The sequence below is a fragment of the Streptomyces sp. NPDC093510 genome (genome assembly GCF_040683555.1).
Classification (GTDB): Bacteria; Actinomycetota; Actinomycetes; order Streptomycetales; family Streptomycetaceae; genus Streptomyces.
Map to the genome: position 1 here is coordinate 1 of NZ_JBFBEE010000025.1, position 54825 is coordinate 54825.

At 72.5% G+C, this 54825-nt stretch carries 52 protein-coding genes and 1 pseudogene (1 of these 53 only partly in view); 21 read left to right on the plus strand and 32 right to left on the minus strand.

What is annotated here, in order from left to right:
* The 3 genes from AB0N81_RS32245 to AB0N81_RS32255 all read right to left on the minus strand — a co-directional run.
* Nucleotides 1-1745, minus strand: a 1745-nt coding sequence (locus tag AB0N81_RS32245; RefSeq protein ID WP_365364596.1) for an AAA family ATPase, incomplete at its 3' end; no start/stop codon positions are given.
* The gene (locus tag AB0N81_RS32250; protein WP_365364598.1) at nucleotides 1742-2905 is read right to left on the minus strand and encodes an exonuclease SbcCD subunit D; all 1164 of its coding nucleotides are present in this window, start codon (nucleotides 2903-2905) and stop codon (nucleotides 1742-1744) included. The genes AB0N81_RS32250 and AB0N81_RS32245, both read right to left, overlap by 4 nt.
* Nucleotides 2906-2993: 88 nt before the next feature.
* Nucleotides 2994-3620 carry a YigZ family protein gene (locus AB0N81_RS32255; protein WP_365364600.1) on the minus strand — a complete coding sequence of 209 codons (627 nt, stop codon included), beginning with the start codon at nucleotides 3618-3620 and terminating at the stop codon, nucleotides 2994-2996.
* Between the two features lie 160 nt (nucleotides 3621-3780).
* Between AB0N81_RS32255 and AB0N81_RS32260 the strand changes: the two genes are divergently transcribed.
* Nucleotides 3781-4434: a 4'-phosphopantetheinyl transferase superfamily protein gene (locus AB0N81_RS32260; protein WP_365364795.1), complete on the plus strand. Its 654-nt coding sequence runs from the start codon at nucleotides 3781-3783 to the stop codon at nucleotides 4432-4434.
* 44 nt (nucleotides 4435-4478) lie between these two features.
* Here the strand turns inward: AB0N81_RS32260 and AB0N81_RS32265 are convergent, their stop codons facing one another.
* From AB0N81_RS32265 to AB0N81_RS32275, 3 genes are all read right to left on the minus strand, one after another.
* Nucleotides 4479-5057 (minus strand): hypothetical protein, encoded by a 579-nt coding sequence (locus AB0N81_RS32265; RefSeq protein WP_365364602.1) that lies wholly within the window; start codon nucleotides 5055-5057, stop codon nucleotides 4479-4481.
* A 100-nt stretch (nucleotides 5058-5157) separates the two neighbouring features.
* Nucleotides 5158-5991 (minus strand): ABC transporter permease, encoded by an 834-nt coding sequence (locus tag AB0N81_RS32270; RefSeq protein WP_365364604.1) that lies wholly within the window; start codon nucleotides 5989-5991, stop codon nucleotides 5158-5160.
* Nucleotides 5988-6968, minus strand: coding sequence for an ATP-binding cassette domain-containing protein (locus AB0N81_RS32275; RefSeq protein ID WP_365364606.1), 981 nt, complete (start codon nucleotides 6966-6968; stop codon nucleotides 5988-5990). The genes AB0N81_RS32270 and AB0N81_RS32275 overlap by 4 nt, the downstream gene beginning before the upstream one ends.
* Before the next feature lie 143 nt (nucleotides 6969-7111).
* Between AB0N81_RS32275 and AB0N81_RS32280 the strand changes: the two genes are divergently transcribed.
* From AB0N81_RS32280 to AB0N81_RS32295, 4 genes are all read left to right on the plus strand, one after another.
* Nucleotides 7112-7225: a lasso RiPP family leader peptide-containing protein gene (locus AB0N81_RS32280; RefSeq protein ID WP_365364608.1), complete on the plus strand. Its 114-nt coding sequence runs from the start codon at nucleotides 7112-7114 to the stop codon at nucleotides 7223-7225.
* 132 nt (nucleotides 7226-7357) lie between these two features.
* A complete protein-coding gene (locus AB0N81_RS32285) occupies nucleotides 7358-9004 on the plus strand; it encodes an asparagine synthase C-terminal domain-containing protein (RefSeq protein ID WP_365364610.1) in 1647 nt (548 codons plus the stop codon).
* 59 nt (nucleotides 9005-9063) lie between these two features.
* The gene (locus tag AB0N81_RS32290) at nucleotides 9064-9339 is read left to right on the plus strand and encodes a PqqD family peptide modification chaperone (RefSeq protein WP_365364612.1); all 276 of its coding nucleotides are present in this window, start codon (nucleotides 9064-9066) and stop codon (nucleotides 9337-9339) included.
* Nucleotides 9336-9851 (plus strand): lasso peptide biosynthesis B2 protein, encoded by a 516-nt coding sequence (locus AB0N81_RS32295; RefSeq protein ID WP_365364614.1) that lies wholly within the window; start codon nucleotides 9336-9338, stop codon nucleotides 9849-9851. The genes AB0N81_RS32290 and AB0N81_RS32295 overlap by 4 nt, the downstream gene beginning before the upstream one ends.
* Nucleotides 9852-9859: 8 nt before the next feature.
* Here the strand turns inward: AB0N81_RS32295 and AB0N81_RS32300 are convergent, their stop codons facing one another.
* The 3 genes from AB0N81_RS32300 to AB0N81_RS32310 all read right to left on the minus strand — a co-directional run bounded on the left by AB0N81_RS32300 (nucleotide 9860) and on the right by AB0N81_RS32310 (nucleotide 13752).
* Entirely contained in the window at nucleotides 9860-11485 is a 1626-nt protein-coding gene (locus AB0N81_RS32300) for an amidohydrolase (protein WP_365364616.1), read from the minus strand.
* A 73-nt stretch (nucleotides 11486-11558) separates the two neighbouring features.
* Nucleotides 11559-13025 carry an APC family permease gene (locus AB0N81_RS32305; RefSeq protein ID WP_365364618.1) on the minus strand — a complete coding sequence of 489 codons (1467 nt, stop codon included), beginning with the start codon at nucleotides 13023-13025 and terminating at the stop codon, nucleotides 11559-11561.
* A 22-nt stretch (nucleotides 13026-13047) separates the two neighbouring features.
* Entirely contained in the window at nucleotides 13048-13752 is a 705-nt protein-coding gene (locus AB0N81_RS32310) for a transcriptional regulator (RefSeq protein WP_365364620.1), read from the minus strand.
* Between the two features lie 150 nt (nucleotides 13753-13902).
* On the opposite strand from AB0N81_RS32310, the gene AB0N81_RS32315 reads away from it, so the two are divergent.
* Nucleotides 13903-14358 (plus strand): tellurite resistance TerB family protein, encoded by a 456-nt coding sequence (locus tag AB0N81_RS32315; protein WP_150164242.1) that lies wholly within the window; start codon nucleotides 13903-13905, stop codon nucleotides 14356-14358.
* A 23-nt stretch (nucleotides 14359-14381) separates the two neighbouring features.
* On the opposite strand, the gene AB0N81_RS32320 is transcribed toward AB0N81_RS32315, so the two are convergent.
* Nucleotides 14382-15314 (minus strand): M56 family metallopeptidase, encoded by a 933-nt coding sequence (locus tag AB0N81_RS32320; RefSeq protein WP_365364622.1) that lies wholly within the window; start codon nucleotides 15312-15314, stop codon nucleotides 14382-14384.
* 23 nt (nucleotides 15315-15337) lie between these two features.
* Nucleotides 15338-15754, minus strand: a complete 417-nt coding sequence (locus AB0N81_RS32325; protein WP_365364624.1) for a BlaI/MecI/CopY family transcriptional regulator — start codon at nucleotides 15752-15754, stop codon at nucleotides 15338-15340.
* A 166-nt stretch (nucleotides 15755-15920) separates the two neighbouring features.
* On the opposite strand from AB0N81_RS32325, the gene AB0N81_RS32330 reads away from it, so the two are divergent.
* Together AB0N81_RS32330 and AB0N81_RS32335 are read left to right on the plus strand one after the other, a co-directional pair.
* Complete coding sequence (locus AB0N81_RS32330) at nucleotides 15921-16496, plus strand: TerD family protein (RefSeq protein ID WP_362988564.1); 576 nt, start codon at nucleotides 15921-15923, stop codon at nucleotides 16494-16496.
* Between the two features lie 51 nt (nucleotides 16497-16547).
* Nucleotides 16548-16955 (plus strand): CoA-binding protein, encoded by a 408-nt coding sequence (locus AB0N81_RS32335; protein ID WP_365364626.1) that lies wholly within the window; start codon nucleotides 16548-16550, stop codon nucleotides 16953-16955.
* 34 nt (nucleotides 16956-16989) lie between these two features.
* Here the strand turns inward: AB0N81_RS32335 and AB0N81_RS32340 are convergent, their stop codons facing one another.
* A complete protein-coding gene (locus tag AB0N81_RS32340) occupies nucleotides 16990-18054 on the minus strand; it encodes a helix-turn-helix domain-containing protein (RefSeq protein WP_365364628.1) in 1065 nt (354 codons plus the stop codon).
* Between the two features lie 139 nt (nucleotides 18055-18193).
* Between AB0N81_RS32340 and AB0N81_RS32345 the strand changes: the two genes are divergently transcribed.
* Nucleotides 18194-18634 (plus strand): nitroreductase family deazaflavin-dependent oxidoreductase, encoded by a 441-nt coding sequence (locus AB0N81_RS32345; RefSeq protein ID WP_365364630.1) that lies wholly within the window; start codon nucleotides 18194-18196, stop codon nucleotides 18632-18634.
* Nucleotides 18635-18695: 61 nt separating this feature from the next.
* Here AB0N81_RS32345 and AB0N81_RS32350 read toward each other — a convergent pair whose 3' ends face one another.
* From AB0N81_RS32350 to AB0N81_RS32370, 5 genes are all read right to left on the minus strand, one after another.
* The gene (locus AB0N81_RS32350) at nucleotides 18696-19283 is read right to left on the minus strand and encodes a CGNR zinc finger domain-containing protein (RefSeq protein ID WP_365364632.1); all 588 of its coding nucleotides are present in this window, start codon (nucleotides 19281-19283) and stop codon (nucleotides 18696-18698) included.
* Between the two features lie 142 nt (nucleotides 19284-19425).
* Complete coding sequence (locus tag AB0N81_RS32355; RefSeq protein WP_365364634.1) at nucleotides 19426-20601, minus strand: 12-oxophytodienoate reductase; 1176 nt, start codon at nucleotides 20599-20601, stop codon at nucleotides 19426-19428.
* A 95-nt stretch (nucleotides 20602-20696) separates the two neighbouring features.
* Nucleotides 20697-21752 carry an LLM class flavin-dependent oxidoreductase gene (locus tag AB0N81_RS32360; protein ID WP_365364636.1) on the minus strand — a complete coding sequence of 352 codons (1056 nt, stop codon included), beginning with the start codon at nucleotides 21750-21752 and terminating at the stop codon, nucleotides 20697-20699.
* Nucleotides 21752-22297 carry an SRPBCC family protein gene (locus tag AB0N81_RS32365; protein ID WP_365364638.1) on the minus strand — a complete coding sequence of 182 codons (546 nt, stop codon included), beginning with the start codon at nucleotides 22295-22297 and terminating at the stop codon, nucleotides 21752-21754. Before AB0N81_RS32365 ends, AB0N81_RS32360 begins: the two co-directional genes overlap by 1 nt.
* 116 nt (nucleotides 22298-22413) lie before the next feature.
* Entirely contained in the window at nucleotides 22414-22911 is a 498-nt protein-coding gene (locus AB0N81_RS32370) for a helix-turn-helix domain-containing protein (RefSeq protein WP_365364640.1), read from the minus strand.
* Between the two features lie 178 nt (nucleotides 22912-23089).
* On the opposite strand from AB0N81_RS32370, the gene AB0N81_RS32375 reads away from it, so the two are divergent.
* A complete protein-coding gene (locus tag AB0N81_RS32375; protein WP_365364642.1) occupies nucleotides 23090-23959 on the plus strand; it encodes a MoxR family ATPase in 870 nt (289 codons plus the stop codon).
* Nucleotides 23956-25368 (plus strand): VWA domain-containing protein, encoded by a 1413-nt coding sequence (locus AB0N81_RS32380; RefSeq protein ID WP_365364644.1) that lies wholly within the window; start codon nucleotides 23956-23958, stop codon nucleotides 25366-25368. Before AB0N81_RS32375 ends, AB0N81_RS32380 begins: the two co-directional genes overlap by 4 nt.
* Here AB0N81_RS32380 and AB0N81_RS32385 read toward each other — a convergent pair.
* The gene (locus tag AB0N81_RS32385) at nucleotides 25334-26302 is read right to left on the minus strand and encodes a tellurite resistance/C4-dicarboxylate transporter family protein (RefSeq protein ID WP_365364646.1); all 969 of its coding nucleotides are present in this window, start codon (nucleotides 26300-26302) and stop codon (nucleotides 25334-25336) included. The genes AB0N81_RS32380 and AB0N81_RS32385 overlap by 35 nt on opposite strands.
* Nucleotides 26303-26461: 159 nt before the next feature.
* Between AB0N81_RS32385 and AB0N81_RS32390 the strand changes: the two genes are divergently transcribed.
* From AB0N81_RS32390 to AB0N81_RS32400, 3 genes are all read left to right on the plus strand, one after another.
* Nucleotides 26462-27775, plus strand: coding sequence for an ATP-grasp domain-containing protein (locus tag AB0N81_RS32390; RefSeq protein WP_365364648.1), 1314 nt, complete (start codon nucleotides 26462-26464; stop codon nucleotides 27773-27775).
* Between the two features lie 72 nt (nucleotides 27776-27847).
* The gene (locus AB0N81_RS32395) at nucleotides 27848-29872 is read left to right on the plus strand and encodes a CocE/NonD family hydrolase (RefSeq protein WP_365364650.1); all 2025 of its coding nucleotides are present in this window, start codon (nucleotides 27848-27850) and stop codon (nucleotides 29870-29872) included.
* Between the two features lie 118 nt (nucleotides 29873-29990).
* Nucleotides 29991-31541: an FAD-dependent oxidoreductase gene (locus AB0N81_RS32400; RefSeq protein WP_365364652.1), complete on the plus strand. Its 1551-nt coding sequence runs from the start codon at nucleotides 29991-29993 to the stop codon at nucleotides 31539-31541.
* On the opposite strand, the gene AB0N81_RS32405 is transcribed toward AB0N81_RS32400, so the two are convergent.
* From AB0N81_RS32405 to AB0N81_RS32435, 7 genes are all read right to left on the minus strand, one after another.
* Entirely contained in the window at nucleotides 31536-32759 is a 1224-nt protein-coding gene (locus AB0N81_RS32405; RefSeq protein ID WP_365364654.1) for a carboxylesterase family protein, read from the minus strand. The two genes, AB0N81_RS32400 and AB0N81_RS32405, sit on opposite strands and share 6 nt — an antisense overlap.
* 91 nt (nucleotides 32760-32850) lie before the next feature.
* Nucleotides 32851-33819: a sensor histidine kinase gene (locus AB0N81_RS32410; protein ID WP_365364656.1), complete on the minus strand. Its 969-nt coding sequence runs from the start codon at nucleotides 33817-33819 to the stop codon at nucleotides 32851-32853.
* On the minus strand, nucleotides 33816-34709 hold the full coding sequence (locus AB0N81_RS32415) for an MEDS domain-containing protein (RefSeq protein ID WP_365364797.1): 894 nt from the start codon (nucleotides 34707-34709) through the stop codon (nucleotides 33816-33818). Before AB0N81_RS32415 ends, AB0N81_RS32410 begins: the two co-directional genes overlap by 4 nt.
* Nucleotides 34710-34767: 58 nt before the next feature.
* Complete coding sequence (locus tag AB0N81_RS32420; protein ID WP_365364658.1) at nucleotides 34768-35970, minus strand: XdhC/CoxI family protein; 1203 nt, start codon at nucleotides 35968-35970, stop codon at nucleotides 34768-34770.
* A complete protein-coding gene (locus tag AB0N81_RS32425) occupies nucleotides 35963-38107 on the minus strand; it encodes a xanthine dehydrogenase family protein molybdopterin-binding subunit (RefSeq protein ID WP_365364660.1) in 2145 nt (714 codons plus the stop codon). Before AB0N81_RS32425 ends, AB0N81_RS32420 begins: the two co-directional genes overlap by 8 nt.
* Nucleotides 38104-39096 carry a xanthine dehydrogenase family protein subunit M gene (locus tag AB0N81_RS32430; RefSeq protein WP_365364662.1) on the minus strand — a complete coding sequence of 331 codons (993 nt, stop codon included), beginning with the start codon at nucleotides 39094-39096 and terminating at the stop codon, nucleotides 38104-38106. Before AB0N81_RS32430 ends, AB0N81_RS32425 begins: the two co-directional genes overlap by 4 nt.
* Entirely contained in the window at nucleotides 39093-39635 is a 543-nt protein-coding gene (locus AB0N81_RS32435; RefSeq protein ID WP_365364664.1) for a 2Fe-2S iron-sulfur cluster-binding protein, read from the minus strand. The genes AB0N81_RS32430 and AB0N81_RS32435 overlap by 4 nt, the downstream gene beginning before the upstream one ends.
* Nucleotides 39636-39872: 237 nt before the next feature.
* On the opposite strand from AB0N81_RS32435, the gene AB0N81_RS32440 reads away from it, so the two are divergent.
* Entirely contained in the window at nucleotides 39873-40478 is a 606-nt protein-coding gene (locus AB0N81_RS32440) for a TetR/AcrR family transcriptional regulator (RefSeq protein WP_365364666.1), read from the plus strand.
* Here AB0N81_RS32440 and AB0N81_RS32445 read toward each other — a convergent pair.
* Nucleotides 40414-41213, minus strand: a pseudogene (locus AB0N81_RS32445) (DUF3626 domain-containing protein). The gene AB0N81_RS32440 and the pseudogene AB0N81_RS32445 overlap by 65 nt on opposite strands.
* A 211-nt stretch (nucleotides 41214-41424) precedes the next feature.
* Here AB0N81_RS32445 and AB0N81_RS32450 point away from each other — a divergent pair.
* Genes AB0N81_RS32450 through AB0N81_RS32460 form a run of 3 tightly spaced genes read left to right on the plus strand, consistent with a single transcriptional unit; the run spans nucleotide 41425 to nucleotide 44081 of the window.
* Nucleotides 41425-42120: a type 1 glutamine amidotransferase domain-containing protein gene (locus tag AB0N81_RS32450; protein ID WP_365364668.1), complete on the plus strand. Its 696-nt coding sequence runs from the start codon at nucleotides 41425-41427 to the stop codon at nucleotides 42118-42120.
* 3 nt (nucleotides 42121-42123) lie between these two features.
* The gene (locus tag AB0N81_RS32455) at nucleotides 42124-42708 is read left to right on the plus strand and encodes a TetR/AcrR family transcriptional regulator (RefSeq protein ID WP_365364670.1); all 585 of its coding nucleotides are present in this window, start codon (nucleotides 42124-42126) and stop codon (nucleotides 42706-42708) included.
* Nucleotides 42709-42716: 8 nt separating this feature from the next.
* A complete protein-coding gene (locus AB0N81_RS32460) occupies nucleotides 42717-44081 on the plus strand; it encodes an aldehyde dehydrogenase family protein (RefSeq protein ID WP_365364672.1) in 1365 nt (454 codons plus the stop codon).
* Here AB0N81_RS32460 and AB0N81_RS32465 read toward each other — a convergent pair.
* Together AB0N81_RS32465 and AB0N81_RS32470 are read right to left on the minus strand one after the other, a co-directional pair.
* Nucleotides 44078-44737, minus strand: coding sequence for a M15 family metallopeptidase (locus tag AB0N81_RS32465; RefSeq protein ID WP_365364674.1), 660 nt, complete (start codon nucleotides 44735-44737; stop codon nucleotides 44078-44080). The genes AB0N81_RS32460 and AB0N81_RS32465 overlap by 4 nt on opposite strands.
* Before the next feature lie 352 nt (nucleotides 44738-45089).
* Nucleotides 45090-48242, minus strand: a complete 3153-nt coding sequence (locus tag AB0N81_RS32470) for a BTAD domain-containing putative transcriptional regulator (protein WP_365364676.1) — start codon at nucleotides 48240-48242, stop codon at nucleotides 45090-45092.
* Between the two features lie 185 nt (nucleotides 48243-48427).
* On the opposite strand from AB0N81_RS32470, the gene AB0N81_RS32475 reads away from it, so the two are divergent.
* Nucleotides 48428-49054 (plus strand): histidine phosphatase family protein, encoded by a 627-nt coding sequence (locus AB0N81_RS32475; RefSeq protein WP_365364678.1) that lies wholly within the window; start codon nucleotides 48428-48430, stop codon nucleotides 49052-49054.
* Nucleotides 49055-49071: 17 nt separating this feature from the next.
* Here AB0N81_RS32475 and AB0N81_RS32480 read toward each other — a convergent pair whose 3' ends face one another.
* From AB0N81_RS32480 to katG, 4 genes are all read right to left on the minus strand, one after another.
* Nucleotides 49072-50436, minus strand: coding sequence for an FAD-dependent oxidoreductase (locus tag AB0N81_RS32480; protein ID WP_365364680.1), 1365 nt, complete (start codon nucleotides 50434-50436; stop codon nucleotides 49072-49074).
* Nucleotides 50437-50625: 189 nt separating this feature from the next.
* Nucleotides 50626-51243 (minus strand): TOPRIM nucleotidyl transferase/hydrolase domain-containing protein, encoded by a 618-nt coding sequence (locus AB0N81_RS32485; protein ID WP_365364682.1) that lies wholly within the window; start codon nucleotides 51241-51243, stop codon nucleotides 50626-50628.
* 43 nt (nucleotides 51244-51286) lie between these two features.
* A complete protein-coding gene (locus AB0N81_RS32490) occupies nucleotides 51287-51469 on the minus strand; it encodes a hypothetical protein (protein ID WP_365364684.1) in 183 nt (60 codons plus the stop codon).
* A gap of 167 nt (nucleotides 51470-51636) precedes the next feature.
* Nucleotides 51637-53862 carry a catalase/peroxidase HPI gene (gene katG, locus AB0N81_RS32495; RefSeq protein WP_365364686.1) on the minus strand — a complete coding sequence of 742 codons (2226 nt, stop codon included), beginning with the start codon at nucleotides 53860-53862 and terminating at the stop codon, nucleotides 51637-51639.
* 234 nt (nucleotides 53863-54096) lie between these two features.
* Between katG and AB0N81_RS32500 the strand changes: the two genes are divergently transcribed.
* Together AB0N81_RS32500 and AB0N81_RS32505 are read left to right on the plus strand one after the other, a co-directional pair.
* Complete coding sequence (locus AB0N81_RS32500) at nucleotides 54097-54513, plus strand: Fur family transcriptional regulator (RefSeq protein WP_365364688.1); 417 nt, start codon at nucleotides 54097-54099, stop codon at nucleotides 54511-54513.
* 253 nt (nucleotides 54514-54766) lie between these two features.
* On the plus strand, nucleotides 54767-54825 hold the 5' end (the start) of the coding sequence (locus AB0N81_RS32505; protein ID WP_365364690.1) for a polyprenyl synthetase family protein. It continues 979 nt past the right edge of the window; 59 of the gene's 1038 nt are visible here — the first part of the coding sequence; the start codon lies at nucleotides 54767-54769; its stop codon lies beyond the right edge, outside the window.

Consider the following 54825-nt stretch of genomic DNA (forward strand, 5'->3'; position numbering starts at 1 on the left):
GCGGCCGTCGCCGCGGCCAGGGATTCCCGTACGTCCCCGAGGGCGCGCTCGGCGGCCGTGCGGGACTCGTCCGCGCGGCGGTGCGCGGCGAGGGCGGCCTCCTCGGTGTGGCGGTCGACGTGTCCGGCGATCTTCCGTGCGGGGGCCGGGTGCTCCGTCGCGCCGCACACCGCGCAGGGTGCGCCGTCGGTCAGGTGCGCGGCCAGTTCGGCGGCGATACCGGTGAGGCGCTGCTCCTTGAGGGCGAGCCAGTGCTCGTGGGCGGTGGTCGCGGACTCGCGGGCGGCGAGGGCGCGTTCGTGTGCCTCTGCCGCGTCCTGGGCGAGGCGGTCACGGCGGCGGGCCGCGTCGAGGCGGGCCTGCGCCGGTTCGAGCCGACCCGCCAGGCGCTCGGCGCGGGTCGCGGCTTCCTGGGCGGACTCGATGTTCTCCTGGAGCGTGCCCCGGGTCGTCTCCCAGCCGTCGAGCCAGCCGGACGCGTCCTGGAGCAGTTCGTCGTCCGCCCGCTCCTGGCGGTCCAGCGCGGCGCGTTCCGCGGCGATCTCGGCGGTGCGCTGCTCGGCGCGCCGGGCCGACGTGAGGCCGCCCAGCTCCTTTGCCGCTGTGCGCGCGGCGGCGGCGAGGCCCGCCGCGCCGGAGGACGTGAACGTCTCGGGCAGGCGGCCACGCGCGCGTGCCTCCGCTTCCGTGGCGCGGCGGTGGTCGGCGTCCGCGGTGTCGCGCAGGCCGAGCGCGGGGGCTACCGTCTCGGCCTTGCGGGCCCGTTGCAGGCGCTCTTCGAGGTCGCGCTGTTCGTCCGCGCGCGCGTGGAGCCTTTCGGCCCGCGACTGTGCCTCGGCGAACCGCGCCTGCAGGCGGTCGAGTTCGCGTGCGTCACCGAGTCCGCGTTCGGCGGCTGCCTGGGCGGACTCGGCGGCCGTGAGCGCGCAGTCGGCGACGGTGAGACGCTCCCGGGCGTTCGCGCGGGCGACGGCCGCCCAGGTGAGGACGGCGCCGGCGAGGCCCGGGTCGCCGGGCGCCAGGTCGGGCAGGGGGAGCTCGGTGTCGCGGCCGCCGTCGTCCGCCGCCTGCTGCATGCGGTGCGCGTCGGCGAGGAGCGCGGCGTCCCCCTCCTTGACCTCGGCCTCGGTGGTGCGCCGCTGCTCGGCGAGCCTCTGTTCCACGGCGGCGAACCTGTGCGTGTCGAAGAGCCGCCCGAGGAGCTTTCCGCGTGCTTCCGCGTCGGCGCGCAGGAAGCGCGCGAAGTCGCCCTGGGGCAGGAGGACCACCTGGCAGAACTGCTCCTTGCTCATGCCGAGCAGCTGCGTGATCTCCTCGCCGATCTCCTGGTGGGACCGGCTGAGGTCCTTCCAGGCGGCCGGCGCGGCCCCCGCGTCGTACTCGCGCAGCCAGCTCTGCGCCTTCTCCGTGGTGGTGCCCGTGCCGCGCTTCTTGGGGCGCGCCCATGGGGGCTGCCGGGTGATCTCCAAGCGGCGCCCGGCGACGGTGAGTTCGAGGCTCACTTCCGTGCGCGTGCCCTGCTGCGCGTGGTCGCTGCGCAGCGTCATGCCTTGTCCCGCGCCCTGTCGCGCGCCCGGCACCGAGCCGTAGAGGGCGTAGCACACGGCGTCCAGGACGGAGGTCTTGCCCGCGCCGGTCGGGCCGTGCAGCAGGAAGAGCCCGGCGGTGCTGAGGTCGTCGAAGTCGATGTCCTGGGTGGTGCCGAACGGCCCGAAGGCGGTGATGCGGAGCCGGTGGAGCCTCATCGGGCGACCTCGCGCAGGGTGGCGTCGGTGCGGACCGCGTCGAGCGCCGAACGCAGCACTTGCCGTTCCCGTTCATCGGGCCCGGCGCCGCGCACGTGGGTCACGAAGTCCTCGGCGACCTGCTGGTCGCTGCGGCCCTGGAGACGCTGGGCGTAGGAGACGTCCGGGTCGTCGGGGGCCCGGTCCGGGTCGAAGACGAGGCTGAGGGTGTGCGGGAAGCGCTCGCAGAGGCGGGCCATCGGGTCGTCGGGGCGCAAGGCGTCGGTGAGGGTGGCCTCGACCCACGCCTCTTCGTGGCGGGCGAGCCCGGGATCGTCGAGCAGGTCGTCGAGGGTTCCCCTGATGCGGGCGAGGGGGCGCGGTACGGGGCAGTCGACGCGCTCGGCGTCGATGTCCCCTCCGGGGCCGAGGTCGACGAGCCACATGCTCTTGCGGTGGTCGGCCTCGGAGAAGGAGTACGGCAGGGGGGAGCCGGAGTAGCGCACGCGCGCGGAGAGGGTCTGGCTGCCGTGCAGGTGGCCGAGGGCTGCGTAGTCGACGCCTTCGAAGACTCCGGCGGGCACGGCCGCGACCCCGCCGACGGTGATGTCCCGCTCGCTGTCGCTGGCCTGGCCGCCGGTGACGAAGGCGTGGGCGAGGACGACGGAGCGCGTGCCCGGTGCGCGCGCGGCGAGGTCGGCCCGCACCCGGTCCATGGCGGCGCCGAGGACCGCCTCGTGGCCCGCCCTGTCCACTCCGAAAGCGTCCTTGACCAGGGCGGGTTCGAGATAGGGCAGGCCGTAGAACGCGACGTCGCCGTGGGGGTCGGTGAGGATCACGGGCTCCGCGCAGGCGGCCGGGTCGGTGCGCAGGTGGATGCCCGCGCGGTCGATGAGGCCCGCGCCGACGCCGAGGCGGCGCGCCGAATCATGGTTCCCGGAGATCATGACCGTCGGCACGCCGAGGTCCGCGAGCCGGTGCAGGGCGTCGTCGAAGAGCTCGACGGCCGCGAGCGGCGGCACCGCCCTGTCGTACACGTCCCCGGCCACCACGACGGCGTCCACGTCACGCTCACGCACGGTCGCCAGCAGGTGGCCGATGAACGCGGCCTGGGCGTCGAGCATGTTCACGCGGTGGAACGATCGCCCGAGATGCCAGTCGGACGTGTGCAGAAGCCTCATGATTCCCGAGACTATCGGGCGGGTCGGACATCACGGGTGGCCACTCCCGTAACTGCTCCGGGCCCGCGCCTCCTCCGGGCCCCGCGCGTCAGGCGTCCCCGTACGCCTCTCCCCCGAGCTCAAGCACGGCGCTGCCCGCGGTGGCGTCGGCCAGCCAGCCGCGGAAGACGTCCACGTCGGCGTCGGGCAGGCCGATCTCGATCGTGACCACGTCGCCGTAGCGGACGTCGCGCACCTCGCGGCCGGCCGCCCGCAGATCGTTCTGGACCTTGCCCGCGCGCTGGTGGTCGACGGTGACGGTGGCCAGGCGGAAACGGCGGCGGGTGACGGTGCCGAGGACGTCCAGGGCCTCGCCGACCGCTCCTCCGTAGGCGCGGATGAGTCCTCCGGCGCCGAGTTTGACCCCTCCGTAGTAGCGGGTCACGACGGCGGCGACGTACCGCATGTCGCGGCGCGTCAGCATCTGCAGCATCGGGACGCCGGCGGTGCCGCCGGGCTCGCCGTCGTCGCTCGCCTTCTGCACGGCGGCGTCGGCCCCGATGACGTACGCGAAACAGTTGTGGCTGGCGGTCGGGTGTTCCTTGCGGACGCGTGCGACGAAGTCCTGGGCCTCCCGCTCGGTGGCCGCGGGTGCCAGGGCGCACAGGAAGCGCGAGCGGTTGATCTCGGTCTCGTGCACGCCCTCGCGGGCCACTGTGCGGTATTCGTCCTGCATCAGGCCAGCGTATGCGCTCGTCGGGGGCGGTCCGTGCCCGGGAGGGCCGTGGGGTGGCGTGGGCCACAGGCCGCCCTCCGGCGCGGTCCGCCCGGTACCGTGATCTCTCGTGACGTCACCTTCCATATCCGTGCGCCAAGTCCCGGACCCGGCGGGTCCCTTGGCATCCCTGCTCGCCGACGTGCCCGTCACGGTCGTCGAGACCCACGACGACCCGGCCGACGCCGTCCTCTTCCCGGAGGAGGAGGCGGTGGTCGCGAACGCGGTGGCCAAGCGGCGCAACGAGTTCACGACAGTGCGGCACTGCGCCCGTACCGCGCTGGCCCGCATCGGGGTGCCGCCCGCGCCGATCCTGCCGGGGCACCGGGGCGCGCCGGGCTGGCCGGACGGCGTCGTCGGCAGCATGACGCACTGTGCCGGGTACCGGGCGGCGGTCGTGGCCCGGGCCGGTGAGGTGACGTCGCTCGGCATCGACGCCGAGCCGGGCGAGCCCCTGCGTGATCCGGACGTCCTCAACCTCGTGGCCGACGAGACGGAACGTGCCGCGCTCGCCGCGCTCGGCTCCCGGCACCCGGCCACGCCCTGGGACAGGCTGCTCTTCAGTGCGAAGGAGTCCGTCTACAAGACGTGGTTCCCGCTCACCGGGCGGTGGCTCGGCTTCGAGGACGCCCGGGTGGAGCTTGTCGCGGACGGGACGTTCACCGCGCGGCTGCTGGTCGAGGGGCCTGTGGTGGAGGGCGTCGAGCTGAAGGTGTTCTCCGGTCAGTGGGTCGTGCGGAACGGGATCGCCGCCACGGCCATCGTTCTGCGCTGACGGCGCCCGCGGTCCGGCCCCTGCCCCGCCCGTGAAGTCCGCACTCAGTGCGCCGCGATCTCCTCCCTCGACCTCACGTCGTCATCCGGCAGGATGAGGAACTCCCGCTCCCTTTCGGTGAGCACCTTGAGGAATCCGGGCTCGGCCTGCATCACATAGCCCCGCAGGCCCTTGGCGTGGCCCAACTCGATCCGCTCCAGCGGGACCCACGGGGTGGTGATCGTCGCCGCTCCGAGCAGCATCGCCCCCGTCAGGTCGGGCCGCTCGGCCCGCCGGCCCGCCATCTGTGCGCGGTTCCTGGCCTCCCGCAGGGCTCGCGCCTCCGTGAAGAACCGGAGGACGGCGACCGGCAGGAGGAGCGCGAGGAACAGCACGGAGACGAACGAGTCGGCCATGACGGTGCCGAGGACAAGGCCGATGGTGTCGTCCAGGTCGAGGGTGTGGAGGACCGCGAAGGCGGTGTGCCAGTCGTAGCCGGACACGGCGAACAGCCGCAGGAGGAGAAAGGTGAACGCGGCGGTGGTCACCGCGAGCCCCGCCCCATGCCCGTCCGCCTCCGACTCCGACTCTGCCTCGGTCTCGGTCTCGGTCTCCGTCTCCCTCTCCGTCTCGTGAGATGTCATGTGTGCCTGAAGGCCTTTCCTGCAAGGGAGTTCGTCACCACGCGTGGCACGGGGGTGCGCCACGCGCGCGTGCGCGGCGATCGCGTAGTGCGTCCGTCTCTCACTCCAGGCGGCCGAACCGGCGGGCGGCCCACCACAGCACGACCAGGCCCAACAGGGCGAGGACCACGATCTCCAGCGCGGCCGGGACCTGCCAGTCCCCCCAGCGCACCCCGTCGGCCGTCGGGCCGCCGGGGGCGTGCCGCTCGATGCTGCGGCGCAGCACGTCCACGGCGTACGCGAGGGGGTTGAGGGCCGTCAGCTGGACGAGCGGGCCGGGCAGCGCGGTCAGGGGGAAGAACGCTCCGGAGAGGAAGAGCAACGGCATGAGGGCGAGGCTGAGCAGGATGTGGAAGGACTCCACGCTGCGGATGCCGAGAGCGAGCGCGGCCGCCAGGACGGTGAGCACGAACGAGGTCAGCACCATGGTCGCGAGCAGGGTCAGGAGCAGGGCGGGGTCGTAGGGCAGCCCGACGACGCCCGCGGTGGCCAGGAGTACCGCGCCCTGGACGGTGGCTTCCGCGGTGCCGCCCAGGCAGCTCGCGCAGAGGAGGGTGGTGCGGCGTACGGGGGCCATCAGGAGCTCGCGGAGGTAGCCGCTCTCGCGGTCGGTGATCAGCCGCATGCCGACGGTCACCGCCGGGGTCTGCACGGTCATCACCAGCACGCCGGGGAAGAGGTAGGCGCGGTAGTCGCCGCCGACGGCCGTCGCGGGCACCAGGGCCGCCAGGCCGCCGCCGAGGATCAGCAGGAAAAGCAGGGGCTGCACCAGTGTCAGGGCCGTCTGCGCGGGCTGGGCGAGCATGCGCAGCAGATCACGCAGAACAAGGGCGTGGACGGCGCGCACTTCCCGTACCAGGGGGGACGCGGCCTCGGTGGCCGGCGGGGCCGTCACCGGCCGCTCCCGGTGATGAGGCGGCCGGTGTGGTGGAAGAAGACGTCGTCCAAGGAGGGTTCCGTGAGCGTGATGGCGTGCACGCGGATGTCGCGGGCGGCCAGGGCGGCGCACAGCCGGGGCACCTGCTGTGCGCCGCCCGCCACGGCGACGGTCAGCCCGCCCGGCCCGGCGGCCGGGTGCAGGGCGAGGTCCTGCCGCAGTACGGCGGCCGCCGCGGCGTCGTCGGCGGTGCGTACGCGCACGTGGTCGTCGCCGATGGCGGCCTTGAGGGCGGCCGGAGTGCCGTGTGTGACGACGCGGCCCCGGTCGAGGATGGCGAGGCGGTCGCAGTGTTCGGCCTCGTCCAGGTAGTGCGTGGTGACGAAGACGGTGGTGCGCCGGTCGGCGCGGAGCCGGGCCAGGTGGTCCCAGATGTGGGCGCGGGCGTGCGGGTCCAGGCCGAGGGTGGGTTCGTCGAGGAAGAGCACGCCCGGTTCGTGGAGCAGAGCGCGGGCGATCTCCAGGCGGCGGCGCAGCCCTCCGGAGAGGGTGCGCACGCGGTCCCGGCGGCGCTCGGCGAGCCCGGTGAGTTCCAGGAGCGCCGCTCCGCGGGTCCGGGCGAGGGGGCGGGACAGGCCGTACAGGCGGGCGTGGAGATAGAGGCTGCGTTCCACGCTGAGGTTCGGGTCGAGGGCGCTGTGCTGGAAGAGCAGGCCGACACCGCGGCGTACGCGCTGCGGCTCGGTGCGGATGTCGGCGCCGGCCACGCGCGCGTGCCCGGAGGTGGGGCGGGCCAGGGCGCAGAGCATCGCGATGGTGGTGGTCTTGCCGGCGCCGTTGGGGCCGAGGAAGGCGAAGGTCTCTCCGGTGCGTACGTGGAGGTCGACCCCGCGGACCGCCTCGGTGCCGGGGTAGTGCTTGGTCAGGCCGTGGGCGCAGATCGCGTACGGGCCCGCGTCACCGGCGGGGCAGCCGGTGCGGTCCGCGCCGGTCACCACCGGGTCTCCGGCTCGCCTGGTTGCCGCTTTTGACGTGGCACGCTCCACCCCACAAACTGGAAGAAGAGGGAACAAACACCCTATATGTCACATGTCGTCGTTGCGGCGACGACCCGGGAGCAGGAGGAAGGTGAAGCACAATGCGTCTGCGCTATACGCCTCCGAAGATCGTCCGGATCGGGCGGGTGGAGAAGCTGACCGGCCAACTGCGTCGTGGAGTTCCCGACTTGCTCGGCCATGGCAACATCCTCTGACCGACCCCACCGCAGGGCGGAGCCCTATGGGCTCCGCTCCGCTCGTGGGACGAGCCCGGGAGCGCGATGGCCGGCCAGCACTTCGCGGCGTTCCCCGGTTGCTCCGGGCGCACAGCCGTCCCCTCGAGCACCGTGGACCTCACGCACGCCCCGTTCGACGCCCGCTACGCCGACGGTCGCGCCGCCGACGGTGTCTGCCAGTGGCTTCCGGCGGGAGTCAGCGCCCCGTCAACCGTCCCGCAACCGGTCCCGAACGCCTGCCTCGCCCTCGCGGGCCCTCTGCCGCGCGAGCTGACGCCGGACCAGGTGGAGCGGGTGGTACGGGAGACCGAACGCGGCCGGTACGCCGCGCTCCGCCGACTGCCGCCAGAGCTCGCCGGAGCCGTCGTCACCGCCCGGCGCGTCGTGCTCTTCCGCGGCGTGTGCAGCGCCGAACAGCTCTTCTTCCGTACGTCGGACCGTGGGACGCAGTGGTCGAGCGACCCTCGCGACCTGCTCGAAGGACCACCGGAGTTCGACCCCGAGACGTTGTGGCGCGCCTGTCGCGGCGAGGACGTCTTCGTCTTCCCGGGCATGGAGCGGCTGCTTCCCGGCCACCTCGTCGTCGCGGACGGCCGGTCGGCGCGCGTCGAGACGTACGACACCATCAGCCCGCTCCCGCTGCCGCGCCGCACCTCCCTGCGCCAGTACGCCGACATCGCCCAGGAGTTGCTCCTTGAGGAGACCCGCCCCTACGCGTCCGCCGGCCGCATCGGCGTCCTGCTCTCCGGAGGCGTCGACTCGGCCCTCGTGCTCGCCGCGCTCGTCGAACAAGGGGCCGAGGTCACCGCGTACCACATGCGCACCGCCGACCCGATCGCCGACGAGTGGCCACGCGCGCGTGAAGTGTGCCGGCAGCTGTCGGTCCCGCTGGTGACGGTGGACCCGCCCGGTGAGGACGAGTCCTACTTCCCGGTCGGGCACGACCACCCCCTGCCCTTCAACCACGTGTGGTTCCGCCGCCTCGATCTGACGGCCCGCCGGATCGCCGATGACGGCGTGCGCACGGTGCTCACCGGCCTCGACGGGGATGTCGTCTTCGGCCCCCTGCGCTACGGCCTCTACGACGTCGCCGTCGCGGACGTCCCGTGGCGCGAACGGTGCGCCATGGCCAGCGGCCTGCTCAGCTCCCGGTGGGAACTCAGCAGGATCGTCCGCAGTCTGCACCCCGGCCACTCGCTCTACGACGACCCCGAAGCGACCGCCGAGACCGAACGCGCGAGCGACTTCCTCGTCCCCCTTCCCGACGCCGGGGCCGAGCGCTACGAACCGGACTCCGCCGCGCAGGAGCACACCCTGAACCTGACGGTCTGGCGGCCGTACGGCATTCACTGCGCCAAACCCTGGGGCGGCCGGGAGCTGCGCCGGCTGGCGGCCCGGCTGCCGAACGCCTACCGGGTGATCCCGTACGCCGGCCGGACCATCGACAAGCCCGTGCTGCGTCTCGCCGCCGCCCGCCGGAAGCTTCCCTCCGTCGTGTGGCGGCACTACGGACGGGACTGGCTCGGCTCGCCGGACGAGACGTGGTGCCTGCGCCATCCGGACGCCGTGGGGGACGTACTGGGCGGGCCCGACGCCCTGTTGCCCGCCCTGGGCGTCGTGGATCCGCGCCGCCTGGCCGCCGTCCTCGACGACCCCCGCGCGTTGCGCCGCAACGCGGAGAACCTGCTGTGCACGGCCATGGTCGAGTTGTTCCTGCGCGACCTGACGCACAAGCTCGGCCCGGCGCCGAGGGAGTGAACACCCCGCGCCACGGGCCGGTGACGGCCGCCGTGGCCGGCTTCGTGAAGGAGACCGACATGCCGCTGATCCAACTGGCCGAGCAGACCGTCTTCGACCCCGCCGACGGTACGGGGGTCCTCCTCGACACCGCCGACGGCGTCTACTTCGAGCTGAACCCCACAGCGACCCTCATGCTGGAGACGGCCCTGCGCTGCGAGACGTACGACGAGGCCGTCCGCGACCTCACCGAGCGCATCGACGCAGCCGACGGCGAACTGCGGGAGGGCATCCGGTCACTCGCCGCCCAGCTCGCCGAGAGCCGCCTCGCAGGACCCGGTGACGTGCCGTCATGACGGTCCCGACGACGAAGCCGCGGGCGACCGCCGACTGGGCCTTCCTGCTCTGGGGCGACGACGCGGCCGGACCCCTGCCGCGCACTCCCCTCCCGGTTCGGCTGGCCGCCGCCTCCCGCACGGCACGTGCGCTGTGGACCTTGAACAGGCACGGCTGGGGCGCGGCGCAATCCCGGCTGCGCGATCTGCACGTGCCTGCGGGTGCCCACCGCGACCTGCCGGAGGCGACGGCGATCCGCCTCGCCCGCCGCGAACTACCCCACTGTCAGCTCGTCGTACGCCTGCTCGCCCCCGACGCGCTCTGCCTGGCCAGGTCGTTCGCACTGGCCGTCCATCTGTCGGCGCTCGGGCTGCCCGCCGAGACGGTCATCGCCCGGCAGCGTTCGTCGATCGGCGCGCGGTTCGCCTTCCACTCCTGGACCGAGCTGCACGGCGAGGTCCTCAACGACGTGCCGGGCGTCCGGAGCGGCCACACGGTCCTCCAAAGGGTGGGGTGCGCCGCCCTCCACTGAGGGGCACGTCACTCCCCCACGGAGGCCGCTCTGTACGTGGGCCTGCCGCCCAGCCAGGTGCCCAGCACGCGCGCGTGGCGGATGTCCATCGGGTCGCACGCGCGTGGGTCCGCGGAGAGCAGGACCAGGTCGGCGGGGGCGCCCGGCGCGAGGGACAGACGGTCGTCGGCGCCCGCCTGGTGGGCGACGCCGGTCGTGGCCGCCGTCAGCGCCTGGTCGACGGTGAGCCGCTGGTGCGGGAGCCAGCCGTCCGCCGGCTCACCCGTGAACGTGCGCCTGGTGACGGCGACTTGGACGCCCTCCAGCGGGACGTGCGAGCTGACGGGCCAGTCGCTGCCGAAGGACAGGCGCACTCCGTCGCGCGCCAGCTCTCCCATGGGGTACTGGAGCTCGGCCCGTCGTGCGCCGATCCGCGGGATGGACAGCTCGGTCTGGAGCGGGTCCGGTTGTGCCCACAGGGGCTCGAAGTTGGCGATGACGCCGAGCGCGGCGAACCGCGGCAGGTCCGCGGGGTCGACAACCTGGACGTGGGTGATCACCGGGCGCCGGTCCCAGGCCGGATTGGTGTCGGCCGCCGCCTCGATGGCGTCGAGTGCCGCGCGCACACCGGCGTCCCCGATGGCGTGGATGTGCGTCCGGAAGCCCTCGGCGTCGAAGGCACGCACTGCCTCGGCGAGGGCGCTCGGCTCCCACACGGGCATCCCGCAGCTGTGCGGCGCGTCCAGGTAGGGGTCGAGCATGGCGGCCGTACCGCCTTCGACGACACCGTCGCTGAAGTACTTCACCGTCCGCGCGGTGAGCAGCTCTCCGCCGTCGGCCGCCACACGCGCGCGGGTCGCGGAGAACGGCCCGAGCTGTTCGCGCCAGCGGTCCGGGTCGGCGCGCTGGGCCAGGTCGACGCGGACGGTGAGGGCGTCGCGCCGGGCCGCGGCGAGGTAGGCCTCGGCCGTCTCCGGTTCGACCCAGGCGTCCTGGACCCAGGTGATGCCCGCGCGCGCGTACGCGTGCCCGGCGCGGCGCACCGCCTCCACCAGCTCGTCCATCGCGCGCGAGGGCACTTGGTCGAGCACGAGATCGCAGGCGTGCCATTCGCGGAGTGTGCCGAGGGGTGTACCGTCCGCGCGGCGCACGATCCAGCCCAGGCGCGGCTCCGGAGTCGTCTCCGTCACCCCGGCCCTGCGCAGCGCCTCGGTGTTGCACCAGACGGTGTGGTAGTCGTGGGCGCGCAGCACGACGGGCCGGTCGGGTACCGCGGCGTCCAGCCAGTGGGCGTCGAACTCCCCGTCGGGCGCGAGCGCGGGGTCGTAGGAAGCGCCGACGATCCACTCCGTCTCCGTGTGTTCCTTCGCCCAGCGCCCGACTTCGGAGACGATCGCGTCGATGGAGTCCAGCTCCTTGATCTGCGGCCCGAAGCTCTCCAGGCCGCCGAAGAGCGGGTGGGCGTGCCCGTCTCCGAAGGCGGCCATCAGCAGTCCGTCGCCGATGTCGACGACCTCGTCCGCGGTCGGGGCGAGTGCGCGGGCCGCTGCGCCGAGGGCGGCGATCCGGCCGTCGCGCACGGCAAGCGCCGTGGTGTCACCGTCCCCGTCGCCGGTGCGGATGGTGCCCAGGAAGACGAGGGTGGTCGCTGTCATTCTGTCACCGTCATGCTGTCGCCGGCTCCTTGCCGTTGTCGTCGACTTGATCGCTCGGAGACCACTGGACCACTCAGGTGCGTTCGGCGTCCACCGTCGTGAGTCGTTCGTACGCCGCCGGGTCGCGCCGCCGGAGCCGCAGGGCCAGCCCGGCCCCCACCACGAACAGCACCGGCAGGGGCGCGATCAGCGCCGCGTTCACACCGTCCGAGGCGCCGGTGAGCAGGTCGAGGTCGGCGCAGACGAGGACGGTCATGACGACGAGTCCCGCGCAGGCGAGCAGCGGCGCGGCGACGACCCGCCAGGCCGGCACGGCCCGCCGGTCGCGGCGGAAGAATCCGTACACGGCGAGCGCGGCGAGTGCCTGCATGAGCATCACGCCGAGGATGCCGGAGCCGCTGCTCCACAGGAAGGTGACGGTGTACGGGTCGGCCCCGCCGAGCACGGTGACGACGATCACGGCGAGCGCGATGGCGGACTGTGTGACGACCGCGGCGGCCGGTGCCCGTGTCCTGGCCGAGACGGTGCCGAGGCGTGCGGGCAGGAGTCCTTCCCTGCCGAGTGCGTAGAAGTAGCGGGCGGCGCCGTTGTGGAAGGCGAGGGTGGCGGCGAAGGCGCTGGTGATGATCAGTACGTGCATGGAGTCGGCCGCCCAGGCCCCGGCGTACCGTTCGGTGGCCGAGAACACCATGTCGGCGCCGCCGTCCCCGTTCGCGACCGTCCGGGCGCGGTCGGCCCCGTACGCGTTGATGATCATCCAGACGGTGAAGGTGTAGAAGAGCGCGAGGAAGCCGACCGCGATGTAGGTGGCGCGGGGCACGGCCCGTTCGGGGCGGCGCGCCTCCTCGGCGTAGATGGCGGTCGCCTCGAAGCCGATGAACGCGCCGATGGCGAGGACGAACATGCCGCCCACGCCCGGTTCGCCGAGGCGTGCGGGCGAGAGCGCGCCGTGGTCGAGGCCCTGCGGGCCGCCCCCGTGCGCGAGGACGCCCACGTCGAGGACGAGCAGCACCAGGACTTCGAGGGCCAGCGCGACACCGAGGACCTTGGCGCTGAGCGTTATCCGGAGGTAGCCGAGCGCGGCGATCGCGACGAGTCCGGCCGCCGCCCACATCCACCAGGCCACATGGATGCCGGTGAGGTCCTCGAAGCCGGATTCGGTGAACCAGCCGAAGGCGGCGAGGAGTCCGACCTCGATCGCGTTGTACGAGAAGAGCGCGACATACGCGGCCCCCGCCCCGGTCGGGCGTCCCAGGCCGCGTCCGATGTACGCGTAGAACGCGCCGGCGTTGCGCACGAACCGGCTCATCGCCGTGAAGCCCGCGGCGAAGACGACGAGCAGCAGTCCGGAGAGCAGATAGCCGAGCGGTGCCGCGTCCCCGGCCATGCCGATGGCCAGCGGGGCCACGCCCGCCATGACGGTGAGCGGCGCGGCTGCGGCCACGACGAAGAACACCAGGTCGCCGGTGCCGATGGCGCCGTCGCTGAGGCCTTGGGCGGCCGGTGCGCAGGAAAGTTCGGCGGAGGTGGGTGCGGTCACGCGCTACTCCCGGGGGTCGTGGTCAGGGTGCGGCGGGGTGGGGCCGGCGGCTCCGCACCGCCTCGTCGCCGTCGGCGAGGGTCTCCCAGAACATCTCCTCGTAGTGGCCCAGCAGGCGGCCGTGGCGCAGGTGGGCCGCCGTGACCCGGCCCCGGTCGAGACCGGCCTGTACGGCGGTGAGTGCCTGCCTGTCGAGGTCCGGCGCGGGTTCCGCGAAGAGGTCGAAGAAACCGCAGGCCTCGTCGTCGAAGCCGTAGTGGTCGCGCAGCGCGCGGGCGATCGTGGCGCAACAGCGGCCCCATGCCTCGAAGTTGGCGGTGAGGGCGAGGACGACGTCGACCGGTTCGCCGTTGAGGGCGAGCCAGGCCACATAGGCCGGGTAGGCCTGACAGCCGGCCTGCGGTTCGTACGTCGCCGCTTCGGTCGCGCCGACCGCGCAGGCGTCGAGCAGCGGGGCGAGCCGCTCCCGCGCGAGGCTCTCGCCGTCGGCGAGGGTGTCGAAGAAGGCGGCGGACTCCAGGTCCTTGGCCTCGGCCGACCGCCGGGTCAGGTGTTGGAAGGAACGCTGGTCGGCCGGGATGACGTGCCGCTGCTCCAGCGCGAGTACGGCGATCGTGCGCACCTGCGCCCGGCCGTCGGCGACGCGCGGCACGAAGGGGTTCGCGTCCGGGTCGGGGGCGAGGCGGGCGGCCGTGGTCCGCAGGAGTTCATGTGCCGTCGGAGTCATCACGCGCACCTTCCGCTGGGCGGGAACTTCTCGGCCGGGCTGCTAGTTTCTACTCTGTTGTAGAAACTGGCGGGGGCCCGGACCTGCGCGCAGCGTACCGGGACCTCGTCCGAACACCCCTGATACATCGATACGTTTATGGAGTTCCCCATGGCCCTGTGGGACCGCGTCAAGGAATCCGCATCGACGATGCAGACCCAGTTGATGGCGAAGAAGAACGACCTCAAGAGCGGCGCCTTCCGCGACGCCAGCATGGCGATGTGCGCCCTGGTGGCGGCCGCCGACGGCACCGTCGACCCGTCCGAGCGCCAGCGCGTGGCCCAGCTCATCGGCACGAACGAGGTGTTGCAGAACTTCCCCGCGGACGACCTGCGCCGCCGCTTCGACGAGTACGTGGACAAGCTGACCGCGGACTTCGCCTTCGGCAAGGTGAGCGTCCTCCAGGAGGTCGCCAAGGCGAAGAAGAAGCCCGCCGAGGCCCGCGCGGTGATCCAGATCGGCATCGTCATCGGCGGCGCCGACGGCGACTTCGACAAGGACGAGCAGGCCGTGGTGCGCGAGGCGTGCTTCGCGCTCGACCTGCCGCCGCACGAGTTCGACCTCTAGGGCAGACGGTTCAAAGACAGCTCTCAGAGCGGTGTGGCCGCCCGAAGGATGAGGACCATCGTGACGGCGGCGTTCGCCGAGGACATCGCGGAGACGGCGGTGCCGAACGCCGCGGACCACAGGGCGAGCCCCACCGCGGTGAACACGGAGGGCCGGGTGCGGGCGGCGGGCGCCGGGGCGAGGAGCGCGGCGACGCGGCGCGGCACCGGGCCCGGCGACGCCAGCCCCGCGAGGGTCGGCGCGGGCGCGCCCCGGGAGACCAGGGCCGCCTTGCCGATCGCGCGGGCGACGACCCGCCGGTCCCGCACCGCACCGGCCGCCGCCTCGTCGGCCCACCGCTCCGCGGCGTAGGCGACGGAGGTGCGCAGCGGCCGCAGGAAGGGGTTCGCGCGGGCCGCCAACTGCGTGACGAGCAGGTGCCGGTGGTGCCGTGCGGAGAGGTGGGCCCGCTCGTGGGCGAACAGCGCGCGGCGCTCCGGGGACGCGAGCCGGGACAGCATGCCGGTGGTGACCACGACACGGCCACCGGCGCGCGTCGGCAGGGCGTAGGCGTACGACGCCTCGTCGGTGAGGACGGCGACGGAGCCGCCGCGCAGCCCTGCGAGGGCGCGACGGCCGCGGCGTCGTACACGCGCGTGCCGCCGGAGCGTGCGCGCGCATGCCGCGCACACCGCGAGCAGTGCGGGGATCGCGACCCTGCCCGCGACCTCGTCGTAGGGGACGGCTGCCCGCACCTCGGGGTCGGACCAGCCGTCCGGCAGGGGATTTCCCGGCAGTTGGGCGGTGCCGACGACCATGAGGAGTGCCAGGCAGAGCGTGCTGCACACGGCCATCACCCCGGCGACGGCGGTGAGCAGCCGGGTCGCGGTGCGCGGGTGGAGGTGCTGCTCGGCGAGGCGCGCGATCGGCCACGCGGTCAGCGGCAGCACGAGGGGCAGGAAGACGAAGACACCCATCAGCGGAGAACCCCCATCGGGCGTCAGTCGTCGGCCTCGGCGCCCGCCTGCCCGAGCAGCCCGCGCAGGAGCTCCTCGTCGTCGGGCGTGAGCGTCGTGACGAAGCTGGCGAGCACGGCCTCCCGGTCGCTCTCGCCGTCGAGCACCTTGCGCATGCGGAACGCGGCGAGCCCGGCCTCGTCCGACGCGGGCGTCCACGCGAACGACCGGCCCGCGCGCTCGCGGGTGACCACGTCCTTGGCGAGGAGGCGGGTCAGGATCGTCATGACGGTGGTGTACGCGAGGTCGCCGCCGATCCGCTCCTGCACCCAGGCGGCGCTGACGGGCCCGCGTGCGGCGTGCAGCGCGGCGAGGACCTGCGACTCCAGTTCGCCCTGCGCGCGACGGCGCAGCCGCGGCGGCCGCTCGTCGTGCCCCTCGTGCTCGTCGGCATGCGTCATGCCCGGAATCCCTCCAGCCTCAGTGTGCTCCACGGCGGACGGGGAGCGCCCTATCGTAACGGGGCACCGCCGCACCACCCACTTCTACACTCCTGTAGATTTTGGGCTCCAGGATCCGGATCGAGCCAGCATCCGGATCGCAGAACTCGGACCGTAGGAGGACATCGTGGGAGTTTCCCTGGCCAAGGGCGGCAACGTCTCCCTCAGCAAGGAGGCCCCGGGCCTCACCGCCGTACTGGTCGGCCTCGGCTGGGATGTGCGCACCACGACCGGCACGGACTACGACCTCGACGCCAGCGCGCTGCTCTGCGACGACTCCGGCAAGGTCGTCTCCGACCAGCACTTCGTCTTCTACAACAACCTGACGAGCCCGGACGGCTCGGTGGAGCACACCGGCGACAACCTCACCGGTGAGGGCGAGGGCGACGACGAGGCCGTGAAGGTGAACCTCGCGCAGGTGCCCGCCGACATCTCGAAGATCGTCTTCCCGGTGTCGATCCACGACGCCGAGAACCGCGGCCAGAGCTTCGGCCAGGTCCGCAACGCGTTCATCCGCGTCGTGAACCAGGCGGACGGCGTGGAGATCGCCCGCTACGACCTGTCGGAGGACGCCTCGACGGAGACCGCCATGGTCTTCGGTGAGCTCTACCGCCATGGCGCGGAGTGGAAATTCCGTGCGGTCGGCCAGGGTTATGCCAGTGGGCTGCGCGGCATCGCGACGGACTTCGGCGTGAACGTCTGACCCGAGCACAGCCCTGACGGCACCCGGCCGCGAATCTCGAGGAGGCAGGTCATGTACGGCGACCAGGAGACGGTGCGCAAGATCCTGACGGAGCTCGGCGACACCTGGGCCGTCGTGGGCCTGTCCGATAACCGGGACAGGGCGGCGTACGGCGTCGCGGCCGTCCTGCAGCGCTTCGGCAAGCGCGTCGTCCCGATCCACCCGAAGGCCGAGACGGTCCACGGCGAGCAGGGATACCCGTCCCTGTCCGCCGTGCCCTTCCCGATCGACGTGGTGGACGTCTTCGTCAACAGCTCGCTGGCCGGCCAGGTCGCCGACGACGCGGTCGCCGCCGGTGCGCGGGCGGTCTGGTTCCAGCTCGGCGTGGTCGACGAGGCCGCGTACGACAGGACCCGCGCCGCGGGCCTGCACATGGTCATGAACCGCTGCCCCGCCATCGAGATCCCGCAGCTGGGCTGAGGCGACTGGGCCCGGGCCCGGGCGGCGACACCGCTCAGAGCGGCTGCTCGGGCCAGTTCAGGAGGCGGGCGCCGATCACCGCGGTCTGCAGGGTGTAGCGGTGCACGGGGTCGGCCGGGTTGGCGCCGGTGAGCTTGTGGATGCGCTCCAGGCGGTACGTCAGGGCGCGCACGCTCAGCGAAAGACGCCGGGCCGCCTCCGCCGCGACACAGCCCGCGTCGAAGAAAGCGGCCAGCGTGTCGATGAGCGGCTGAGGCCCGCCGCGGGCCTGCCGCAGCGGGCCGAGCGTATGGACCACCAGGTCGGCCATCGCCTGCCGGTCACGGGTCAGCACGGGATAGACGAGCAGATCGGCGGCGTGCAGCACGGGCTCGTCGAGTTCGAGGCGGTCGGCGAGGTCCAGGGCGTTGAGCGCTTCCTCGTACGACTGGACGACACCGCCCGGGCCGGGCTGCGGGCGGCCGATGACGACGCGGCCGCCTCCGACGGCGGTGTAGGCGTGCTTGGCGAAGAAGGCGAGGACCTCGCCCTGGTCGCCGGGGGCGATGCACACCAGCCGCTCGTCCTTGGTGGTGAGCAGGATGCTGCGGTCGCCGAACCGGCCGTGCAGGGCGCGCTCGACCTCGCGGGGCACGGCATCCCCCTCCTCGTATCCGCTCACCCCTTGGGCGACGGCGACCGCGTGTTCGTAGGAGAGCCGCAGTCCGAAGCGTTCGGCGCGCTCGGCGAGCATGCCCAGGTTGCTGCGCCCGTGGAGCAGGTCGTCGATGAACTCCCGCCGGGCGGCCTCCTCCTGACGCACCGCTAGGCGCTGAGCGCGTTCGTAGCCCTCGGCGAGCGCGTCCACGGTCTGCTCGACGGCGGCCAGCACGCTGTCCGTGGAGACCACCGTCCGCGCGGCCGGCCAGTGCTCGCGGGTCGCCGCCAGGTGTGCGCCCACGAGAGCCCGCAGCCCGAGCCCTGCGTCGGCCGCCCGCTCCCCCAGCGCGCGCCGCGAGTCCAGCTCGCCGCGGGTGAGCCTGCGCCCGGTCGCGGCCGCGGCCGCCAGAATGCGCGCGTACCCGTCGAGGTACTCCTCGGGTATGCCGTCCCCCGTCATGCCCGCCCCCGCCGCCGTCCTGAACCGCTGCCACCGTACTGAATCATTTGACTCTTTTTAGCGCATAAGGAGTGGGCGGTATCCGGCCGGGTCGGCGCGGGAGCGGAACAATCCGCGGGCGGGCGTCGTTGAACGGGTCATGCCTCTGACTGGTGAATACGAGCCCGGTACGTGGGACTGGGCGAGCAAGCAGGCCCAGCTGTACGAGAGCTCCGGCGGGACGAAGGGGACGACCATGCAGGGGACGCCGGTCATCCTGCTGACGTCCGTCGGTGCCAAGAGCGGGAAGCTCCGCAAGAACCCGCTGATGCGCGTCGAGCACGACGGGGAGTACGCGGTGGTCGCGTCGAAGGGCGGCGACCCGGCGAACCCTTCGTGGTACCACAACCTGGTCGCGCACCCGCATGTGGAGCTGCAGGACGGTCCGGTGAAGAAGGACTACCGCGCCCGGATCGCCTCCGGTGAGGAGCGCCGGCTGTGGTGGGAGCGGGCCGCGAAGGTCTGGCCGGCGTACGACGAGTACCAGAAGAAGACGGACCGGGAGATCCCGCTCTTCATCCTCACCCCGTTCGAGTCCTGACCCGCACGCCCCCTGACCTCACACGGCCCCTGACCCCGCACGACTCCTGATCCCGTCGGGCCTACCGCTCCCGCTGCCGGGCGCGGTAGGCCCGCAGGTTCGCCGCGTTGCCGCACGTCCTGACGTCGTGCCAGACGCCGCTGTTGTTGCGGGAGCGGTCGTAGAAGGCGACGCGGCAGAGCGGGTTGCGGCAGGTCTTCAGGCGTCGGCCGGTGTCCGCAAGCTGCCCCTCGTACACCGCCGCGAGAACCAGTGCGACGAGTCGGCGCCAGCCGCCGCCCTCGGGTTCGAGACGTACGACGCCGTCCTCGCCGAGCCGCAGCGCCGCCGCGGCGGAGTGCTCAGGGACCGGTGGCGGGTCCCCGGCCTCGCCGCGCGTTCCCCGTGCGGCGGCCTCCCGCAGACCGTCGCGGAACGCCCGCAGCTCCGGCAGCGCCGCGGTGTCCAGGACCACGCGCGGCGCGGGCCGCCCGGTGACGGCCGCCCACTCGCCGCACGCCCCCTCCGCCCACACCTGGGCGTCGACCGCGTCGGCGAGCAAGTCGGCACCCGCGGGCCCCGCCGACACGGTGTTGAGCAGGTCCTGGACGAGTCCGAGACCGCCGGGCGCGGGCTCCAGGCGGTACCGGCCGGTCGCCGACCAGGTCATCGTGGCTCACCTTCCGGGTGTGTACAGGGAAACCCCGTCCCATCGGGCTCATCGGGGCGCTCCACTCTTTCACGCCGGTCTCTTTCAGGCCGACCGGGCAGCGCTGTCCCCCCGCCGCCGGGCCTCGCAACCGCCCCCGGTGTCACACCAGGGCACTCAACACGGCGGCGTCGTACGGCACCGCTTCGTCGAGGCGGCCGGTGAGCGCCTTCGTGGGCCACTCGGGGTCGGCGACGAGCGCGCGGGCGACGGCGACAAGGTCGAACTCGTCGCGTTCCATCCGGTCGAGGAGCGGGCCGATGCCGGCGACGCCGGATCGCTGCGTACGCCCCGGCGCGCCCGCGAACTGCTGGGTGAGGCCGACCGAGCCGACGGTGACCGAGGGCCTGCCGGTGAGCTTCTTCGTCCAGCCCGCGAGGTTCAGGTCGCTGCCCTCGAACTCGGGGAGCCAGTAGCGTCGCGTCGAGGCGTGGAAGGCGTCCGCGCCCGCCTCGGCCAGCGGGGTCAGGAGCGACTCCAGCTCTCGCGGCCGTTCGGCGATCCGCGCGTCGTAGTGGTCGGTCTTCCACTGCGAGAGGCGGAACAGGACCGGGAATCCGGGCGATACCGCCGCCCGCACCGCGGCGACGATCTCGGCGGCGAACCGGGCCCGGGACGCGGGATCGCCGCCGTAGGCGTCGGTGCGGGTGTTGGTGCCGTGCCACAGGAAGTTGTCGATCAAGTAGCCGTGGGCGCCGTGCAGTTCGACGCCGTCGAAGCCGATGCGTTCGGCGGCGGCCGCGGCTTCGGCGAAGGCGCGGACGACCGCGTCGATGTCGTCGAGGGTCATGGCCCTGCCGTGCGCACGCCCGTCGAGGTCGATTCCGGACGGGCTCTCCGCGGGGACGCCGTGCGGCTGCCCGGCACCGGTCCGCAGCACGCCCGTGTGCCACAGCTGGGGCATGATCCGGCCGCCCGCCGCGTGGACCCGCTCGGCCACCGCCGCCCAGCCGGCCAGGGCCCGCTCGCCGTGGAAGTGCGGCACGCCGTCGTACGCGGCGGCCGCGTCCCGCCGCACATACGTGCCCTCCGTGACGATCAGACCTGCGCCGCCCGCCGCGCGCCGCGCGTAGTACGCGGCGACGTCCTCGCCCGGCACGCCGTCCGGCGAGAAGCGCCGGGTCACCGCGGCCATCGCGATGCGGTTGCGCAGCGTCAGGTCGCCGAGGGCGAGGGGCCGACCCAACAGGCGTGCGGCGCGCGACGCCTGCGGATCGGGGGCACCCCCGGCGCCGCTCGCACCAGTCGCACCACTCACGCCACTGTTCACGGATTCCATGGCAGGTTCCTCTGCTCTTGTGCTCTTGCGTACGAGAACTACGACAGAAGCGTAACCCCTTTACCTCTGTCATTCTCACTCCCCCTTCCCTCTGCCTATGCCTCCGCCTCCGTCTCCCGTACGAGTTCGATCGCCCGGCCGAGCGTGGTGAGCCGTGCGTCGAGCGTGTCGCCCGCCGGATAGAGGCGGACCGTGTCGACGCCCGCGGCGCGCCAGACCCGCAGCCGTTCGCGCACCATCTCCTCGGTGCCGATCAGGGTGGTCGCGAGAACCATCTCGTCGCTCACGAGTCCGGCCGCGCCGTCCCGGTCGCCCGCCTGCCAGCGCTCGCGGATCTCGGCAGCGACCTCGGCCCACCCCTGCCTGCTGTAGGCGCCGTTGTAGAAGTTGGTGGTGGCGGAGCCCATCCCGCCGAGGCTGAAGGCGAGTTCCTTCTTGCGCCCCGCGACCATCGCGCGCAGCGCGTCCTCGTCGTCCGCGAACGCCACTTCCGCGCCCTGACAGATGTCGAGGTCGGCGCGGGTGCGGCCGGCCGCAGCGAGGCCCTCGTCCAGATGGTCGAAGTAGGCCCCCTTGGCGCCTTCCGGCACGAAGCTGGTGCCGAGCCAGCCGTCCGCGACCTCCCCCGTCAGGCGGAGCATCTTCGGGGAGAGGGTGGCGAGGTAGACCGGCAGGTCGTGTTCTGCGCGCAGGGACAGGCGCATGGGCCGGGCGTCGCCGCCGGGCAGCGGGACGGTGAACTCCCGCCCCTGGTACGTGATCTTCTCGCCCGAGGCAGCCCGCCGGACGATGTCCACGGTCTCCCGCATCCGGGAGAGCGGTCGCGCGAACGGCACGCCGTGCAGCCCTTCGATCACCTGCGGCCCCGAAGGTCCGAGCCCCAGCAGGAAACGCCCTTCGGAGATGTGCGAGAGCGTGAGGGCCGCCCGTGCGATGGCGACCGGGCTGCGGGTGGCGAGCTGGATGATCCCCGAGCCGAGCAGCATCCGTTCGGTGCGGGCCGCCAGGTAGCCGAGCGGGGAGGGCGCTTCGGAGCCCCAGGCCTCGGCGACCCAGCAGATGTCCATGCCCAGCTTCTCGGCCTCGGTGACGAAGTCGACCGTCTCCCGCCAGTCCGCCCCGGACGCCTCGACCGTCGTCGACGTACGCATCAGGCACGCACCCCTTCCACGGTCGCCGTGCCTGCCGTGCCTTCGGCCAGCGCCCTGATCGCGTCGACCGTGGCGGTCATGCTCCGCTCGAACTCCCTCAGCCGTACGAACACGATCTTCTGCTCCTTGTCCGGCATCCGCTCGATCGCGTGGCTGAGCCCCGAGCGGCCGGGGCCCATCCGCATCCACTGGGTGAGGAGCGTGCCTCCGTCGTCCTGCGCCGTGAGAGCGAACCTCCAGAGGGCGCTGGGGTGTTCGGGGTCGCTCACCGCCCACGCGAACTCACGCGGCGCCTCGCACGCCACGACGTACGACGTGGTGTCCCACTCCCCCAGCGACTCGTGCCTGCTGCGCCCGGTGAACCGCGCGCCGAGCGCGGGGCCGGTCGCCCCGTCCAGCCAGGCGACGGACTGCAGCTCCCCGCTCAGCGCGGGCAACAGGCCGATGTCGGAGACGAGCTCCCACACCCGTTCCGGCGACGCGGCGATCCGTCCGCGCACCTCGACCGTCGGCCCGTCCGCGTAACGCGCACCTGTCCACTCCATCGAAGACCGCCCTCCAAATCGTCTCTGACCACGAGAGTTGCGTAGATGAACTCACTCGTCAAGGGTCGGACGCAGCCGTGGGCACGCCGAGGAGCGCACCAGGGGACGCGGCGCCTTCAGCGGCTGAACCGCTCCTGTACGTCGGGGCGTTCGGCGAGGCGGGGCGGATAGCCGGGGCCGAGGCGGGGGCTCGTGTCGGCGGCCGTCATCGGTTCCTTGCAGGCGGCGCAGACGACCTCGGCGTGGCTGTCGTGGCCACAGCGGTCGTGGTGGAAGACGACCGGAGCGCCCTCCTCACCGCTCAGCCAGCGGTCGCCCCAGCTGTTCATGGCGGCGAGGACACCGAAGAAGTCCCGGCCCTTCTCGGTGAGCACGTAGTCGTATCGCACCGGGTCGTGCTGGTAGGCCCGCTTCTCCAGGAGGCCCTCGTCGACGAGGCGGCGCAGCCGGTCGGTGAGGGTGTTGCGGGCGATGCCCAGCTCCCGCTGGAAGGCGTCGAAGCGCTTGATGCCGTAGAACGCCTCGCGCAGGACGAGCGGCGTCCACCAGTCGCCGAGCAGATCCATCGTGCGGGCGATGGAGCACGGCCAGTTCGCAAAGGAAGTCCGCCTCATGACGCCAGCATACGAAGGTCTCACCATGAGACCCAGCAGAGAGGAACCGCTTCCGGGGGCGTGACGTTCGACGCAAACGGCGCCCGTCTGTTGTCGCCGGGCGCCGAGAGCTGATCAGGTACGAGGACCGGGACCCGGGCGGGGCACCGGTCGGGCCGAGCAGTCAGGAGAACACCCCATGACGACCGGATACTTCACCTCCGTCGACGACGTCTCGGCACGCCTGGCCACAACCGGCTATCTGGCATCCCCCGCCGTCGCCACGACCGTCTTCCTGGCGGACAGGCTCGGCAAGCCGCTGCTCGTGGAGGGCCCCGCCGGTGTCGGCAAGACGGAGCTGGCGAAAGCCGTCGCCGAGGTCGCGGGGGCACGGCTCGTACGCCTGCAGTGCTACGAGGGCGTGGACGAGTCGCGCGCGCTGTACGAGTGGAACCACGCCAAGCAGCTCCTCCGCATCACGGCGGGCCGCGACGAGTCGTGGGACGAGACGCGCACCGACATCTTCAGCGAGGAGTTCCTGCTCTCGCGCCCGCTGCTCACCGCGATCCGCGGCGACGAGCCGAAGGTCCTCCTGATCGACGAGACGGACAAGGCCGACGTCGAGGTCGAGGGTCTGCTCCTCGAGGTCCTCAGCGACTTCCAGGTCACGGTGCCGGAGCTGGGCACGATCAGCGCGGAGCGCCGCCCGTTCGTCGTCCTCACCTCCAACGCGAGCCGCGAGCTGTCCGAGGCGCTGCGCCGACGCTGTCTGTTCCTCCACATCGGCTTCCCCGAGGAGGAGTTGGAGCGCCGGATCGTCCGGATGAAGGTGCCCGGACTCGACGAGGCGCTCGCCGCGTCGCTGGTGCGGGTGGTCGGCGCGCTGCGCGCGATGGATCTGCGGAAGGTGCCGTCGGTCGCGGAGACCATCGACTGGGCCCGCACGCTGCTCGCACTCGGCGCCGGCACGCTGGACGAGACCGTCGTACGGGACAGCCTCGGCGTCGTCCTCAAGCACCAGGACGACGTGCTGAAGGCCGCCGCCAAGCTGGACCTGGACGCCGTGTGACGGCCCCGCAGGACGAGGGCGGCGTCACCGGCCGTCTCACCGGGCTGGTCGGCACGCTCCGCTCGCACGGGCTGCGCATCGGCCCCGGCGAGACCGTCGACGCCGCGGCCGCCCTGGAGGCACTCGGCCTCACCGACCGGGAGCGGATCAGGGAAGGGCTCGCCGCCGCGCTCCTCCACCAGGAGAGCCAGCGCGCGGTCTTCGACCCGGTCTTCGACCTGTACTTTCCGCTCGGCGTCGGCGCCCCGGACGGGCGCGGCGACCACGCCCGCGAGGACGGCGGTGACGCCGACCGGAACGCGCTGCGCGAACGTCTCGTCGCCGCGCTCGCCGCGAACGACCAGGCGCTCCTCGGCCGGTTGGCGGCCGAGGCGGTGGACGGCTTCGGCGGGTACGGCTCCTCCTCGTCCGGCACGGACGGCTATTCGTCGTACCAGACACTGAGCCGGCTGAGGCCGGAGACGCTGCTCACGCGTGTCCTCGCCGCCCTCCGCGCCGGCTCCACCGGGCAGGAGACCGGCGGGGCCGCGTTCACGGACCGCCTCGACGCCGACGAGATCCGACGCCGCATAGAGGGGTTCCGCGAGCGCGTCCGCACGGAGGCCCGCCGCCGGGTCGCCGAGCGGCGCGGCACCGAGGAGATCGCCCGCCGAGCCGTGGCGACCACCGCCGACCGCGTCGATTTCCTCCTGGCGGGCCGCGCGCACCTGGACGAACTCCGCCGGGCGGTGCATCCATTGGCGCGCAGGCTCGCGACCCGTCTTGCCGCGCGCCGCAGGCGGGCCGCGCACGGCACCATCGACCTGCGGCGCACCCTGCGCGGTTCCCTGTCGACGGGCGGGGTGCCGATGCGGCCCGTGCTGCGCCGACGCCGCCCCGCGCGCCCCGAACTGGTCCTGCTGTGCGATGTGTCGGGTTCGGTGGCCGGTTTCGCGAACTTCACGATGCTGCTGGTCCAGGCGTTGCACGACCAGTTCAGCAAGGTGCGTGTGTTCGCCTTCGTCAACCGCGTGGACGAGGTGACGGACCTGGTCTCGCGCGGCGCCGCCGACCCGGGGGGCCTCGGGGCCCGGATTCTCGGGCAGGCCACGGTGACGGGCTGGCACGGGAGCAGCGACTACGGCACCTCCTTGGGCGAGTTCGCCGAGCGTTTCCTCGACGTGGTCGGCCCCCGCTCGACGGTCTTCGTCCTCGGCGACGCCCGGACGAACATGAGCGACCCGAACCTTCCCGCGCTGCGGCAGATCGCCGGCCGGGCCCGTCAGGTGTACTGGCTCAACCCGGAAGGGCGCTCGCAGTGGTCGGCCGGGGACTCGGCGGCGTACGCGTACGCCGAGCTGGTCGAGATGCACGAGTGCCGCAACGCGCGCCAGCTCAGCGCTCTGATCGCCCGGCTGCTGCCTGTCTGACCATCCCCGCGAACGCGCACAGCCAGGCGGCCACCGCGACCCACAGCAGCACCCGGCCCGGTGGTGCGAGCCAGGAGATGTCCGCCGCCGCGCTCACGGAGAGCGTCGCGACCGCCGTCATGCCCATCGGGAAGACCGTGGCCCATCGGCGCACGTCGTAGCGCGGACGCGGCCAGCGCGCCTCGGCGAGGAGCAGGACGAGGTACCACGCGAGGTCCAGCGCGAGGACGATCAGCGTCGCCGTGCGCAGGGTGTCGTGCCAGGCCCCCGTGAACAGGGGCGAGGCGACGAGCTTGGCGCCGGCGAGCGCCGAGATTGCCAGGGCGCCGCCCGCCACCCACTGGTCGCCCGCCCCCGTCCGCACGTTCGCGAGGTCGAACCGGGCGAAGGCCGCCGCGTACAGCACCAGACCCAGGCAGAAGAACACGAGTGCGACAGCGGAGAGACCGCGCGCGGGCAGGGCGGCGGCGAGGGTGCCGCACAGCACCGCGATCCCCTGGGTCGCGACGCAGACGAGGAAGACCGCGCCCGGCATGCGGTGCCCCCAGTGACGTAGGACCGCGGGCAGCAGAACCGGCCAGAGGACGGCCGCGACCACCAGGAGCGTCACGGCGAGCGGCTGCCGGCCCAGGAGCGACAGGCGGGTGCCCAGCACACAGGTCGCGGCGACTGCGGTGAGCGCGGGCGGCGTGTCCGCCTCCGCCTCCCAGCGCGAGCGCTGTCGCGTCAGCCGGACCGTGAAGTCCGCGGCGAGCGCGGTCCAGGCGACCGCGGCCAGCGTCAGTGCCGCGCGGGAGAGCGTCTCGTGGCCGAGGAGGTGCAGGCCCACGGAGATGATCCCGGTGGCCATCACCGCGGAACCGGCCGCGGGCGGCAGCCCCGTCCACCAGGCGGTGAAGTGCGCTTCGCGCCGCGTCGGCGGGCCAGGAGTCATGGCCCGAGCATCGGTGACGCGGCACGGACACGCCGACCGGGCCGCGTCGCTCGGCGTGCCGCCGGGACCGGCGGGCCTGGATCACCTCCCGCGTCCCTGACGTGTGCCTTTTCGACGTCCGGGTACCCGGACGCTCCAACGACGACTGGAGGAGAATCCGTGGCTGCACCCCACAAGAACGTCTTTGTGCTCGGTCTGGACGAAGCCAATCTGCCCACCCTGAACAGCGTTCCCGACGCGGCGCACTACCGCTTCCACCCCCTGCTCACCGTCGAGGAGCTGCAGGGCGGCGAGGTCTCCGTGCCGGAACTGCTCGACAAGGCCCAGGGCATCCTCGACTCGTTCGACGGCAGCATCGACGCGATCGTGGGCTACTGGGACTTTCCCGTCAGCACCCTCGTGGCGATGCTCGGTGACCGGTACGGCACGCGCAGCACCAGCCTGGAGTCGGTCGTCAAGTGCGAGCACAAGTACTGGAGCCGGCTGGAGCAGCAGAAGGTCATCGACGAGCATCCGCGCTTCGGCCGGGTGGATCTGGACGCGGACGAACCGCGGCCGCCCGAGGGCGTGCGGTTCCCGATGTGGCTCAAGCCCGCGCTCTCGTATTCCTCCGAGCTGGCGTACAGCGTCAAGGACCAGGACGAGTTCCGTGAGGCCTGCGCCAGGATCAAGGAGGGGATCAGCCGGGTCGGGCGCCCCTTCGAGTACATACTCCAGCAGCTCGATCTGCCCCCGGAGATGGACGGGGTCGGCGCCCAGGTCTGCCTCGCCGAGGAGGCGATCTCGGGCGTCCAGGTCGCCGTGGAGGGCTACGTGCACCGGGGCGAGGTCACCGTCTACGGCGTCCTCGACTCCATCAACTACCCCGACTCCTCCTGCTTCCTGCGGCACCAGTACCCGTCCGGCCTGCCGGAGCCCGTGATACGGCGGCTGCACGACGTGTCGGAGCGGGTGATCCGGCAGATCGGCATGGACGCGGCGACGTTCAGCATCGAGTACTTCTACGACCCGAGCACGGACGCCATCAACCTCCTGGAGATCAATCCGCGGCACTCCCAGTCGCACGCGGAGCTCTTCGCGTACGTGGACGGCGTTCCCAACCACCACTGCATGGTCAGCCTCGCCTTCGACGAGGACCCGGCGCTCCCCTACCGCGAGGGCCCGTACGCGTCGGCCGCCAAGTGGTACTACCGGTGGTTCGCCGACGGCGTCTCTTACCAGGTGCCGACGCCCGAGGAGATCGAGCGGATCGAGAGCGAGAACCCCGGTGTACGCGTCGACGTTCTCGCCGAGGAGGGCAGGAAGCTGTCGGAGGTCACCGATCAGGACAGCTACAGCTACGAGCTGGCCCACATCAGCACCGGTGGCGACGACGAACAGGACCTGCGCCGCAAGTACGACCGGTGCGTGGCCGCGCTGGGGCTCGCCTTCGACGACACCGAGCCCGGCGGCCGCGACCTCACCAACGACTAACCGCAGAACCGAACCACCCCGCACCACCCGCCGGCCCCGGCGGGAAAGCAACCGAGAGGACGGCCCCGCCCCATGCGTTACGTGGGCAATCTCCCGTACGCCACAAAAGAGGAAGAACACGTCGTCATCCCGATGTCCGACGGCGTCCGGCTGTCGGCCCGCATCTGGCGCCCCACGTCCTCGGACGACAACCCCGTGCCGGCGATCCTCGAGTACATCCCGTACCGGAAGCGCGACCTGAGCTCGCAGCGCGACTCGATCCACCACCCCTACATCGCGGGGCACGGATACGCGTGCGTGCGCGTCGATCTGCGCGGCACCGGTGAGTCCGAGGGCGTGCTCACGGACGAGTACCTGGAGCAGGAGCAGACCGACGCCGAGGAAGTGCTCGCCTGGCTGGCGGAGCAGCCGTGGTGCGACGGCGCCACCGGCATGATGGGCATCTCCTGGGGGGCGTTCGCCGCCCTTCAGGTCGCCGCCCGCCGGCCGGAGAGCCTCAAGGCGATCGTCATCTCGTCGTTCACGGACGACCGCTACGCCGACGACATGCACTACATGGGCGGCGCGATGCTGTCGGACAACCTCGCCGAGGCGGGCACCATGTTCGCCTACGCCACCTGTCCCCCGGACCCGGCGGTGGTCGGCGACCGCTGGCGCGAGATGTGGCACGAGCGTCTCGACCACGCCCGGCCATGGGTCCTCGAATGGCTGCGCCACCAGCGTCGCGACACGTACTGGAAGCACGCCTCGGTGTGCGAGAACTACCAGGACGTACGCTGCCCCGTCCTCGCCTCAAGCGGCTGGGCGGACGGCTACTCCAACGCCGTGACCCGGCTGCTCGGGCACCTGGACGTACCCCGGAAGGGCCTCATCGGCCCCTGGTCGCACAAGTATCCCCACCTGGGCGAGCCCGGCCCCGCCATCGGCTATCTGCAAGAGGTCGTGCGCTGGTGGGACCACTGGCTCAAGGGCGAGGACAACGGCGTGATGGAGGGCCCGATGCTGCGGGCCTGGATGCAGGAGAGCGTGCCGCCCTCCACCTCGTACGAGGAGCGTCCCGGGCGCTGGGTCGGCGAACCCGACTGGCCCTCGCCGCACATCGAGCAGGTGAGCCACCCGCTGGCGCGGCACCGCATCCTGACGGCGGGCGAGGCGGACCCGGGCGAGGCCATGACCGTGCAGTCCCCGCTCTCCGTGGGCCAGTTCGCCGGCAAGTGGGCCTCCTACAACGCGCCGCCGGACCTGCCGTACGACCAGCGCGAGGAGGACGGCGGGTCGCTCGTCTTCGACTCGCCCGAGCTCACCGAGACCGTGGAGATCCTCGGCTCGCCCTCGGTCGACCTCGATCTGTCGGTCAGCGAACCGGTGGCCACGGTCGCCGCGCGCCTCTCCGACGTCGCGCCCGACGGGCGCGCCACGCGGGTCACCTACGGCGTGCTCAACCTGACCCGCAGGGACGGCACGGGCGAGCCCGAACCGCTCGAACCGGGCCGCCGCTACCGCGCGACCCTCCAGCTCAACGGCGTCGCCCAGTCGTTCCCGCCGGGCCACCGGATCCGGCTCTCCCTGTCGACGTCCTACTGGCCTCTGGCCTGGCCTCCGCCGCGTCCGGTGCTGCTCAGCGTGTACGAGGGGTCGAGCGCGCTGCGCCTGCCGGTGCGCCCGAAGGCTGAGCCGGACAACGCGCCCCAGCGGCCCTTCGGCGAACCCGAGGGCACCCCGCCGCTCGCCACCACCCAGCTGACGCCCCCGGAGCAGCGCTGGGACGTCAAGCGCGACCTGATCGGGTACGACTCCTCCCTGGAGATCGTCAAGGACCGCGGCACCGTGCGCTACGACGAGATCGGCCTCGACGTCGGCTGCCGGGCCTACGAGCGGTACACCGCGACCGGCGACGACTTCACCTCGGTGGCCGGTGAGTCCGACTGGACGATGCGGTTCCGGCGGACCGACTGGGACGTCAGCGTGCGGACCCGCACGGTGCTGCGGTGCGACGAGGACCACTTCTTCGTCGACGCGACCGTGGACGGCTACGAGGGCGAACGCCGCGTCTTCTCCCGCACATGGAACGAGACGCTGCCACGAGACTGGCTCTGACCTGCGGCCGGGCCCGGGCGGCGGCGCGGCGGCAGGGTTTGGCGCACGGGCCGGGGGAGACTCGCACCACGGACGCCGAGACCTTGGAGACCGTCATGTACACCGTCACGGAAGCCGCATGAACGCGCAGACGCCCGGCCCGCTGCCGGGCCGCCCGGAGTCGTACTGGATGGAGACCAGCGCGTCGACGTCCTACCCGCCCCTGGCAGAGGACATCGAGGTGGACGTCGCCGTGGTCGGCGGCGGCGTCGCGGGGCTGAGCACCGCGTGGGAACTGGCCCGTGACGGGCGGTCGGTCGCCGTCCTGGAGGCCGACCGCATCGCGGCCGGCGTCACGGGCAACACGACCGCCAAGCTCACCGCCCTGCACTCCCTCGTCTACGAGCGGCTGCGCCGCACACGCGGGCCGGAAGGCGCCCGCCTGTACGCGGAGTCGCAGCAGCGGGCGGTGGAGCACGTGGCGTCGGTCTGTGCCGAGCTCGGCGTCGACTGCGACCTGGAACGCGCGCCTGCCTTCACCTACACGACCCGCGCCGACCGCACCGACGAGCTGCGGGCCGAGGCCGCCGCGGCCCGGGAGGCCGGTCTCGCCGCCACGTACACGGAGGAGACCGGCCTGCCCTTCCCCGTGGCGGGCGCGGTGCGCGTCGAGGACCAGGCCCAGTTCCACCCCCGCTCCTATCTGCTCGCGCTCGCCGACGACCTGCGCGCGCGGGGCGGTGTCATCCACGAGCGGACCCGGATCACCGGCCTGCGCGACGGTTCGCCGTGCACCGTGACCTCCGAGTCCGGGCACACGGTCACCGCGCGGGCCGTCGTCATCGCCACCCACTACCCGGTCTTCGACCGCGCCCTGCTGTTCGCCCGCCTCTCCCCCCGGCGCGAACTCGTGGTCGCCGCTCCCCTGGCGCCCGGCCAGGACCCGGGCGGCATGTACATCACGCAGGAGGAGGGCAAGCGCTCGGTGCGCACCGCGCCGTACGGAGGTGACGGCGGGCGGCTCCTCATCGTCACGGGTGACAGCTTCACGCCGGGCACAGGCGACGCCGCCGCCGGGTTCGTGGCCCTGGACACGTGGATGCGGGAACGCTTCGACGTCGGGGAGACTGCCTACCGGTGGGCGGCCCAGGACAACGACGTCACCGACAGCGTCCCGATGGTCGGCCCCTTCCACCCCGGCGCCCGGCACACCTATGTGGCGACCGGGTTCGGCGGCTGGGGCATGAGCGGCGGCGTCATGGCGGGACAACTGCTCGCCAAGTTGATCGGCGGGGAGAAGTCGCCGTGGGCCGAGCTGTACGACCCGCGCCGCCTGTGGAGCACCGTGCGGGAGATGCCCTCCCTGCTGAGCCAACAGGCGGAGGTGGCACGGCACTTCATCGGTGACAGGCTTCGCACGACCCACGTCGACTCCGTGGACGACATCCCCGCGGGAGCCGGGGCGGTGGTCCGCGTCGAAGGACGGCGCTGCGCCGTCCACCGAGACAAGAGCGGCGCCCTGCACGCCGTGTCCGCACGCTGCACCCACCTCGGCTGCCTGGTCGCCTTCAACGCGGCGGAGACGACATGGGAGTGCCCCTGCCACGGCTCCCGCTTCGCCACCGACGGCTCGGTCCTCCAGGGACCCGCCACCCGGCCCCTGGAGCCCCGGCGGCTGCCCGGCTCATGAGGGGCCGGAAGTCGGCCCGTCGGCCAGGGGTGCGGGCAGGTCGCCCGGCGTGCCCGTGCGGGCGAAGGTGAGCCACGCGGACCGCAGGGCCCTGCCGAGCCGGTCGGTCTCCTCCCACGGCGTCCCGCCCAGCATCGGCGCCGACCGCCAGGCGTCGCGGGTGCCGAAGAGCAGGGGCAGTTCGAGGCAGTGGGTGGCGCCGAACGGCGAACCGGCGGGGCGCCAGTCGAGACGGTACGAGTGCACCCGGGCACCGGCCAGGGCCAGGCGCTCGCCGTAGCGGGAGAGCGGCTCCTCGTACACCTCGCGGGTGCGCACCGCCGGGTCGTCGCCCTCGCTGCGGAAGGCGGTCATGTCGTCCGCGTTCCAGCCGTACAGCACGTCGAGTCCTCGTACGTTCTCGTCGAACGAGGCGTCCGGGGACGGGGTGGTGCCGACGCCTTCCACCGGGATGAAGGCGGGCTCCATCCGGCGACCGGCCGTCCGCAGATGGAACATCGCCGTCTCCTGCTGTGCCGCCAGGATCGAGGGAACAGCGGCCGTGCGCGGGTCTTCTCCGAGTGTCTCGGCGAAGTGCCGGCCCAGTGCGAGGGACTCCTTGTGGGGGCGTCCTGTGATCTCCAGTGGGGCGCTCTGCAGGACCGCCCTGCGGAAGAGGCCGCGCGCTTCGGGGAGTTCCATCAGGAGGCGGGCGGAGACGGCGCCGGCGGACTGTCCGATCAGCGTGACGTTCGCGGGGTCGCCGCCGTACGCGGCGATGTGCGCGCGGACCCAGCGCAACGCCTCCACCTGGTCGTACAGGCCGAGGTTGCCCTCGCTCACGCCATCGAGAAAGAGGTAACCCAGCGCGCCGAGGCGGTAGTTGACGCTGACGACGACCACGTCGCCCTCGGCGGCGAGGACTCCCCCGTCGTACCAGTCCATGAGGCCCGCGCCGGTGCTGAACCCGCCGCCGTGCAGCCACACGAGGACCGGCCTGGCTCCCGCGTCGCGGGCCGGCGTGGCGATCGCCAGGTTGAGGCAGTCCTCGCCCTGGGGGTGGCTGTCGCCGGGCGGGCCCATGATGAAGTCGAGCCTCGACGGCGGCTGCGGGCAGATCTCGCCGCCGGAAGGACGAGGGTCCCGCACCGGTCGGGGGCGGGCGAAGCGTTCGGCGGTGGCGTAGCGGATCGGTCCCGTACGGATCACGTCCGTACGGGACGGCGTCATGTCGGTCATGCTCCCGCACCTTCCGTGGTGATTACACTCAACCCGGCGAAGTCTCCTTCACCGGGGCGAGCGGCGCCACCCCGTCCGGCCGGGACGCCGTTCAGCGGTGGAAGTACATCCGTACGACCGACCCGTCGGCACCGAGGCGTTCGCTGACCAGGTCGCTCAACTGGCGTACGACCCACAGGCCGTGGCCTCCCGATCCGTACGGGTCGGGAGGGACATGTCCCAGATAGCCCGCGTCGCGCGCCGCGACGGCGGGGAGCCCGCCCCCGCCGTCGGCGACCTCGCAGACGACCCAGTCGCAGTCGCTCCACAACCGCAGCACGCCCCGGCCGCCACCGAAGCGGACGGCGTTGACCACCGCCTCGTGCACGGCCGCTGTCATGTCGCGCGCGCGGTCGTCGGTGAGCCCGCAGCGCCGGGCGTACTCGGCCACGGCGATCCGGACCGCCACCGACTCGCCGCGGACGAAGGAGACCGCGCGGGGCGCCTCGCCTGGTGCGACCGCGTCGGATGACCGGCGCGCGAGTTCGTCGCACTCGGCGTAGAAGGCGGCCGGGTCCGCGTACCGGTCACTGAGGGCCGGGCCCTCGGCCGGGAGCACCTCGGGGTGGGTGCGCCGGGCGTCGGCGACGACGCCTTCGGGCAGGACACGGGCGTCGTAGGGGCAGACGACCCAGTGGCCCGAGTCGGCGAACGCCACGTTGATCAGCGATTCGTACCGCGTCCATTCCCGGGTCTCGAAGGCGGTCCGGCCCAACCACACCGGTTCGCCGATGATGCGGACGCGTCGCGTGCCGCCCTCCTCGTGCTCCGTGCAGTAGTCGTTGTACCGGCCCAGGGTGCGCGACGGGAAGTGGTACCAGTCCAGGGCGTCGACGAAGTCGACCTCCCGTGCGGCGCCGCCGAGCACGTCCCGCAGCAGGGCGATGTTGTCGCGGCGGACGACGGCGAGCACCGCGTCACCGGCCGCGAGTCCGTCCCGGACGAACCCTGCCGTGCCGGACAGGAACTCCTCGTCCGTGGCATAGCACAGCGCCTGATGGACGAAGCCGGTCCGCTTCATGACTCCTCGTGCCCCTTTCCCATGTCCAGGCCGGGGATACGGTCCCAGCCGGTGGCGCTCAGGACCCGGCGCACATGCGGGGCCACGCCGTCGAGGACCAGACCGCCGCCCAGCGCGTACAGGCCGAGGCCCGTGAAGACGAACAGGCGCAGCGCGCACACGTCGATGAAGGTGAGCTCACGCAGGTCGAGGCGGGTGCGGTGCGGGTCGTCCGCCCGGTCGGCGGCCCGCTCCGTCTCGTCGCGCAGGGCGCGGGCCACCGCGGTGTAGTTGCTGTCGTCGACCTCGCCGCACAGGGCGAGGCCGGGCGGCGTGAACGTCCGGGTGATGCGCAGCAGTTCGTCCTGCCACACGTCGTCGGCGACCACCCTGGCCTGGTGCAGGGCGTCGAGCGCGACCAGGTCGCCGGGGCCGAAGAGGCGGCGGTCGTACTGGCACAGGCCGAGCACGGGCAGCGTCGCGAAGACGGGGTCCAGGCGCCGTTCGGCGTCGCAGAGCGCCTGGGGCGACTCGGTGTCCCGGTGCGGCGCCACCTCGAAGGCGACCCGCAGCCCCAGGAACCCGTCGGACGCGGCGGCGTCGGCCTCGCGGCGCACCAGGCCGGCGAGGTCCCGCAGCCCGCCGGGCGTGCTCGGCAGGGAGTTCGTGCGCAGTCTCCCCGCGGCCAGCGCGCCCGGCACGTCGCAACCGTGGCGCCGCAGGAAACCGAGCAGGGCGGACGGCGGCTCCTCGGCCGAGGTCAGGAGCAGTCCTCGTTGACCGCAGGCCAGGGCGTCCAGGAGGTACGCGGCGAGCACCGCCTCGCGTTCCTCGTCCGTCCGGTACCCGAGGAAGAGATGATCCCCCGGCCGCATCTGCCCGACGGCTCGCAGGGCCGGCGCGGTGTCCATCTTCACGCACCCCCTCCGCACAGCGTCCGCCGCGCCGCTACTCGGTGTGGCTGGACAGTTACACGGTACGCACCCGGAGCGCCCTCCGTGACGGCCCTTGGTGATCCGCTCCCTGCCGGGCGCCGATCGGCCCTTCGTGGTGGATCGGCGTCCGGGAGCCCGTCAGCGGAAGGCCCGTGCCGCCCTGTCGCGCGGCGACGATCTCCGCCGCGATGGACAGGGCGGTCTCCTCGGGGGTGCGGGCCCCGAGGTCGAGGCCGATCGGTGAGCGGAGCGCGGTCAGCTGGTCCTCGGTGACGCCCTCTTCACGCAGTCGGCGGTTGCGGTCCTCGTGGGTGCGGCGCGAGCCCATCGCGCCGACGTACGCGACGGGCAGGCGCAGTGCCGCCGCGAGGAGCGGCACGTCGAACTTGGCGTCGTGGGTGAGCACGCACAGGACGGTGCGGCCGTCGGTGACGGTGCTCCGGAGGTAGCGGTGCGGCCACTCGACCACGATGTCGTCGGCCTCCGGGAAGCGGGCCCGGGTGGCGAAGACGGGGCGGGCGTCGCAGACCGTCACGTGGTAGCCGAGGAACTTTCCCGCGCGGACCAGGGCCGCCGCGAAGTCCACGGCCCCGAAGACGATCATGCGGGGCGGTGGCTGGCTCGACTCCACGAGGACCGTCACGGCGCTGCCGCAGCGCGTCCCGCTCTCGGAGACGACGAACTCGCCGGTGCGGCCGGCCGCGAGCAGGGCTCGGCTCTCCCCCGCCGCCGTGCGGTCCAGCTCCGGGTGCCCGCCGAGGGTTCCTTCGTACGTATTCTCCTTCTCCTCCTCGCCCTTCGGGGTCACCAGGAGCGGTCTGCCGAGGAGTTCGGCCGGGCCCTTGTACACGCGGGCCAGGGCCACCGCCTCGCCGCGGGCGGCGGCGGACAGGGCGGCGGCGAAAACCGCCCTGTCCGGCGCGTCCACGGCCACCGGGGTGACGAGGACCTCGATGATCCCGCCGCAGGTCAGCCCGACCGCGAAGGCGTCCTCGTCGCTGTAGCCGAACCGCTCGACGACGGCTTCGCCGTCCTGGAGGGCCTGGACGCACAGGTCGTAGACCGCCGCCTCCACGCAGCCGCCGGAGACCGAGCCGATGACGGTTTCCCCGCCGTCGACGGCCATCGCGGCGCCGGGACCGCGCGGTGCGCTGCCGCCGACGCTCACGACGGTGGCGACGGCGAAGTCCCGGCCCTCCGCGGCCCATCGGTTCAGGTCGTCGGCGATGTCAAGCACGGAGCGCGGTCCCTGCCGACAGGACGCGGTCGGGGCGGATCGGGAGGGACCGGTGGCGGACGCCCGTCGCGTGCCGGACCGCGTTGGCGACCGCCGCCGCGGCGCCCACGATCCCGATCTCACCGACGCCCTTGATGCCCACCGGGTCGTCCGCGTCGGGGTCGGCCACCCAGTCCGCCTCGATGTCCGGCACGTCGGCGTGCGTGGCGACGTGATAGCCCGCGAGGTCGGGGCCCACGAGGCCGCCCGACACCGTGTCCCGGACCGCCTCCTCGTGCAGCGCCATGGACAGGCCCCAGGTCATGCCGCCGATCAGCTGGCTGCGTGCGGTGAGGGGGTTGACGATCCGGCCCGCGGCGAAGATGCCGAGCATCCGCCGCACGCGCACCTCGCCGGTGGTGACGTCCACGGCGACTTCGGCGAACTGCGCGCCGAAGGCGTGCCGTTCCTTCTGTGTGAGTGCGCCGATGGCCTCACTCGTGTCCGACCGTGCGGTGATGCCCTCCGGCGGAATGGTGCCGCCGGGGACCAGCTTCTCCCGCAGCTCGCGCGCCGCGAGCGTGATCGCCCAGCCCCAGGACCGGGTGCCCATGGAGCCACCCGCGATCATCGCGGGCCCGAAGTCGCTGTCGCCGATGTGGACGCGGACCCGGTCGGGTGTGACCTCCAGGGCGTCCGCGGCGATCAGCGTGAGCGCGGTCCGCGCGCCGGTGCCGATGTCCGACGCGGTGATGCGCACGGTGAAGGTCCCGTCGGCCTCCGCCGTCACACCCGCCGTGCTCGGTGCGACGAGCACGGGGAAAGCGGCGGCGGCCGTGCCGGTGCCGAGCAGCCAGCGCCCTTCGCGGCGCACGCCGGGACGCGGATCGCGGTCCGCCCAGCCGAACCTGCGGGCGCCCTCGTCGAAGCAGGCCAGCAGGTTGCGGCTGCTGAAGGGCAGGCCGGAGACGGGGCCGACGTCCGGTTCGTTGCGGGCCCGCAGGGCGATGGGGTCCATGCCGAGCTTCTCCGCGAGTTCGTCGAGTGCCGACTCCACCGCGAAGGAGCCGGGCGCCTCGCCAGGGGCCCGCACCCAGGTCGGTGTCGGCACGTCGAGGCGGACGACGCGGTTGACGGTGTGGTGCGCGTCGGCGGCGTACATCGGACGCCCGAACCCGGCGCTCGGCTCGACGAACTCATGGACGGTCGACGACAGGCTCTGTCCCTGGTGGTCGAAGGCGAGCAGCCGGCCGTCCGGTTCGGCGCCGAGCCGGACGCGTTGTGTGGTCGGGCTGCGGTAGCCGACGAGCGAGAACATCTGGCGGCGCGTCATGACGACCCGGACGGGCCGGTCGAGGGTGGTCGCCGCCATCACGGCGAAGACCTGGTGGACCCGCAGCCCCTTGGACCCGAAGGCACCGCCGACGTGCTCGGACCGCACCCGCACCGAGGCCGGGTCGAGGGAGAACAGCTTCGTCAGCTCGTCCGCGACCCAGGTGCTGCCCTGGTTGGAGTCGACGAGCTCCAGGCGGCCGTTGTCCCAGCGGGCGGTGGCGGCGTGCGGCTCCATCGAGCTGTGGTGCTCTTCGGGCGTGCTGTACTCGGCGTCCACGACGTGGGCGGAGGCGGCGAGCCGGGACTCCAGGTCGCCCTTCTCCGTGCGCATCCCGTCGACGTCCGGCGTGTACGTGCCCGGGCGTCCGGCGGTGAACTCGACGTCGTGCGGCTCCCGGTCGTAGTGGACCACCAGCGCCTCGGCGGCCTCTCTGGCCTGCTCGGGCGTCTCGGCGACGACCAGCGCGACCGGCCATCCCATGAAGGGCACCCGGTCGTGCTGGAAGGCCTCGACGATCGGGTCGGGCCTGCCGAGCATGCCCACGTAGTCCGCGTCGACACGCGGCGCGTTCCCGTGGTGCAGCACGGTGAGGACGCCGGGCATCGCGAGGACGGGCGCGGTGTCGATCGAACGGATGCGGCCGCGGGCGATCGTGGACAGCGCCATCCAGCCGTGGGCGAGGTCGGCGAAGGGGATCTCTCCTGCGTAGCGGGCCGCGCCGGTGACCTTGTCGCGGCCCTCGACGCGGGTGTGCGCGGTACCGACGGCGCCGGTCGCGGCTGTGGTCGCCGCAGTCGTCGTGGTCGTCGTGGTCGTCGTCATCGCGTCGCCTCCTCGGTGAGTTCGGTCAGCTGGGCCACGACGAGGTTGCGTGTCAGCGTCACCTTGTAGCCGTTGTGGGGCAGCGCGCGGGCGGCGGCGAGTTCGGCGTCGGCCGCGGCGGCGAAGGCCTCGGCGGTGGCGGGGCCGCCGGTCAGCAGCCGCTCGGCCGCCCTGGCCCGCCACGGCCGGGACGCGACCGCGCCGATGCCGATGCGCACGTCCCGTACGACACCGTCCCGTACGTCGAGGGCCGCGGCGATGGAGCCGATGGCGAACGCGTAGGAGGCGCGCTCGCGCACCTTGCGGTAGCGGGAGACGGCCGCGACCGGGGCGGGCGGCAGGGTCACGCCGGTGATCAGCGCGCCGGACGGCAGCGCGGTCTCCAGGTGCGGGGTGTCGCCCACGGGCAGATAGAACTCGGCGAACGGCGACTCGCCCGGCCCGTCGGCCGATTCGTAGTGGACGACGGCGTCGAAGGCGGCGAGCGCCACGCCCATGTCGGACGGGTGCACGGCCACGCAGTGCTCGGTGGCGCCGAGGATCGCGTGGTTGTGGTGCACGCCCTCGATGGCGGAGCAGCCGGTACCCGGCTCGCGTTTGTTGCAGGGCTTGGTCAGGTCGGTGAAGTAGCCGCAGCGGGTGCGCTGCAGGAGGTTCCCGCCGACCGTCGCCATGTTGCGGAGCTGGCCGGATGCGCCCGCGAGGACGGCCTGTGCCAGCGCCGGGTAGCGGCGGCGCACGTCGGGGTGGGCGGCGAGGTCGCTGTTGGTGACGGTCGCGCCGATGCGCAGCCCGCCGTCCTCGGTGGTCTCGATCCGGTCCAGGGGCAGTTCGCGTACGTCGACGAGGAGCGCGGGCCGCTCCACGCCGGTCTTCATCAGATCCACGAGGTTGGTGCCGCCACCGAGGTAGCGGGCGTCGGGGTCGGTGCCGAGCACGGCGACCGCGCCGGGCACGTCGTACACGCGCTGATAGCCGAAGTCCCTCATGCGGCACCTTCCTCTGCGCGGGCCGCCTTGGCGACGGCCTGCACGATCGACACGTACGCGCCGCAGCGGCAGAGGTTGCCGCTCATCCGCTCGCGGATCTCCTCGGCGGTGAGCTCGGGCACGCCGGCCTCCGGGCGCACGTCGGTGGTGGCGGCGCTCGGCCACCCCGCCGCGTGCTCCTCCAGCACACCGAGCGCGGAACATATCTGCCCCGGGGTGCAGTAACCGCACTGGTAGCCGTCGAGGTCGAGGAAGGCCTGCTGCACGGGGTGCAGCCGGTCGCCGTCCGCGACGCCTTCGATGGTCGTGATCTCACGCCCTTCGGCGGCGACCGCGAGCTGCAGACAGGAGACGGCACGGCGGCCGTCGATCAGTACGGTGCAGGCCCCGCACTGGCCTTGGTCGCAGCCCTTCTTGGTGCCTGTCATGTCGAGTCGCTCGCGCAGCGCGTCGAGCAGCGTCGTGCGGTGGTCGACGGTCAGTGTGTGCTTCTCGCCGTTGATGTTCAGGGTGAGGGCACTGGACGTCGATGGAGCCATGAGCAGCCTTCTTTCGCGAATCGCGTCGAACGAGGCGGTCCCGGCGGGAAAGTACGGGAGAAAATGGCGCTGTACAGGGAGGAAGAGCCTGCCGCTCCGACAGCGGGGGGTCCCCAGCGGTCTGGACTGCCGCTATGGTGACCCTAAGCGGACAGCCGTCCGTTAATCGTCGAACTTAGCGGACAGTTGTCCGCTAAGCAAGGCTCAACTGGACCCTGATGCGCGGGAGGAGGGCGAATGGGCCGGCACAAGGACGCGCCCCTGCGCTCGGACGCGCAGCGCAACCGCGAGCGGATCCTCGAAGTCGCCCTGGCGGAGCTGACGCTCGCGAGCGACGCGCCGCTCAGCGTGATCGCGAAGAAGGCGGGCGTCGGACAGGGCACGTTCTACCGCAACTTCCCCAACCGCGAGTCGCTCGTCCTCGAGGTGTACCGCTACGAGGTCCAGCAGGTCTCCGACGCGGCCTGTCAGCTGCTGGAGACCCGCGCCCCGGACCGGGCCCTGCGGGAGTGGATGGACCGCCTCGTGCGGTACGCGATGGCCAAGGCGGGCCTCGCCGATGCGATACGCAAGGCCACGAGCGCGCTCGGCAGCCTGGCCGGGGTGGGTCCTGGCCCGCTGACCGAGGCCGTCACGCTCCTGCTGAGGGCGAACGAGGAAGCGGGCACCATCCGGCCGGGGGTCACCCCCGACGACTTCCTGCTCGCCATCGCCGGCCTCTGGCACATCGACCCGCACAGCGACTGGGAGTCACGGGCCGGCCGCCTCATGGACCTCGTCATGGACGGTCTGCGAGCCGGTGCGCCCGGCCGAAACGCGCCAGGCAGTGCCACACCTTCTTGACCGCCTGGGGGTCGTGCCGCCCTGCACGTGACGCGTCCCCGACGATTCGGGGGTCGAGTACGCCGTCGACCGCGATCCGCGCGCCCAGGTCGACGTACGCCTGACCGCGGTAGCCGGGATGACGGCGCAGCTCCTCGACCGGGAGCCGGAACCCGGGGTGCCACTCCACGGGGCAGCCGAGACGCAGCGCCGCCGCTTCGACATCCGTGCCTCGGTAGGAGGGGTCCAGAACCAGCGCCTCCACATGGTGCCGGGGCCGCACCGGTCCGTGCACCTGCGCCTCTATGTAGTCGTCGAGTGCGTCCTGGCGTTCGGCGAGGGCCAGCTCGATGAGTCCCATGCGAGCCGGAAGTGGGCGGAGCCGAACCGCGGGGCTCCACCGACCGGATCGCGGCGGAAGTTCAGCGCCCCATAGACCGGCCGCTCCTGGGCAGGTGCTTCGTCGTACGCCCCGTCGAAGATCCGGCTCTCCCAGCGCCACCGGTCGCCGCCGGGATGTGCGGTCAGTCCACCGTTGCTGGTTCCCGTGACGAACTGCGAGCGGTAGACACCGTCCTCGGCCATGGCGTCCAGGATCGGCTTGCCGTGCACCAGGCGGTCCGGATGGAAGTTGAGCGTCACCCGCAGCATCGGGTCCACCGGCGGGCCCGCCGCCAGCTCCGCGACGTGGCGAAGGGCGCGTTCCCGCGCCGCCTCGGACACTGCTGACGACACCTGGGACGCTGTGAGATCCATGCGCACAGTGTTCACCGAGTCGATCAGCCGGAACAGCGAATTTCCGCCCGTCCGGCCTTCGCCTCCGACCGTCGCCGCATGACATCGGTTTCCTGATACCTCCCATCGGTTTCCTCATTGGATACCTATGCCCGGACGATTTACCGTCGGAGACATCACCGCGCTGACGGTCTGAGTCCAGAACGTCAGCCCGTCCATCGGAAGGCACCGCATGTCGAAGATCCTGTTCGTAGTCACCGGCGTCGATCACTGGACGCTGGCCGACGACACCCGCCATCCGACCGGCTTCTGGGCCGAGGAGGCCGTCGCGCCGTACGAGGCGTTCAAGGCCGCGGGTCACGAGGTCGTCGTCGCCACCCCGGGCGGCGTCGTCCCCACCGTCGACCGCGGCTCCCTCGCCCCCGAGGTCAACGGCGGCCGGGAAGGTGCCGACAAGGTCGCCGCCTCGCTCGCCGCCTTCACCGAGCTCCTGCACCCCATCGAGCTGGCGGACGTGCGGCTCGACGACTACGCCGCCGTCTTCTACCCCGGCGGTCACGGCCCCATGGAGGACCTCGCCGTCGACGCCGGGTCCGGCCGCCTGCTCACCCTCGCCCTGGAGACGGGCAAGCCGCTCGGCATCGTGTGCCACGCCCCGGCCGCACTCCTGGCGGCCGTGTCCGCCGACGGCACCCCCTCCTTCGCGGGCTACCGCCTCACCGGCTTCACCAACGCCGAGGAGACCCAGGCCGGCCTCGCCGACCGCGCCGAGTGGCTGCTCCAGGACCGTCTCGTCCAGGGCGGCGCCGACTTCCAGGAGGGCGAGCCCTGGGCCCCGCACGTGGTCGTCGACCGCAACCTGGTCACCGGCCAGAACCCGGCGTCCTCCGCCCCGCTCGCCGACGAGCTGCTCAAGAAGCTGGCCTGAACCATGGGCACCGACCGGCTCGAAGAGGTCCTCGACGCCGCCTACGACTGCCTGAAGCGGTACGGCGTACGACGCACCACGATGGACGACATCGCCACCGCCATGGGCGTGTCCCGGTCGGCCGTCTACCAGTACGTCCGCGGCAAGGACGACGCCTTCGTCAGGCTCGCGGGACGCCTCCACGAACAGGCGCTCCTGCGGGCCCATGAGGCCGCCACCGCCGATGCCCCGTACGCGGACCGGCTGCACGGCGTCCTGGCCGCCAAGCTCGACCTGGTGCTCCAGCTCGCCGGTGACTCCCCGCACGCCGCTGAGCTGACCGACGAGAAGACCCGCCTGTTCGGCGACATCTGCACCTCGTTCACCGCGGACCTGCGCTCCCTGCTGACCGGACTGTTCGCCGAGGCGGGCACGGTGGCGGGGGTCGGGCCCGCGCGGGCCGCCGACATCTGCATCGCCCTGGTCGTCGGCCTGGAGTCCGCGCCCGACGCCCGGGACCTGCTGCCGCAGGCCACCGGCGCCCTCGCGGCCGGCCTGCTCGGCACACCCCCCGCCCCACCGGAAACTCTGTACAGCACCACCCTTTGAGGACCCCCATGACCACCACCGCTGTGACCACCGACACCACCCCCACCGACGCCGCCCTGACCGAACGGGCCGCGGACCTGGTCGCCCGGCTGCGCGCCACCTTCGCCACCGGCCGCACCCGGCCGCTCGCCTGGCGACAGGAGCAGCTCACCCGGCTGCGCGCGCTGTTCACCGAGAACCGTGAGGCGATCGCGGACGCGCTCCACAGCGACCTGCGCAAGCCCCGCCCCGAGGCGTACGGCGCCGAGGTCGACCTGCCCGTCCACGAGATCGACCACACGCTGGCGCACCTCACCGAGTGGCTGGCGCCGCAGCGGCTCGACCAGGCGTCACTCGCCGGGCTCCCCGAAGGTTCCACGGCCGGCACGCAGTACGAGCCGCTGGGCACCGTGCTGGTCATCGCGCCCTGGAACTACCCGGTGCAGCTGTCCCTGGTACCGGTCGCGGGTGCCCTCGCCGCGGGCAACACCGTCCTCCTCAAGCCGAGCGAACTCGCCCCCGCCACATCGGCGTTGATGGCCGACCTCGTACCCCGCTACCTGGACCCGGAGGCGGTCGCAGTCGTCGAGGGCGGCGTGCCGGAGACCACCGCGCTGCTCGCCCAGCGCTTCGACCACATCTTCTACACCGGCAACGGCACGGTCGGCCGCATCGTGATGCGCGCCGCCGCCGAGCACCTCACCCCGGTCACCCTCGAACTGGGCGGCAAGTCACCGGTGTTCGTCGACCGCGACGCGGACGTCGCGGTGGTGGCCGCGCGCCTCGCCGACGCCAAGTTCCGCAATGCCGGGCAGACCTGTGTGGCACCGGACTACGTCCTGACCGACCCGGCCACCGCGCGCTCCCTCGAAGTCGCGCTCGCCGAGGCCGTCGAGCGTCTCTTCGGCGCCGACCCGCAGTCCTCCCCGGCGTACGGACGCATGGTGAACCAGCGGCACTTCGACCGCGTGTCCGCCCTGCTCGGCTCCGGTACGACGGCGTTCGGCGGGCGGACCGACCGGGACGACGTCTACATCGCGCCGACCGTCCTGACCGGAGTGACGGCGGACGACCCCGTCATGCGGGAGGAGATCTTCGGCCCGGTCCTGCCGATCGTTGAGGTCGAGGGCCTGGACGAGGCCATCGCCTTCATCAACGACCGCGACAAGCCGCTCGCCCTGTACGGCTTCACGGAGAACGAGACGACGCGGCGCCGCCTCGCGGCCGAGACCTCGTCCGGCGGGCTCGGCTTCGGTCTGCCGATGGCGCATCTGCGCGTGTCCGACCTGCCCTTCGGCGGCGTCGGCGAGAGCGGTCTGGGCAGCTACCACGGCCCGCACTCCATCGCCACGTTCAGCCACCGCCGCGCCCGCCTCGACGTGCCGCTGGGTTAGCCGGTCCGGAAGGTCACCGCTCCGTAGTGGGCCCTCGTGGCACTGGTCGCGAGGGCCCAGTAGCGGTCGCCGTAGGACCAGTGCCACCACTCCGTGGGGTAGTTCACGAGGCCCGCCGTGGCCAGGGCAGCGACGAGGGTGCGGCGGTTGCGGCGGGCCGTGGCCGAGATGCGGTCGGTGTCCGTGTAGCAGGCGCCGTCGCTCTCCTCGGGTCCGGCGTTCACCGGTGTGCCCAGATCGAGTTCGGTGCCGCTCGTGGTGCACAGGGTGATGTCGACGGCGGCGCCCGCCACGTGCGGGGCCACCTCGGGCGGCGACAGGGACCGGCTCGCCTGACGGTGGAGGTGGTCGTCCGGCCAGTCGGGGTGGGCCCGTCTGAGTTCGGCGGCGTACTCCTCGAAGTACTGCACCTGCAGATCGATCGGCCGGTATCCCTCGGTGATCAGCAGGCGCAGCCCTTCGGGCAGCAGCCGGGCGGCGCGGGCGAGCCGCCAGGTGACGCCCTCGCGCAGCTGGGCGTAGGCACCCGCGGGGTCCGCGAGACGGTCGTCGACGTCCACGAAGGGCAGGTGGCGCAGGTCGACGAGGGCTTCTCCGCAGTCGTGGACCGGCATGTCGGTGACGCGGGGATCGCTCATGAGGATGATCGGCGGCATGCTCGGCCCCCTCTGTTACGGGAGTCTTCCCGGCGGCGGCGTTCCCCGGCGCCCGGAAGTCCTCGTGGTGGGATTGCTCGGCGCGGGGGTCGTGGGTACAGCTCCGGGGACGGGCCGTCGCCCGCCCCCGGAGTCCCCCGGCCTCGCAGTGGCCCCGCGCGCCGCACGGCCCGTACGACCGACTTCCTCGGTCGTACGGGCCGTGCGCGCAACAGTGGCCTTTCCCCCGATAGTCCCCCGTTGGTTCCCCCGTTGCTGTCGGCCTTGCTGCGCCGCCGACACGTAGAGCCTGACGCACCCCGCTGCAAGTTCTCTGCAAATCCGCGCCAAGTGGTCTGGTGGTGCTGCTGGTTCAGAGGCCGGGTTCGTTCCGCTCGCGGGCCTCGTACGCCGTGAAGACGTCCCGTGCCTCCGCGCGCAGCGCGAGCGCCTCGGTCCGCGCGCCCGCGGCCTCCCGCGCCGCGGCGAGATCGCGCAGGGTGCGGGCGCGGGCCAGCGGCAGGTCCAGGGCGTCCCAGAGCCCGGCAGCCCGGGTGAGCAGTTGTCCGGCGGCGTCGACGTGGCCTTCGGCGAGCTCGCACTCGCCGAGGCTGCGCAGGGCGAGTGCCTCGCCGAAGCGGTCGCGATGGGCCCGGCAGGTGTCCAGGACGCCCCGCAGCTCGACGGCCGCCTCGGCCGAACGCCCCAGCCGCATCCGGCATTTGGCCCTGGCCTGCACCGCATAGGCCGACATCAGCGGGTCCCCGATGGCGGTGAGGAGGCTCACCGCCCGGTCGGCGAGCCGCTCGGCCTCGGCGTACTCGCCGAGCGCGCGGTGCACGAGGCTCAGCGAGCGCAGCGTGAGCGCCTCGCCGCGACGGCTGCCGAGCCTCCGGTAGGCCCGCAGCGAATCGTCCAGGAGGGTGAACGCCGCCTCGTGTTCACCGAGTTCGAGGTGGACCGTGCCCGCGAAGCGGCAGGAGAGGCCGAGGCCCGGGTCGTCGCGGAGCTCACGGAAGCCGTCGACGGCCTGGCCGAGGACGTCCAGCGCGGCCCGCAGCCGCCCCGCCTCGCGCAGGGCGCTGCCGAGCCCGGCGAGGGCCGCGGCCCGGCCGCGCGCGTCCCCGAGGTCGGCGCAGAGCCCGGCCGCCTGCCGGAAGTACTCCTGCGACTCGGCGAACCTGTCCTGTTCGTAGCGGAGTTGACCGAGGCCGATGAGCAACAGGGCCTCTCCGGAGCGGTCCTCGGCGCGCCGGGCCGCGGCCAGCGCGGCGTCGTGGCTGCGCCACCAGGCCTCGAAGCGGTTGCCGACGGCGTACGCGGACGAGCACAGGGCGGCCGCGGCCTCGCACGCCAGGGTGTGCAGGTCGTAGGCGGCGGCCCGTTCCACGGCGGCGGCGAACGCGTCTGCCTCGGCCTCGAACCAGGCCGCGGGATCGGCCAGCGCACGCCGGGTGGCCTCGGGGCCGACGGGCCGCACGACTTCCCGCAGGGCGCCGGCCGCCGCGCTGACGGGCCCGCCCGAGTCCAGGAAGCCTCGGTGCAGTTCGACCGCGCCGGACGGGGTGGCGGACGCGACGCGTCCGGTGAGCCAGAGCCCCGCGCCGAGTGCCCGGCCGACGGCGGCGGAGCGTTCGGCGGGGGTGTCCTCGGCCTCGGCGCGTTCGGCCGCGTACACGCGCACCAGGTCGTGCGGCCGGTAGCGGGGCTGTCCGGCGCGGTCCACGAGGGTGCAGTGCAGCAGCTGGGCGTCGATGAGCTGCTCCACGACGCGGTCCGCGTCGGCCTCCGGCGCGTCGAGCAGCGCGGCGACCACCCAGGACGCCACGTCGGGCGCGGCGAGCAGGCCGAGGCGGCGCAGCGCGGTCCGCGCCGGGGCGTCCAGGGCCCGGTAGCTCAGGCCGAGGCCCGCCCGGACCTCCAGGTCTCCGACGGAGAGTTCGTCCAGGCGGTGGCGTTCGTCGGCGAGCCGGTCGGCGAGTGTGCGCGCCGACCAGTGGCTGCGGGTCGCGAGGCGGGCACCGGCGATCCGCAGCGCCAGTGGGAGCCCGCCGCACAGCTCGACGATGCGGCGGGCGGCCGCGGGCTCCTCGCGTACGCGTCGTTCGCCCGCGACCTTGGCCAGCAGGTCGGTCCCCGGCTCCGAGTCGAGCACGTCGAGGTCGGTGCGGTGGGTGCAGGGCAGCGCGCCGAGGCGGGCGCGGGCGGTGATCAGCACGCCGCAGGTGGCGCTTCCCGGGAGCAGGGGCCGCACCTGGGCCTCGCTGCCCGCGTCGTCGAGGACGAGCAGGACGCGGCGTCCCGCGACGAGGCTGCGGAAGAGGTCCCTGCGTTCGGCGTCCCCTTCCGGAGGGTCGGTCCCCAGGGCGCGCAGCAGGCGGCCGAGCACTTCGCCGGGCGCCACGGGGTCGGTGGCGCCCCGCAGTTCGGCGTAGAGCTGTCCGTCGGGGTACGCGTCGGCGGCCCGGTGAGCGGCCGTGACGCCGAGGACGGACTTGCCGATGCCGCCAGGTCCTGAGATGACGACGACAGGCACGGCCTGCCGGGGCCCTGGTCCCGTCAGGGCGGCCCTGACCTCGCTGAGCTGCGTCTCGCGTCCGGTGAAGTCGCCGATGGCGGGCGGCAGGAGGGCGGGTGCGGGCGGAGGCCGGGTCGCCGCCGGGCCACTGTCGCTGTCGTCGTCACCCTTGCCGGCGCCGGGGTCGGCGCTTTCGAGGTCGGGGATGCTCCGCGCGTCCGGCGCCGCGGCCCGCGAGGTTGCCGCCTCGCTCCGGGCCGGGATCAGCGAGGCGTCCGCCCGCAGGATGGCCTCGTGCATGAACCGCAGGCCGGGCCCAGGGTCGAGCCCCAGCTCCTCGGCGAGTACGTCGCGTCCTTCCGCGTACACGGCGAGCGCGTCGGCCTGCCTGCCCAGCCGGTAGAGGGCGAGCATCAGCTGGGCGCGCGGCCGTTCGCGGGTGGGGTGCGTGGCGACCAGCGCGGTGAGTTCGCCGACCAGCTGCATCTCGCGGCCCGCCTGGGCGAGGTCGGCGGCGATCCGCTCCTCCAGGGCGGCCTGCCGGGCCTCCTCCAGCTGGTCGGCCATGGCACGCAGTGTCCCGCCGATCCCGCCGAGCGCGGGGCCGCGCCACAGCGCGAGGGCGTCGCTGAACAGCCGCGCCGCCTCGGCGTGGTCGCCCGCGGCGGCCGCCCGCCGGCCCCGGGCCGTGAGCCGCTCGAACGCGACGCGGTCGACGACCTCGGCGTCCGCGTGGATCAGATAGCCCGGCGGCTGTGTCTCGATCACGTCGGTGGAGAGCGCGCGGCGCAGCGCGGAGACGTACGACTGGATGAGGGACCGTGCGGTGTCCGGTGGACGGTCACCCCAGATCACGTCGATCAGGGCCTCGGCGGATACGACACGTCCCGGCTCCAGGAGCAGCGCCGCGAGCAGCGCCCGGGGCTTGGGCCCGCCGAGAGCGAGGCGTCGGCCCGCACGCCACGCCTCGACCGGCCCCAGCAAGCGGTAGTACATGTCCGTGTCCACGCCCAGCTCCATGGGTCCCTGCCCCGTACCGCCCCCGCTCCCCGTCCGGCTCGCCGACCGCATGGTCATGCTACGTCGGCGGGACCTCAACTCGTCCGCGCACGTGGTGGATCAGGCCAGGTCCGGCACGCGGCATCATCACAGGACACGGCAGGACGACGGCACGACCGGAAAGGCGGGCTCGGATGCGGAGCTTGTACGTCATCGCCCACCCGGAGGCGACGCACCACATCGAGAAGGTGGTCGGCGGGTGGCACGACTCGCACCTCACACCGACGGGCAGGCTCGCGGCGGCCGCCATCGCCCGGACGCTGCGGGCGCAGATCCCGCGGGGCGCGGAGGTGGAGGTGATCTCGTCGGATCTGCGACGGGCCCGGCAGACGGCGGAGGAGATCGCCGGCCTTTTCGGCGTGGCGCCGGTACTCGACCGCAGGCTGCGGGAGAAGTCCTACGGCGAGGCGGAGGGCCGCCCGCAGGAGTGGCTGGACCGGCGCTTCGTCCCGCCGCCGGCCGATGGTGACCGGATGGGGCATCACGAGGGTGTGCGGGGCGCCGAGACCAGAGGGGAGTGTGCGCGGCGCGTCCACGCCGCCATGGACGACATCCTGGAGCGTCCGCGCACCCACCAGGTCGTCGTGACGCACGGCTTCGCCCTGACATTCGTCGTGACGGCCTGGATCAGGATGCCGTACGCGTCGCTGGGCTCGGTCAGTTTCCGGGCGCCCTCCGGCAGCATCACCGAGCTGCGGGAGGACGACTTCTTCCACAACCGGCAGGTCGTCAGCCTCGGCGCCGTCGGGCACCTCGGCTGACGACCGGGCGGGGGGCCTTACGCGCCGCTCGCCTTGAGCATGTCCTCACGCTCGACGATCTTCACGCGCTCGCGGCCATGCGGCTCGCCCAGCGCCTTCTCCGCCGCGTCGAGGCGGTACCAGCCGTCCCACGTGGTGAAGCGGACGTTCCGCTCGCCGAGGAAGGCGTCGACGGCCTCGGGCTCGGGCGAGGCGGGCGTGTGCAGCCGGCCGTTCTCGCGGTCGTCGAGGAGGCTCGCGACCGTCTCGTTGGCGTCGCCCTTGGTGTGGCCGATGAGGCCGACGGGACCGCGTCGGATCCAGCCGGTGACGTACGTCGACTGCAGGTGGTCGCCGGACTCCTCGATCACGCGGCCCGCCACGTCCGGAACCGTGCCGGTGGCGATGTCCCAGGGCAGCTTGGGCAGTTCGTCGGAGAGGTAGCCGACGGCGCGGTAGACCGCGCCGAGGTCCCAGTCCTTGAACTCGCCGGTGCCCTTGACGTTGCCGGTGCCGTCGAGGGCGGTGCGCTCGGTGCGCAGGCCGACGACCTTGCCGTCCTCGCCGAGGATCTCGACCGGCGACTCGAAGAAGTGCAGGAACAGCTTGTGCGGGCGGTCGCCGACGTCGCGGATGGCCCAGTTCTCCAGGGTCTTGGCGACCATGTCGGCCTGCTTGTTGCCGCGTCGGGTCGCGATCGAGCCGTCGTCGTAGTCGATGTCCTCGGGGTCGACGATGACCTCGATGTTCGGGGAGTGGTCAAGCTCCCGCAGCTCCATCGGGCTGAACTTCGCCTGCGCGGGGCCGCGGCGGCCGAAGACGTGGACTTCCAGGGCCTTGTTGGCCTGGAGACCTTCGTGGACGTTCGCGGGGATCTCGGTGGGCAGGAGTTCCTCGGCGGTCTTGGCGAGGATGCGGGCCACGTCGAGCGCGACGTTGCCGACGCCGAGGACGGCGACCTTCTCCGCCTCCAGCGGCCACGTCCGCGGCACGTCCGGGTGGCCGTCGTACCAGGAGACGAAGTCCGCGGCGCCGTACGATCCTTCGAGGTCGATGCCGGGTATGTCGAGCGCGCGGTCGGCCGTCGCACCGGTGGAGAAGATCACCGCGTCGTAGAAGGTGCGCAGGTCGTCCAGGCTGATGTCGCGCGGGTAGTCGACGTTGCCGAAGAGGCGGATCTGGGGCTTGTCGAGCACCTGGTGGAGGGCCGTGATGATGCCCTTGATGCGCGGGTGGTCGGGGGCGACGCCGTAGCGGATCAGACCGAAGGGGGCCGGCATCCGCTCGAAGAGGTCGATCGACACACCCGGCTCGACCGCCACTGCGGATTTGAGCAGCGCGTCGGCAGCGTAGATTCCGGCGGGGCCGGCTCCGACAATGGCTACCCGCAGAGGGCGAGGCATGTTGAGGTTCCCTTCGAGCGGTGATGGAGTGACTCGAGGGAAAGCCTAAGCTAAGGCAAGCCTAAGTAAGTAGGCGGGTCTGCTTTATGACCCCATAAGCTCGCCTTATGGGCCGGAAGCCACCGTACACGGCGCCCGTTCCGCTCGGAAAACCGCTCCCCACCCCGGCTGTGGGCGCGCCCGCGCAGGTCACACGCTCGCGAGGAGATCGTCGAGCGGTGCCGGCACCTGACCGGTGTCCAGCGCCTCCACGAGCAGCTGCCCGTAACGGATCTTGCGCCCCTTCTTCGTGCCCAGAAAGCGCCGCAGCTGCTGGTCCCGCGGGCGGCCCTCATGGGCGGGCTGGCGCCGCAGGGTCTGCCAGGCGCGCAGGTCGCCCTCCGCCCGGACGATCTCCTCGACCCTCGCCGTGCCCAGCGCGCGGATGAGCTCGTCCTCCAGGTCGGCCGCACACACGAAAACGCCCTGTCGCGAAGCGCGTGCCCGCTCCAGACCCCGGTCGTAGAAGCCGCGCTCCCGCACGTCGCACAGCCCGGTCAGGCGCAGACCGAGGCCGGGCGGCCCGAGCAGACCGGCGTAGCGTCCGACGCTCATCGCCCCGCCCATCGCCACGACGCACACGCCCTCGGCGGCCAGGTCCCGGCCACGCCGCGCGGCCAGCGTCTCGACGGCCGCGAGGTCGCTCGGCCCCTCCAGCAACACCGCTGTCCGCAGCCCCAGTTGCCCGGCCAGCTCAGCCGCCGGCCCATCGGGCCCACCGGCCGCCCACCGACTCACCGCGTCCCGGAACGCCCACATGTCCACCATGCGACGAGTCTGCACGCCGGCCGACCGTCACGACACCGAATACTCACGGCCTCCCACTGGCGCGGTCCCGCCGGCCGAGGCTCTGGCGGCTGCTCGCCCCGGCGTCCTTCCACGCCTGCTCGGCCATGGCCGCCCCCTGGTCGGAGATGTCACAGGTGATGACCCGGCTGTCCGGGGAACCGAGGGCGAGACAGAGCGTGGCGTAGCCGGGGACGGGCGTCGCCACGGACCTCACGACCGGGACCGGCGGGGCCGACCGGAGCGAACTGCGGCTCGGACCGGCGGCGGAGACGCTCCGGCGGCTCCCGTCCGAACCGGCGATCGACCAGGGCGTTCAACGACCTGGTGCCATGTGCGGGGCCGGCCCGTGCGGGGCCGGCCCGGACGTCCGGATCAGACGAGGTCGAACCGGTCCAGGTTCATGACCTTGACCCACGCCGCGACGAAGTCGTGCACGAACTTCTCCTTCGCGTCGTCGCTCGCGTACACCTCGGCGAGTGCGCGCAGTTCGGAGTTGGACCCGAAGACCAGGTCCGCGCGGGTGCCGGTCCACTTGACCGCGCCCGAGGCGTCGCGGCCCTCGAACGTGTCCTGTGCCTCGGACGTCGACTTCCACTCCGTGCCCAGGTCGAGCAGGTTGACGAAGAAGTCGTTGGTCAGCGTCCCTGGGCTCGTCGTCAGGACGCCGTGCTTGGCACCCCCGTGGTTCGCGCCCAGGACGCGCAGGCCGCCCACGAGGACGGTCATCTCCGGGGCGCTCAGGGTCAGCAGGTTCGCCTTGTCGACGAGCAGGTACTCCGCCGGGAGGCGGTTGGCCTTGCCCACGTAGTTGCGGAACCCGTCGGCGGACGGCTCGATCTCGGCGAACGACTCCACGTCGGTCTGCTCCTGCGACGCGTCGACGCGGCCCGGGGCGAAGGGCACCTCGATGTCGAAGCCCGCGTCCTTGGCGGCCTGCTCGACGGCGGCGCTGCCGGCGAGGACGATCAGGTCGGCGAGCGAGACCTGCTTGCCGTCCGTGCGGGCCGAGTTGAAGGACTCCTGGATGCCCTCCAGGGTGCTCAGGACCGTCGCCAGCTCGTCGGGGTTGTTGACCTCCCAGCCGCGCTGCGGCTCCAGACGGATGCGCGCGCCGTTGGCGCCGCCGCGCTTGTCGCTGCCGCGGAACGACGAGGCCGCCGCCCAGGCGGTGGACACCAGCTGGGACACCGACAGGTCCGATGCGAGGATCTGCGCCTTCAGCGCGGTGACGTCCTGGGCGTCGATGCTCTCGTACGTCACCTCGGGCAGCGGGTCCTGCCACAGCAGCGTCTCGCTCGGGACCTCCGGGCCGAGGTAGCGCACGACGGGGCCCATGTCGCGGTGGGTCAGCTTGTACCAGGCCCGTGCGAAGGCGTCCGCGAACGCGTCGGGGTCCTCCTTGAAGCGGCGCGAGATCGTCTCGTAGACCGGGTCGAAGCGGAGCGACAGGTCGGTCGTCAGCATCGTCGGGGCGTGCGTCTTCGACGCGTCGAAGGCGTCGGGGACGGTGCCCGCGCCCGCGCCGTCCTTCGGGCGCCACTGGAACGCGCCCGAGGGGCTCTTGAAGAGCTCCCACTCATAGCCGAAGAGGATCTCGAAGAAGCTGTTGTCCCACGTCGTGGGGGTGTCGGTCCAGATGCCCTCAAGGCCACTGGTGATCGCGTCCGGACCCGCGCCGGTGCCGTGCGAGCTCTTCCAGCCAAGACCCATCTGCTCGATCGGGGAGGCCTCGGGGTCGTCGCCGACCGCGTCCGCCGGACCGGCGCCGTGGGTCTTGCCGAAGGTGTGACCGCCCGCGATCAGGGCGACCGTCTCCTCGTCGTTCATCGCCATGCGGCGGAACGTCTCGCGGATGTCGCGGGCCGCGGCGATGGGGTCCGGAGTGCCGTTCGGGCCTTCGGGGTTGACGTAGATGAGGCCCATCTGGACCGCGCCGAGCGGGTTCTCCAGCTCGCGGTCGCCCGTGTAGCGCTCATCGCCGAGCCAGGTGGTCTCGGGGCCCCAGTAGACGTCCTCGTCGGGCTCCCACACGTCGGCGCGGCCGCCGCCGAAGCCGAAGGTCTTGAAGCCCATCGACTCCAGCGCGACGTTGCCGGTGAGGACGAGGAGGTCGGCCCACGAAAGGGCCTGGCCGTACTTCTTCTTGACCGGCCACAGCAGACGGCGGGCCTTGTCGAGGCTGGCGTTGTCCGGCCAGCTGTTGAGCGGGGCGAAACGCTGCTGGCCGGAGCCCGCGCCGCCACGGCCGTCACTGATGCGGTAGGTGCCCGCGCTGTGCCACGCCATACGGATCATGAGCGGGCCGTAGTTGCCGAAGTCGGCGGGCCACCAGTCCTGGGAGGTCGTCAGCACTTCGGCGATGTCCCGCTTCACGGCGGGCAGGTCGAGGCTCTTGAACGCCTCGGCGTAGTCGAACTCCTCGCCGAGCGGGTTGGCCACGGCGGGGTTCTTGGCGAGGATCTTCAGATTGAGGCGTTCCGGCCACCACTGCTGGTTTCCGCCGCCCTGCGTCGGGTGCGGCGCACGGTGTACGACCGGGCAGCCGCCCGTCTCCTCCGGCTTGGGGTCGGTGACGATCGCGTCGTGGTTCTCAGTCATGAAAATCCTTCCGGAGGGGGCGGATCGCGGTGCTCAAGAGCTGAGGGTGGTGAAGCAGGTGCACACGCGGGTCGGAAGGCGATCCAGTGAAGTCACGTGCTGTTCCACGCTGTTGCCCTGACCCTTGGCTGTCAGCCGGATCCGATCCTACGATGGACTAATTCCAAGTCAATACGAAAGACAGGCGCACGCGGATTCATTCGTACGGACGATGCACAGTGAGGGCTGGTGGCCATGAGTGACCTGCTGCAACGGCTTCGCGGACGGGGTTGGCGGATGACCGCCCAGCGTCGCGTGGTCGCCGAGGTGCTCGACGGTGATCACGTCCACCTCACCGCCGACGAGGTGCTCGCGCGGGCGACCGTCCGGCTGCCGGAGATCTCGCGCGCCACCGTCTACAACACCCTCGGTGAACTCGTCTCGCTCGGCGAGGTGATCGAGGTGGCCACGGACGGCCGTGCCAAGCGGTACGACCCGAACGCCCACCGGCCCCACCAGCATCTGGTGTGTTCGGGCTGCGGCACCATCAGGGACGTCCACCCCATCGGCGACCCATTGGCCGACCTGCCGTCCTCCGAGCGTTACGGCTTCAGCGTCTCGACGGCCGAGGTGATCTATCGGGGCGTGTGCCCGGACTGCACCGGAGCCTGACGGCTCGCCGCGCAAGGAGACGCATTCCCCTGGAAAGGCATCACCGGAATACCGGTCTCCAGAATTACGATCCTGGAATTGCACCCCCGAAGCCGTTTCTAACATACCTTCCTAGCGCGGGACTTGAGTCCCGAGCAGTCCCCGGCAAGCCTTGTGGGCAACAGCTGACGTGTGCCTAGTATCCGGGTGAATGGGTTCGGGGCAGGCGCCGCGGACCCCTCGACCGTACTGCCGCGATCAGGGGAATTCAGGGATGGACCATATACCGGAAAGGAAGACCGTCGACATCATCCTGGATGATTTCCTGGCGGG

What these genes read in the sequence shown, in the direction of transcription:
- AB0N81_RS32425 (WP_365364660.1), bottom strand. Translation starts at nt 38,107, where the DNA reads ATGACGACGACCACGACGACCACGACGACTGCGGCGACCACAGCCGCG.
- AB0N81_RS32450 (WP_365364668.1), top strand. Translation starts at nt 41,425, where the DNA reads ATGTCGAAGATCCTGTTCGTAGTCACCGGCGTCGATCACTGGACGCTG.
- AB0N81_RS32250 (WP_365364598.1), bottom strand. Translation starts at nt 2,905, where the DNA reads ATGAGGCTTCTGCACACGTCCGACTGGCATCTCGGGCGATCGTTCCAC.
- AB0N81_RS32465 (WP_365364674.1), bottom strand. Translation starts at nt 44,737, where the DNA reads ATGCCGCCGATCATCCTCATGAGCGATCCCCGCGTCACCGACATGCCG.
- AB0N81_RS32300 (WP_365364616.1), bottom strand. Translation starts at nt 11,485, where the DNA reads ATGACAGCGACCACCCTCGTCTTCCTGGGCACCATCCGCACCGGCGAC.
- AB0N81_RS32415 (WP_365364797.1), bottom strand. Translation starts at nt 34,709, where the DNA reads ATGGACACCGCGCCGGCCCTGCGAGCCGTCGGGCAGATGCGGCCGGGG.
- AB0N81_RS32315 (WP_150164242.1), top strand. Translation starts at nt 13,903, where the DNA reads ATGGCCCTGTGGGACCGCGTCAAGGAATCCGCATCGACGATGCAGACC.
- AB0N81_RS32290 (WP_365364612.1), top strand. Translation starts at nt 9,064, where the DNA reads ATGCCGCTGATCCAACTGGCCGAGCAGACCGTCTTCGACCCCGCCGAC.
- AB0N81_RS32475 (WP_365364678.1), top strand. Translation starts at nt 48,428, where the DNA reads ATGCGGAGCTTGTACGTCATCGCCCACCCGGAGGCGACGCACCACATC.
- AB0N81_RS32500 (WP_365364688.1), top strand. Translation starts at nt 54,097, where the DNA reads ATGAGTGACCTGCTGCAACGGCTTCGCGGACGGGGTTGGCGGATGACC.
- AB0N81_RS32320 (WP_365364622.1), bottom strand. Translation starts at nt 15,314, where the DNA reads ATGGGTGTCTTCGTCTTCCTGCCCCTCGTGCTGCCGCTGACCGCGTGG.
- AB0N81_RS32280 (WP_365364608.1), top strand. Translation starts at nt 7,112, where the DNA reads ATGCGTCTGCGCTATACGCCTCCGAAGATCGTCCGGATCGGGCGGGTG.
- AB0N81_RS32335 (WP_365364626.1), top strand. Translation starts at nt 16,548, where the DNA reads ATGTACGGCGACCAGGAGACGGTGCGCAAGATCCTGACGGAGCTCGGC.
- AB0N81_RS32460 (WP_365364672.1), top strand. Translation starts at nt 42,717, where the DNA reads ATGACCACCACCGCTGTGACCACCGACACCACCCCCACCGACGCCGCC.
- AB0N81_RS32440 (WP_365364666.1), top strand. Translation starts at nt 39,873, where the DNA reads ATGGGCCGGCACAAGGACGCGCCCCTGCGCTCGGACGCGCAGCGCAAC.
- AB0N81_RS32255 (WP_365364600.1), bottom strand. Translation starts at nt 3,620, where the DNA reads ATGCAGGACGAATACCGCACAGTGGCCCGCGAGGGCGTGCACGAGACC.
- AB0N81_RS32480 (WP_365364680.1), bottom strand. Translation starts at nt 50,436, where the DNA reads ATGCCTCGCCCTCTGCGGGTAGCCATTGTCGGAGCCGGCCCCGCCGGA.
- AB0N81_RS32265 (WP_365364602.1), bottom strand. Translation starts at nt 5,057, where the DNA reads ATGACATCTCACGAGACGGAGAGGGAGACGGAGACCGAGACCGAGACC.
- AB0N81_RS32370 (WP_365364640.1), bottom strand. Translation starts at nt 22,911, where the DNA reads ATGAGGCGGACTTCCTTTGCGAACTGGCCGTGCTCCATCGCCCGCACG.
- AB0N81_RS32355 (WP_365364634.1), bottom strand. Translation starts at nt 20,601, where the DNA reads ATGGAATCCGTGAACAGTGGCGTGAGTGGTGCGACTGGTGCGAGCGGC.
- AB0N81_RS32310 (WP_365364620.1), bottom strand. Translation starts at nt 13,752, where the DNA reads ATGACTCCGACGGCACATGAACTCCTGCGGACCACGGCCGCCCGCCTC.
- AB0N81_RS32410 (WP_365364656.1), bottom strand. Translation starts at nt 33,819, where the DNA reads ATGAAGCGGACCGGCTTCGTCCATCAGGCGCTGTGCTATGCCACGGAC.
- AB0N81_RS32435 (WP_365364664.1), bottom strand. Translation starts at nt 39,635, where the DNA reads ATGGCTCCATCGACGTCCAGTGCCCTCACCCTGAACATCAACGGCGAG.
- AB0N81_RS32345 (WP_365364630.1), top strand. Translation starts at nt 18,194, where the DNA reads ATGCCTCTGACTGGTGAATACGAGCCCGGTACGTGGGACTGGGCGAGC.
- AB0N81_RS32385 (WP_365364646.1), bottom strand. Translation starts at nt 26,302, where the DNA reads ATGACTCCTGGCCCGCCGACGCGGCGCGAAGCGCACTTCACCGCCTGG.
- AB0N81_RS32340 (WP_365364628.1), bottom strand. Translation starts at nt 18,054, where the DNA reads ATGACGGGGGACGGCATACCCGAGGAGTACCTCGACGGGTACGCGCGC.
- AB0N81_RS32405 (WP_365364654.1), bottom strand. Translation starts at nt 32,759, where the DNA reads ATGACCGACATGACGCCGTCCCGTACGGACGTGATCCGTACGGGACCG.
- AB0N81_RS32375 (WP_365364642.1), top strand. Translation starts at nt 23,090, where the DNA reads ATGACGACCGGATACTTCACCTCCGTCGACGACGTCTCGGCACGCCTG.
- AB0N81_RS32485 (WP_365364682.1), bottom strand. Translation starts at nt 51,243, where the DNA reads ATGGTGGACATGTGGGCGTTCCGGGACGCGGTGAGTCGGTGGGCGGCC.
- AB0N81_RS32325 (WP_365364624.1), bottom strand. Translation starts at nt 15,754, where the DNA reads ATGACGCATGCCGACGAGCACGAGGGGCACGACGAGCGGCCGCCGCGG.
- AB0N81_RS32395 (WP_365364650.1), top strand. Translation starts at nt 27,848, where the DNA reads ATGCGTTACGTGGGCAATCTCCCGTACGCCACAAAAGAGGAAGAACAC.
- katG (WP_365364686.1), bottom strand. Translation starts at nt 53,862, where the DNA reads ATGACTGAGAACCACGACGCGATCGTCACCGACCCCAAGCCGGAGGAG.
- AB0N81_RS32365 (WP_365364638.1), bottom strand. Translation starts at nt 22,297, where the DNA reads ATGGAGTGGACAGGTGCGCGTTACGCGGACGGGCCGACGGTCGAGGTG.
- AB0N81_RS32295 (WP_365364614.1), top strand. Translation starts at nt 9,336, where the DNA reads ATGACGGTCCCGACGACGAAGCCGCGGGCGACCGCCGACTGGGCCTTC.
- AB0N81_RS32455 (WP_365364670.1), top strand. Translation starts at nt 42,124, where the DNA reads ATGGGCACCGACCGGCTCGAAGAGGTCCTCGACGCCGCCTACGACTGC.
- AB0N81_RS32400 (WP_365364652.1), top strand. Translation starts at nt 29,991, where the DNA reads ATGAACGCGCAGACGCCCGGCCCGCTGCCGGGCCGCCCGGAGTCGTAC.
- AB0N81_RS32360 (WP_365364636.1), bottom strand. Translation starts at nt 21,752, where the DNA reads ATGCGTACGTCGACGACGGTCGAGGCGTCCGGGGCGGACTGGCGGGAG.
- AB0N81_RS32350 (WP_365364632.1), bottom strand. Translation starts at nt 19,283, where the DNA reads ATGACCTGGTCGGCGACCGGCCGGTACCGCCTGGAGCCCGCGCCCGGC.
- AB0N81_RS32430 (WP_365364662.1), bottom strand. Translation starts at nt 39,096, where the DNA reads ATGAGGGACTTCGGCTATCAGCGCGTGTACGACGTGCCCGGCGCGGTC.